We start from the raw sequence: 55,954 nt of genomic DNA, 5'->3' as shown, positions 1-55,954 counted from the left end.
CTGGTAGCTGCCGTCGCTCTGCAGCAGCCAGGTCTGGGTGTTGTCGGCCACATAGGCCAGCAGGGACTCATTCAGCACCCGCTCGCGAAGATCCGGGTGGTCCACCGGAAAGGCAGTCTCCACTCGGCGGAAGAAGTTGCGCTGCATCCAGTCGGCACTGGAGAGGAAGACTTCTGGGGTGTTGCCGTTCTTGAAATAGAACACCCGGGAGTGTTCCAGAAAACGCCCCATCACGGAACGCACCTGGATATTCTCCGAGACACCAGGGACCCCGGGGCGCAGAGCGCAAATGCCTCGAACCACCAGATCGATCTTCACGCCCGCCTGGGAGGCCCGATACAGGGCCTGGATGAGGCGAGGTTCAATCAGGGAGTTCATCCGGGCAATGATGCGCCCACCCCGGTTGGCCCTGGCATGGTCGATCTCTCGGTCGATGCGTTCGATCATGGCCGCATGCAGGGTGAAGGGAGATTGCAGCAGCTTGCGCAGCTTGGAGACCTTGCCCAGGCCCGTGAGCTGCTGGAAGATCTTGTGTACATCCTCGCCCACCACCTTATCGGCGGTCAGCAGGCCCAGGTCGGTATAGGCACGGGCGGTGCCGGCATGGTAGTTGCCGGTGCCCAGATGCACGTATCGCTTGATCTGGCCCTTTTCCCGACGCACCACCATGAGCAGCTTGGCGTGGGTCTTGTACCCCACGACGCCATAGGTGACATGAGCGCCAGCATCCTGAAGGCGGTTGGCCAGCTGAATATTGGCCTCTTCGTCAAAGCGGGCACGGAGTTCGATCACCACGGTCACTTCCTTGCCTGCCTGGGCTGCTTCTACCAGGATATCCACCAATTGGGAACGCACACCCGTGCGGTACAGGGTCTGCTTGATGGCCAGTACATCCGGGTCGCGGGCAGCCTGGCGGATGAACTCCACCACCGGCACGAAGGACTGGTAAGGATGATGCAGCAGGACATCGCCGCGGCGGATGGTGTGGAAGATGTCCGAAGCGGAGGTGAGCGAGGGGGGCAGGGCAGGCACGAAGGGCGGAAATTTCAGATCCGGACGATCCACCAGTTCGTGCACGGCCATGAGCCGGTTCAGGTTGACCAGTCCATTCACCTGATACAGGTCTTCCCGGCCCAGCTTGAATTGGCGCAGCAGGAAGTCGGCCACCTTGTCGGGACAGTTATCGGCCACTTCCAGACGCACGGCCTCGCCATAATTGCGTTGGGGCAGTTCCCCTTCCAGGGCCATGAGCAGGTCGTCGATCTCCTCCTCGTGAACAAAGAGATCGGAGTTGCGGGTCAGGCGGAACTGATAACAGCCCGTCACCTTCATGCCCTGGAACAGCTCGCCCACATGGGCATGCAGGATGGAGGACAGAAAGACAAAATCATGGTCTCCCTTGGCCAGTTCCCGGGGCAGGCGGGCCAGGCGGGGCAGGGAACGCGGTGCCTGCACGACGGCCATGCGGCTCTCGCGTCCGAAGGCATCCTTGCCCTCCAGGGTGACGATGAAGTTCAGGCTCTTGTTGAGAATGCGCGGGAAGGGGTGGGCCGGGTCCAGTCCCAGGGGGGAGAGTACCGGCAACAGATCCATGTTGAAGAATTCCTTGACCCAGGCAGCCTGTTCCGGCGTCCACTGGGTGCGCCGTACAAAGCGGATGTTGGCCTGGGCCAGCGCAGGAATCAGGATGTCGTTGAGGGTGCTGTACTGGTCATCCACCAACGCGTGGGCGCTCTGGCCGACCCGGGCGAGTTGCTCGGCGGCACTCAGGCCGTCAGGGCCCGGGTTGTTCACGCCCAGGGCGAGTTGCTGCTTGAGCCCGGCTACACGGATCTCGAAAAATTCATCGAGGTTGGTGGAGGAAATGCACAGATAGCGCAGCCGCTCCAGCAGGGGCATGTTCTCCTGCTTGGCCAGCTCCAGAACCCGCTGATTAAAGCCCAGGAGGCTCAACTCGCGGTTGAGGTAGAGTTCCGGGTTGGTCAGGTCAATATCGTTCATCAGTTGTCCAGTCACCTGCTGTTGGCCGGCACACTAGCCCATGTATGTTAACGTTCCATGACAGGGGTACGGACGCCTGAATGCTCAGGACTCCGGCAAGCGCTGCGTGTCCCAGGCCAGCAGGAACTCCAGCAGCGCCTTCTGGGCATGAAGCCGGTTTTCCGCCTCGTCCCAGACCACGCTTTGCGGCCCTTCCAGCACTTCGGTGCTCACTTCTTCCTCCCGGTGTGCCGGCAGGCAGTGCATGAAGAGGGCATCCGGAGCGGCACGCGCCATGAGCTCGCTGGTGACGACGTAATCGCCAAAGGCGCGCCGCCGGGCTGACTGTTCCTGTTCCTGCCCCATGCTCGCCCACACGTCGGTGACGATGAGGTGCGCCCCGTCAGCGGCCTCCATGGGGTCGCGCACCATGTGCACTGAGCGTCCACCCGAGGCCAGGATCAGCGGATCCGGGTCGTAACCCTCGGGACAGGTGATGCGCAATTCGAATCCCAGGCGTTCGGCGGCGTGGATGTAACTGTGGCACATGTTGTTGCCATCGCCCACCCAGACCACGGTGCGCCCGGCGATGTCGCCGCGCAACTCGAACCAGGTCTGCATGTCCGCCAGCAATTGACAGGGATGTTCCAGGTCGGTGAGGCCGTTGATCACCGGCACTCGGGAGTAGGCGGCAAAGCGCTCCACCTTTTCATGCTCAAAGGTGCGGATCATCACCGCGTCCACCATGCGCGACAGTACCCGGGCCGAGTCCTCGATGGGCTCGCCCCGGCCCAGCTGCGTGTCCTTGGGGGACAGGAACAGGGCATGCCCACCCAGTTGCTGCATGCCCACCTCAAAGGACACCCGGGTACGTGTGGAGGACTTCTCGAAGATCATGGCCAGGGTCTTGCCAGCCAGGGAGGCATGGGGCGTCCCTTCGCGCTGCTGCACCTTCATCTGCATGGCGCGCTGGATCAGGTGACGCAATTCCTCGGTGGACAGGTCCAGCAGGGACAGGAAATGACGAACAGCCATGGGTACTCCTCAGGCGGCCTGGGCCGCGAATCGTTCCACCAGCGTGGCGACGGTATCGATGATTTCATCGGCCTGGGCCTGGTCAATGATCAGGGGGGGCAGCAGGCGGATCACGCGCTCGGCGGTGACGTTGATCAGCAGGCCGGCGGCCAGCGCCTGACCCACCAGTTCAGCGCAGGGCCGGTCCAGTTCAATGCCGATCATCAGACCCTTGCCGCGAATCTGGCGTACCGCTGGGTGCCCGCCCAAGCGCGTAGCGAATCCTGCCATCAGGTACTCACCCATGCGCCTTGCCTGCTCGGGCAGGTCCTGCTGTTCCAGGGTGTCGAGGACTGCCAGCGCGGCAGCACAGACCAGGGGATTGCCGCCGAAGGTGGTACCGTGCGTGCCGGCGGTGAATAAGCCCGTGGCCAGCCCGGCCACCAGGGTGGCGCCGATGGGCACGCCGTTACCCAGGCCCTTGGCGAGACTGAGGACATCCGGCGTGATGTCTTCATGCTGATAGGCGAACAGCTGCCCCGTGCGGCCGATCCCTGCCTGAATCTCGTCCAGCATGAGCAGCCATCCGGTCTGGTTACATAGTTCCCGCAGGCCCTTGAGGTAGTCGGCGGGTGGGATCCGGATGCCGCCCTCCCCGGTGATGGGTTCCACCAGCACAGCCACCACATCCGGATGGTCACTCAGGGCCTGAACCGCTTCCAGATCGCCATGGGGGACACGGACAAAACCTTCCACCAGCGGGGCAAACCCCTTTTGAATGGCGGTATTCCCGGTGGCGGTGAGGGTGGCCAGGGTACGACCGTGAAAACTCCCCTCCATGACCACCACGGTGGGTCGCTTGATGCCCTTGCGGTGACCGTGCAGACGCGCCAGCTTGAGGGCCGCTTCGTTGGCCTCGGCCCCGGAGTTGCAGAAAAACGCCTGCTGCATCCCCGCGGCCTGGGTCAGCCGTTCGGCCAGGCGGGTCTGCAGGGGGATCTCATAGAGGTTGGAGGTATGCACCAGCGTGCGTGCCTGCTCACAAAGGGCCTTGGCCACCGCCGGATGGGCATGGCCCAGCCCGCACACGGCGATGCCCGAGAGGGCGTCCAGATAGCGGCGCCCCTGGCTGTCCCACAGCCACGCGCCTTCACCGCGCTCAAAGGCCACCGGTTGGCGCTTGTAATTCTGCACCAGCGCATCTGACATTGAGTGACTCCCCTCCATAAACGAAAAAAGGCAGCTCGTGGCTGCCGGCTTGCCTCGCGCTCCATGCGCCGGATCATTGTGATGGAACGATCGGCGGTTCCCTACCCTTGGTCGGAATCATACGATGCCCGGGGCCTGCACGCAAAGTCATTGGCCATCAACGTGCCCACCGCCCTCCAGGGGGCGAGGGGGAGGGAAAGGGGTTGCATGGCGGATAGAGCCCCTCTCCCCGAGGGGGAGAGGGGTTGGGGTGAGGGGGAAGGGCGGCAGGTAGCGGGCTATGCCCTGTGCTTACCCGAAATTCTCCGCCACAAAATCCCAGTTCACCACATTGAAGAAGTTTTCAATGTACTTGGGCCGGGCATTGCGCACGTCGATGTAGTAGGCGTGCTCCCATACATCCATGGTCAGCAGGGGCGTCATGCTGCCATCGGTCAGCGGGGTCTGGGCATTGCTGGTGTTGACGATTTCCACCTGGCCGCTGGGATTCTTGACCAGCCAAGTCCAGCCGGAACCGAAGTTGCCGGCACCTGAAGCGGCGAATTTTTCCTTGAATTCCGCAAACGAACCAAACGCCTGATGAATGGCGTCCGCCAGGGCGCCGGTGGGTTCGCCGCCCCCATTGGGGCTCAGGCAGTTGAAGTAGAAGGTGTGGTTCCATACCTGGGCAGCGTTGTTGAATATCCCGCCGGCCGGGGCCTTTTTGATGATGTCCTCCAAGGGCAGGTTTTCGAACTCAGTCCCCGCGATCAGCTTGTTGAGGTTTGTTACATAGGTGGCGTGGTGCTTGTCGTGGTGATACTCCAGCGTCTCGGCGGAGATGTGGGGTTCCAGAGCCTGCTTGTCGTAAGGCAGGGGAGGCAGTTCGTGGTTCATGGCTCGTCTCCTTGCTGGCCGCGGCGATCGCGACGTTTAAATTCTGGACTCAGTCTAAGAGATGATCGGCGCTATTGGAATAGCTTCATTGGCGACAGCCCCGGATGATGCTTCCGGAAATGCGTTTTGGCAATGAACTCGTGATAGTCTCACGCCTTCCATCATTGCTTCCAGAATACCCATGCCCCGACCCCGCGGTCCACGCAAGATCAGTTGCAGCCCCCACTCCATGTATTTCAAGCCAGCCGGTGTCCCCCTGCGGGAGCTGGAAGAGTCGGTACTGGAAATGGAGGAAGTGGAGGCCTTGAGGCTGGCCGATCTGGAGGGGCAGTATCAGGAAGAGGCCGCCCGTTCCATGGGCGTATCGCGAACCACGTTCTCGCGCATCCTCGACTCCGGCAGGCGCAAGGTGGCGGATGCCGTACTCAGGGGCAAGGCAATCCGCATCTCGAATGGGCTGCCCGAGCAGGACGCGCCGGAGCTCCCTTGCAAGGTGCTCGGGAGATGCCCCATGTGTGATCAGCCGTTGGAAACCACGGAGACGGGCTGAGGAAGGGCGATCGTAAGCGCCCGATTGCCTGGTTCAAATCAACCGTGGTGATGGTGGTGGTGGTGGTGGTGGTGATGATGGGTATGGTGAGGATCCTCCTCCGCTTCGGGCAGGGTATCCCCCTGGAGCAGGGCCTGGGCTGCCTGTTGAGGGTCCGTGGCACTGGTGACATGCACCGTCACGCCCTGGCGTGCGAGCCGCTGCAGGAATCGGGGCCCCGCACTTTGGGTGATCAGGGCTGAGGGGCGGGCTTGAAACAAGGGATGTTCAGCGTCGAGCCCCTGATATTCGTGCAATGAAAGCTCCCGGGGCAGATCCAGTCGCCCGGTTTCCACCGCCTGACCCTCTGCATTCCCTTCAAAGATGAGAAACCGCCTGGATTTTCCGGCATGGCCGGTGATGGTGCGGAAATTCTGACTGCTGATGACGATGCGCATGGGGTGGCCTGCTGTGATGTAATTGGCTGCATTATGAACATATGTGCTTTACCAGGGCAAGGGATGAGTCAACGCCAAGCCCCTGGCTGTGCCCGGCTCGGCAAAACCGAGCCGAGTCCAGGCTCATCCTGGTGTTCAGTGCTCGTTTTCCCAGCCAGTGATCATCGCCTTGATCTTCTCCAGCGGGGTATGGCCCACCGTGGCCAGGTAGACGTGAATGATCACGAAGGCCAGCATCAGGAAGGCTCCAAGGGTGTGCGCTACCGCCACCTGTTGTAATCCAAGAAAGCCCGGCGTAAGACCCTGCAGGCTGCCCCAGAATAGGTAGATCAGCCCGGAGATCCAGATCAGGGGATTGATCAGCAACTTGATGACCAGGTAAGCAAGCCGTTGTAACGGGTTGTGTTTGCGCTCCACCGTGATCTTGTAAGGGTGCTTGGCGCCGGTGAACATGCCGTAGCTGTAATAACGCACCATGCGGTCGATATTGCGCAGCGTGGGGATGTAGTGCTTCCACTGCCCGGTGGTGAAATGCCAGAAGATGGCGAAGATCCACAGCCCGATCAGCAGCCAGGCAGCGATCTCATGTACCTCCACCGCTGCTTGAAACTCCAGCAGACTGTGGCTGCCGTGGATCGCCAGGCCAGAAAACATCAGTATCAGCACCAATGCTGCCTGTGACCAGTGCCAGAAACGCTCAAAACGGGTGAAGAGATAGATCCGCTTAGTCATGGGTGGCCCCTTTTCTGCGCTTGCGGGTGATCAGGCGAGTACCGGCGTGAGCGGCTGACCCCAGCAGCATCAGTCCGGCCAGGCCAAATCCGATACGATCCACCCAGGGATTGCTATCGCGGCCGGGCAGCCAGATGCCAGGGACTTCATCGAGGCGACCACCGGGACGGTGGCAGTCGGCGCAGGCGAGGGCATCCTCCGCCGGTGCCACCATGTGAGTGATGGGCCAGGTCATGCGGGTGTCGACGAAGTCGAATTGGCCGCTGAAAGGTCGGTCGGTGGCGGCCATGCCGGCCTGGATGGCCTTGGCGAAGTCAAAGTTGAACCACAGGGATGTGTCGTTGGGGATGCCCACCTGCATGACCACCAGATTGCCGTTTTCCGTATCGTAGGGTTGGCGACCGCTGAAATTCTTCACGGGCCAGATGCGTGCGTCGGCCGAACCCGGTGTGCCGCGGAAGCGGTTGACATAGAACGTCTCACCCGGTGTCACCGTGGCGTCGGGCTGGATGTAATCCACGCTGCCGTCAAACCACTGGTAATCAGGTACCACATTCTCCTGGGGTTCAAAGCGGCCCTTGCGGCTGTCATACGTGAGGTGACCCTGATCGTTTTTCAGCTTGAAGGGATTGCCGTCGGCATCCAGCTGCGTGGCTTGCGACCAGTCCCAGGCCATTCGCGTGGGAACGCCACCACGGGCAAATGTCGGGATATGGCAGGTCTGGCAGGCCAGGGTATGGGCGTGATGGTTGAGACGTTCACTGTGCAGGAGGTCCCCGTCGTGAGGTTGCTCACCATGGCAGGCCTGACAGGACGCCGGGTTCCGATCGTCCTTGCGGCCCCGCATGATGGGCCCGTGGGCGTCACTGGCGGTCATGGACAAGCGGCTGCCGGGCACCTTGTGATCCCGGGTTTCGTGGCACTCGGCACAACTGAAGTTCAGCCCGTCGCTGGCCATGTGCACGTCCAGTGCTTCGCTGGGGTCCACCAGAGAAGAATCCAGGTCGCCGTGCTTCACGCCATCGCCGCCGCCCCCATAAAAGTGGCAACTGCCGCAGGCTTCACGACTGCTGACCCCCACGCTCCTGGCGGCGGCAACCAGGTCCGTGGGTTCATAGAACTTGCCTGAATCGGGCGGGTACTCGGTGCGCTCGTAGGCCGGGTGGCCGGCCAGGCCAAAGGGTTTGACGTAGTCTTCCGCCGAATGACAGACAAGGCAGTCCACGTTGCGTTCGGCGGTGAAGTCGAAGCTGTCATCCTCCCAGCCATAGCCGGCATGGCAGGCGGCGCAGAAGGCCTCGTTGGATTGATGACCGATGCAGAAGGCGTTGAGCATGGTCTTCTTGCCCAGTGGCTCGCCCTTGACCGGATCCTCGTATTCCCATGTCCAGTGCGGGGTTTGCATGAGTTGGACGGCCGCCTCGGTGTGGCAACTCAGGCAGGCCTCGGTGACCTCCTGTCCCGTCTCGAAGGGCCCCTCCAGTTCTTCGAACTTGGTGTGATCGGCCGTCGAGGCCGACAAGGGGGATGTCACCACCCCCCCCAAAAAACCCAATGCAACGACCAGCAGCCGACATCGACGCCAAGCCGATGCCCTCGCAGGTGACGCATGCGTCAACCTCTCCGCGTGTCTCACCTTCCACCTCCCTTATTATATTTATTTACTTATATTCCAGGATTATGGTGATATGACCAGAATGGATCAAGAATTTTTTAGTGGTTGGCAACGGATGACCGGGAGGCCACGGGGAGAGTCTGAATCGTTGCCTGGGATGATCCCGGCGTGACGCCGTCCTCAGCGACTGGGATAATGTGGATCAACCCTACCCGATTGAACTCGGCCTGGACCAACCAAGGGATCACGCTTCATGTGCGGCATCTGCGGCGAACTGCATTTCAAGGGCACGCGGCCCGACCTGACCTCCATCCGGCGCATGCTGGATCGTCTGGACCGGCGCGGGCCGGATCACGAAGGCAGCTACTCCGATGGTCCTCTGGCCTTTGGGCATCGGCGACTGTCCATCCTGGACCTGTCAGAGCGCTCCAACCAGCCCATGGTGGACCCGGAACTGGGCCTGGCGGTGGTCTTCAACGGCACCCTGTATAACTTCCGGGAACTGCGTGCCGAACTGGCCGGCCGTTACCATTTCTTTTCCACTGGGGACACCGAGGTGATCCTCAAGGCCTACCATGCCTGGGGGGAAGACTGCGTCAAGCGCTTCCACGGCATGTTCGCCTTCGCGGTCTGGGATCTGCGCGAGCAGCGGTTGTTCATGGGGCGCGATCGGATGGGCATCAAGCCCCTGTATTACAGCCTGACCGATCGGTGCCTGCGCTTTGCTTCCAACATCCAGGCCCTGCTGGCGGCCGGGGATGTGGACACCGATTTTGACCCGGTGGCCCTGCATCACCACTTCACCCTGCATGCGGTGGTGCCGGCCCCGCGGACCCTGTTCAAGGGGGTGCGCAAGCTGCGTCCCGGCCACACCCTCACCGTGGAGTGCGATGGCGGCACCCGGCTGCAGCGTTACTGGACCCTGGAGGCCCGCCGCCCCGACACCCCGATGTCACCGGAAGAATGGACCCAGGCCATCCACGACAGTCTGCGCCGGGCGGTGAAAAAGCGGCTGGAGGTGGCGGATGTGCCGGTGGGCGTGCTGCTCTCCGGCGGGCTGGACTCCAGCCTGTTGGTGGCGCTGCTGGCGGAGTCCGGCGTGCGCAACCTGCAGACCTTTACCGTGGGCTTTGAAGATCAGCCCGAGGAGAAGGGCAGCGAGTTCGAATTCTCCGATCCGGTGGCCGAGCGCTACGCCACCGTGCACCATCGCTTTCATGTGCCCAACGATCAGGTGCTGGGCCGCCTGCCTGAGGCCGTGGATCAGATGGCCGAGCCCATGGTGGGCCAGGATGCCGTGGCCTTCTACCTGCTTTCCGAACAGGTGTCCCAGCATGTGAAGGTGGTGCAGTCGGGGCAGGGGGCGGATGAGGTCTTCGCCGGCTATTTCTGGTACCCGCAGATGGTGGCCGAGACGGAAGGATCACGGGTGGAGCGCTTTGCGCGGCATTATTTCGACCGGGATCACGACGAGTTCCTGCAGATGCTGGCCCCGGATCTGGTCAGCGAGGATCATACCCGTGCCCTCATTGAGGCGGCCCTGAACGAACCGGGGGCCGACACCCTGCTGGACGCGGTATTGCGCCTGGATGTGACCACCCTGGTGGTGGATGATCCTGTCAAGCGGGTGGACAACATGACCATGGCCTGGGGCCTGGAGGCCCGGGTGCCGTTCCTGGATCACGAACTGGTGGAACTGGCTGCGCGCATGCCGCCGGAACTCAAGCTGGCCGAGGGTGGCAAGGGAGTGCTCAAGCACATCTCGCGCGGGTTGTTGCCCGACTCGGTGATTGATCGTCCCAAAGGGTATTTCCCGTTGCCGGCACTGAAATACGTGCGTGGCCCGTTTCTGGACTTCATGCGTGACATCCTGGATTCCCAGGCCTGTCGGGAGCGGGGGTTGTATCAGCGGGATTACGTGCAGCGCTTGCTGGCCGAGCCGGAGAAGCATCTCACCCGCATCCAGGGCAGCAAGCTATGGCATCTGGCCCTACTGGAGTTCTGGTTGCAGCGCCAGGGCATCTCCTGAGCCCCATGGGAGCGGCTCCTTTGTGGGAGCAACCCCTTTACCCCTTTGTGGGAGCGGGCCTCGCCCGCGAAGGCGGTGGGCACCTCAGTATGTCCAGGGCGCTGCTGGCGCAGCGCATCGCCGGCAGGCCAGCTCCCACAGGGGGTGCGTGGCTTTGTCCCGTGGTACCATACGGAATCAATCAGGTATGGTCGGGGGTCACAGTGACAACGGCCCGACCGACGCATCATGAACACAAGACAACACGAGGTAATGCAAGTGGACGCTCTTGACCGCATCCGTCAGCAGGTGGAAGAAAACCCGGTGATCATCTACATGAAGGGTACGCCGCAATTCCCCATGTGCGGTTTTTCCAACCGGGCGGTATCGGCGCTCAAGGAATGCGGTAAACCCTTTGCCTATGTGAACGTGCTGGCCGACCAGGATGTAATGCAGAGCTTACCCAGCTTTGCCGACTGGCCCACCTTCCCGCAGGTCTACGTGAAGGGCGAATTGATCGGGGGATGCGACATCACCCTGGAGATGTTCGAGTCGGGTGAGTTGCAGACCCTGGTGGCGGATGCGGCAGGCGAGTAGTCGCCGCTCAACTGACCACCACCTGATTGCCCCCGGCGGCACGGGCCGTTTCCAGATTGGTGCCGGCCTGCTGCATGAGCTCGCGGATGGTCAGCAGCGGCTGATCATACTCATGGAAATGGGCGCCGATGGATACCCGAATGGGAACCTTGCCCTCTGAAGTGGTGATCCCGTCCTGAGACAGGCTTTGCAGTACGCGCCCCAGCAGTTCCCGGTTGAACTGCTGGGGTGAGTGCACGTGCAGGAGCAGGGCGAAGGCCTCGCCCCCCATGCGGGCCACCAGGTCGGTGGGGCGCACGGATAGCCGCAGACGTTTGGCAAACCCCAGCAGCACCTCGTTTCCCAGGTCGTGACCATGCTGCTGGTGTACCGGGTCGAAATGATCCAGGTCCACCAGTGCCAGGCACAACCCCCCACCGCGGGCCTGGGTTTCCAGCACCAACGCCTCCAGTCGCTGGTTCAGGGCCCGTTGATTGGCCAGACCGGTGATGGGGTCGGTGGTGGAAAGGTTTTCCATGTGCTGATTGGCCGCCTGCAGCGCAGCGGAGGTTTCCAGCAGACGATTCTGCAGTGTCGCGATGCGCCCCGCCGCGAAAACACGCGCGGCCAACTGCACGTTGTGGATCGGCTTGGTGAGATAGTCGTCCACCCCTTGATGGAAGGCCTCCAGCATGGCCTCATCCCCCTCCTTGGCGGTGAACAGGATGATGGCTGTGTAGCGCTCTTCCTCTTCATCACGCGTGCGGATGGCCGCGGTCAACTCCAGCCCGTTCATTTCCGGCATGACCCAGTCCGCCAATACCACGTCGGCGCGGCGTTCAGTCAGCAGTGACAGGGCCTCGGGTGCGGACGCGGCAAGCCTCACGTCATCGTAGCCCACCCGTTCCAGGGTGTTCTTCAATACCGTTCGGCTGTATTGCATGTCATCGACAATGAGGATGGACAGCGCGGGGGGTGTTGAAGGGGTCATCTCAGCCGATCGGTTGGGGTGAAAAGTGTGATCTCCGTCTCTTTCTTATAAGCAAGCCATCAGGCCTTGTCCAGATTTTCCGTCCCCAGCGGTGTAACCTGATCGTTCCAGCGGTTCATCACGTCACAAAAGATGTCGGCGGTCTTCTCGGCATCGTAGGTGGCCGAGTGGGCCTCGGCGTTGTCCCAGGCCAGGCCTGCCTTCTGTACCGCCCGGGCCAGCACCGTCTGACCGTAGGCCATGGCCGATAGGGTGACTGTGTCCAGGTTGCTGAAGGGGTGAAAGGGATTGCGCTTGAGCTGGGTACGCTCGGCGGTGGCGTTCACGAAGGCCAGATCGAAGCCGGCGTTGTGGCCTACCAGGATGGCCCGGGTGCAGTGATTGAGCTTGACCTCCTGACGCACCTCGCGGAAAACCTCTCGCAGTGCCTCGTCCTCCGGGGTGGCGATGCGCAGGGGATGCCAGGGGTTGATGCCGGTGACCTCCAGGGACTTGGGGTCCATGTGCGCTCCCTCAAAGGGCTGCACATGATGGGACAGGGTGCGGTGTCGATGCAGGTTGCCCTGCGCATCCATGCGCAGGATGACCGCGGCAATCTGCAGCAGCGCGTCGGTTTGAGGGTTGAATCCTCCGGTTTCCACGTCCACCACCACGGGTAGAAAGCCACGGAATCGGTTGCCCATGGGGCGAAAGTCAGCATCTTCGGTCATGACCATAGGGTATCAGGTCTCAAGGGGGCAGGGGGTCTCCCTCAGTCCACCAGCCGCCAGCTGACCTCGCCGCCTGCCCGCAGGGGCACCACCTGCTCCCCGCCGAAGGGATACGCCTGGGGTATTGTCCAGGGTTCGCGTTTGAGGGTGATGAAGTCTTCATTGACCGGCAGGCCATAAAAGGCCGGGCCGTTCAGACTGGCAAAGCCTTCCAGCTTGTCCAGCGCGCCGGCCTGTTCGAAGGCCTCTGCATAAAATTCGATGGCCGCCGGGGCGCTGAAGATGCCGGCACAGCCGCAGGCGCTCTCCTTGGCCCCCTGGGGATGCGGGGCGCTGTCGGTGCCCAGGAAGAAGCGAGGGTGCCCCTCGGTCAGGGCCTCCATGATCGCCACCCGGTGGGTTTCCCGCTTGAGTACGGGCAGGCAGAAATGATGCGGGCGCATCCCGCCTTGGAAGAGGGCGTTGCGGTTCATGAGGATGTGCTGGGGGGTGACCGTGGCGCCGACCCGCTCCGGTGCCTGACGCACGAATTCCACCGCCTGGGCCGTGGTGATGTGCTCCAGTACGATCTTCAATCCGGGGAACTGCTCCACCAGCGGGATCAAGGTGTTGTCGATGAACACCTGTTCGCGGTCGAAGATGTCCACCGAGGGGGCCGTGGCCTCCCCATGCACCAGCAGCGGCAGACCCAGATCCTGCATCGCCTGCAGGGTGGGGTAGGTATTGCGGATATCACTCACGCCTGCGTCGGAATGGGTGGTGGCCCCGGCCGGATAGAGTTTGACGCCCAGTATTCGGCCGCTATCCACTGCCTTGCGAATCTCTTCCGGCGAGGTGCTGTCGGTGAGATAGATTGTCATCAATGGGTTGAACGTTGAATCCCGCGGCAATGCCTCAAGAATACGTTGGCGATATTGCAGGGCCTGATCCACGCTCACCACCGGTGGCTTGAGATTCGGCATGATCACCGCGCGTGCAAACTGTTTTGCCGAATGTGGCACCGCATCACTCAGGACATCTCCGTCGCGAACATGTAAATGCCAGTCATCGGGGCGTCTGATGCGCAGTTCTTCGATTGTTGCCATTGTGTGATTTTCCTAAATTAAATAGGGAGTTGGCGTGTTGCAGTGAAGCATTTCACCACCGCGTCCACTTTCTTGACCTGCTGCGTCAAAAGTTCGAACATAGCGGGCAAGGCGGTAGCAACCAGCCTCACCAAAAAGATAACAATAATGTTTCAAAACCACCCCCGCGCTTGTGATGAACCACCCTCTCGTGTGGGGCGATGGCGAGTGTCTAAAGCCGGGCCTAACGGATGGAGAATACGTGATGAACGCGCAGACAATGCCGCAGGATCTGGACGCGCAGGAAACGCAGGAATGGTTGGACGCCCTGGAAGCCGTCATCCAGGCCGACGGCCCGGAACGCGCCCACTACCTGCTGGAAAGGTTGGTGGATCAGTCGCGACGTTCCGGTGCCTTCCTGCCTTATTCCGCCAATACGGCCTACGTCAATACCATTCCCCCGCATCTGGAACCGGAATATCCCGGCGACGCGGAGCTGGAACACCGCATCCGCTCGTACATCCGCTGGAACGCACTGCTGATGGTCGTCAAGGCCAATCGTATCAGTTCGGAACTGGGAGGGCATATTGCCAGCTTCGCCTCGGCGGCCACCTTGTACGATGTGGGATTCAATCATTTCTGGCGTGCCCCCAGCCATGAGCACGGTGGTGATCTGGTCTTCATTCAGGGGCACTCTGCGCCTGGCATCTACGCCCGGTCGTTCCTGGAGGGGCGGCTGAGTGAGCAGCAACTGGATGGTTTTCGCCAGGAGGTCGCGGGTAACGGGCTGCCGTCCTACCCTCATCCCTGGCTGATGCCGGACTACTGGCAGTTCCCGACGGTGAGCATGGGACTGGGGCCCATCACCAGCATCATGCAGGCCCGCTTCATGAAATACATGAACGACCGCGGGCTGGCCAGCAGTCAGGATCGCAAGGTCTGGTCCTTCCTGGGGGACGGCGAGACCGACGAGCCGGAAACCCTCGGGGCCATCAGCCTGGCAGCCCGGGAAAAGCTGGATAACCTCATCTTTGTGGTCAACTGCAATCTGCAGCGTCTGGATGGCCCGGTGCGTGGCAACGGCAAGATCGTGCAGGAACTGGAGGCCGTATTCCGTGGCGCTGGCTGGAACGTGATCAAGGTGCTGTGGGGCAGCTACTGGGATCCGCTGCTGGCCAAGGACACCAAGGGCCTGCTCAAGCAGCGCATGATGGAGGCCGTGGATGGTGACTATCAGAACTACAAGTCCAAGGATGGGGCCTATGTACGCGAGCACTTCTTTGGCAAGTATCCGGAGCTCAGGGCCATGGTGGCCAATATGTCCGACCCGGATGTGTGGCGCCTCAACCGGGGCGGTCACGACCCGTTCAAGGTGTACGCCGCCTACGCCTCGGCGGTGAATCACACCGGTCAGCCCACGGTGATCCTGGCCCAGACGGTGAAGGGTTACGGCATGGGGTCCGCTGGCGAGGGGCAGATGCGAGCCCACCAGCAGAAGAAGATGGGCATCGAGGAGATCCGCGCCTTCCGCGACCGCTTCAGCATCCCTGCCACGGATGATGACGTGGACAATCTGCGCTACCTCAAGCCGGCAGAGGAGGCGCCGGAGATGAAATACATGCGCCAGCGGCGCGAGGGCCTGGGAGGTCATCTGCCGGTGCGCAAGTCCACGGTGGCACCGCTGGAAATCCCGGATCTGTCCCTGTTCTCGGGCTCCCTGGAAGATTCTGGCGACCGGGAGTTGTCCACCACCATGGCGCTGGTGCGCATGCTCACCCAGCTCACCCGCGACAAGAAGGTGGGCCATCACGTGGTGCCTATCGTGCCTGACGAGGCACGCACCTTCGGCATGGAAGGTCTGTTCCGTCAGTTGGGTATCTATTCCTCCGTGGGCCAGCTCTACGAGCCCCAGGACAAGGAAGAGGTCATGTTTTACAAGGAGGCCAAGAAAGGACAGATCCTGGAAGAGGGCATCAACGAGGCGGGGGCCCTGTCGTCCTGGATTGCCGCCGCCACGGCCTACAGCGTGCATGGTGTCAGCATGATCCCCTTCTACATCTTCTACTCCATGTTCGGCTTCCAGCGGGTGGGTGATCTGATCTACGCCGCCGGGGACATGCAGGCCCGAGGGTTTCTCATCGGCGGGACTGCCGGGCGCACCACCCTCTCCGGGGAAGGCCTGCAGCACCAGGACGGCCACAGCCACATGATGGCCGCCAACGTGCCCAACTGCATCAGCTACGACCCCACGTTTGCCTATGAACTGGCGGTGATCCTGCACGATGGCATGCGGCGCATGTACTCGGATCAGGAGAATGTCTTTTATTACATCACCACCATGAACGAGAACTACCATCAGCCCGCCATGCCCGAGGGCGCCGAGGAAGGCATCCGCAAGGGACTTTATCGCTTGCGGACGGGAGATGCAGCCAAGGCCCGGGTGCAGCTCATGGGTTCGGGCACCATCCTGAGGGAGGTGATCGCCGCAGCCGATCTGCTGCGTGAGGACTTTGGTGTGGAGTCGGATATCTGGAGTGCGCCCAGCTTCAACGAACTGGCCCGGGATGGCCGTGGTACCGACCGCTGGAACATGCTCAATCCCGAGAAGCCCCCGCGCCAGTGCTGGGTGTCCCGGTGTCTGGCGGATGCCCAGGGCCCGGTGGTGGCCTCCACGGATTATGTGAAGGGTTATGCCGATCAGATCCGCGCCTGGGTGCCCGGTCGCTATGTGACCCTGGGCACGGACGGGTTCGGCCGCAGCGACCTGCGCCAGCGGCTGCGGCACCATTTCGAGGTGGACCGTTACTATGTGGCCGTGGCCGCTCTCAAGGCCCTGGCGGATGAGAGAACGCTGCCGGTGGAAACGGTCGTCGAGGCGATTCGCAAATACGAGATCGACGTGGACAAGGTCAATCCCTTGCACGCCTGAGGCCCCCAACCGTGGTCAACCTCAATTTCAGACAGGAGTTGCGTGATGGGCAACGTGGTTGAAGTGAAGGTCCCGGATATTGGGGACTTCAAGGATGTGGAAATCATCGAAGTGCTGGTGTCCGAGGGAGACCGGGTGGAGGCAGAGGATCTCCTCATCACCCTGGAGTCGGATAAGGCGTCCATGGATATCCCCTCGCCCCAGGGCGGCATTGTGAAGGGGGTGAAGCTCAAGGCCGGGGAGCGGGTGTCCCAGGGCACCCCGATCCTGGATCTGGAGGTGGAGGACGCTTCCGGGAATGGGGATGCTGATGCCGCTTCCGGGACGGCTGAAGAGTCCGGTAAAGGCTCTGGCGATGACGGTGGCAAGGCCTCAGGGCAGGGCGACACAGCGGAATCGGTAAAGCCGGATGACGCACCACGCCGTGGTGAGCAGGCATCACCGCCATCGGCTGCTCCCGCATCCGCGCCACGTCAGTCGCCCACCGCCGGCATGGTGAACGAAGAGGGCTTCCGCAAGGCCCATGCCTCGCCGGCGGTGCGTCGTTTTGCCCGGGAGCTGGGCGTGGACCTGGGGCGCGTGGAGGGTTCGGGGCGCAAGGGGCGCATCCTCAAGGAGGATGTGCAGGGCTTCGTCAAGCGCTCCCTGGCCCAGGGAGCCTCTGGCGGACTGGGCGTGGCACCGGCGCCCGAGGTGGACTTCTCCCGCTTTGGCCAGGTGGAAACCCAGGCCCTCACCAAGATCAACCGCCTCACGGGGGAGTTCCTGCATCGCAACTGGGTGACCATCCCCCATGTCACCCAGTTTGACGAGGCGGATATCACCGAACTGGATGGCTTTCGCCGCTCCCTGGTGGATGAATACAAGGACAAGGGGGTGAAGATCACCTTCCTGGTCTTCCTGATGAAGGCGGTGGTCTCGGCCCTGAAGGAGTTCCCCCGGGTGAATGCCTCCCTGGATGCCACCGGCGAGAACCTGATCATCAAGAAGTACTACCACCTGGGCATCGCCGTGGACACCCCCGATGGCCTGGTGGTGCCGGTGGTCCGCGATGTGGATCGCAAGAGCCTGGTGGAGTTGGCCCGGGAACTGGCCGAGATCTCCGAGAAGGCCCGCAAGCGCCGCCTGAAGAGCCAGGACATGGAGGGCGGCTGCCTCACCATCACCAGCCTGGGCGGCATCGGCGGCACCCATTTCACCCCCATCGTCAATGCACCGGAGGTGGCCATCCTGGGCGTCTCCAAGGCCCGGATGCAGCCGGTGTGGGATGGCGAGGCGTTCAACCCCCGGCTGGTATTGCCCTTGTCGTTGTCCTACGATCATCGCGTCATCGACGGGGCCCTGGGGGCCCGGTTCACCAGTTACCTGAGCGGCCTGCTGTCCGACATGCGGCGGATGCTGCTGTAGACGAGGAAGAGATTCATGGCAAAGGTGGTTACGATCCCGGTACCCGATATCGGCGAGTTCAAGGAGGTGGAGATCATCGAGGTCCTGGTTCAGCCAGGTGACCGTGTGGATGTGGAGGACTCCCTGATCACCCTGGAATCGGACAAGGCCTCCATGGACATCCCCTCGCCCCACGCGGGCACGGTGAAAAAGGTCCTGCTCAAGGCCGGCGACAAGGTCTCCAAGGGGAGCGACATCCTGGAACTGGAGATGGCAGGCGAGGGGGCCGAGGGCGACTCGTCGCAGTCCTCCCCGAAGGATAAGGAAAAAGGTAAGGGAAAGGATAAGGGCGAGGCCCCCAAGAAAGACTCCGGGCAGGATGAGGCCAAGGCCGGCAAGTCGGCGCCCAAGCCCGCCAGCCACAATGGCGATGTGGATCAGCGCTGCCAGTTGCTGGTGCTGGGCTCCGGTCCCGGCGGCTACACCGCCGCCTTCCGTGCCGCCGACCTGGGCATGGAGGTGATCATGGTGGAGCGTTACCCGGTAATCGGCGGCGTCTGCCTGAACGTGGGCTGCATCCCCTCCAAGGCCCTGCTGCACGCCGCCCAGGTGGTGGAGGAGGCGGAGGACTTCGAGCGCCATGGCATCCGTTTTGGCAAGCCTGAGATCGATCTGAAGAAACTGGCTGGCTACAAGGATGGCGTGGTGAGCAAGCTCACCATGGGCCTCAAGCACCTGGCCAAGCAGCGCAAGGTCACCGTGGTGCAGGGGAGCGGGCGTTTCACCTCCCCCAACAGCCTGGCGGTTTCCAGCGACGACGGTGAACAGGTGATCGGATTCGAGCAGGCCATTGTGGCCGTTGGCTCCCGTCCCGTGCATCTGCCCAGCTTCCCCTGGGATGACGAGCGGGTGATGGACTCCACCGGGGCCCTGGAGCTGCGCGATATCCCCGGACGCCTACTGGTGGTGGGCGGCGGCATCATCGGTCTGGAGATGGCCTGTGTGTACGACGCCCTGGGGGCCAAGGTCACTGTCTGCGAGCTGTCCAGCGACCTGATGCCGGGGGCTGACCGGGATCTGGTCAAGCCTCTGGAGAAACGCATCAAGGGGCGTTACGAGAACATCTTCACCGGCACCAAGGTCACTGCGGCCGAGGCCACTGATGACGGCATCCGCGTCTCCTTCGAGGGGGGCAAGGCCCCGGATCAGGACACCTTCGACCGGGTGCTGGTGGCCGTGGGACGCCTGCCCAATGGCGGGGGGATCGAGGCCGAGGCCGCGGGGCTTGAAGTGGATGAACACGGCTTCATCAAGGTGGACAAGCAGATGCGCACCAATGTGTCGCATATCTTTGCCATTGGTGATGTGGTGGGCGGCCCCATGCTGGCCCACAAGGCCACCCATGAGGGCAAGGTGGCCGCCGAGGTGGCATCGGGTGAAAAGTCCCATTTCGATGCCCGCGCCATCCCCAGTGTGGCCTACACCCACCCGGAGGTGGCCTGGATGGGGCTCACCGAGACCGAGGCCAAGAAACAGGGTATCGAATACACCAAGGGTGTCTTCCCCTGGGCGGCCAGCGGGCGTGCCATCAGCGTGGGCGGCGACAGCGGGTTGACGAAACTGTTGCTGGATGAGCACGACCGCGTGATCGGTGCCGGCATTGTCGGCCCCAACGCCGGCGAGCTGATTGCCGAGGCCACCCTGGCCCTGGAGATGGGTGCCGATGTGGAGGACCTGGGCCTGACGGTGCATCCGCATCCCACGTTGTCGGAGACGGTGGGTTTCGCCGCCGAGGTGGCTCATGGTTCGATCACGGATATCCTGCCGCCGAAGAAAAAGTAGTTCCTCTCTTCGCCCTCGCCGGATGATTCAATCTTTCCCGCGCCTGGCCGATAATCCTTCCCATGAACCTCCGCGTCCTCGCCCTGCTGCTGATTCTCGCCCCCACCAGTCTGGGGGCGGTGGAATATGCCTCCCGACTGGCCGAGGCCCGTTGGACCGTCTCCACCGGGGGTACCCTGTGCGAACTCGCCCAGGAGATACCTCGCTACGGCACGGTCCGCTTCCAGGCCCGCCCCGGTCAGCCGCTGCAGTTCACTGTGGAGATCCGCACGCCGTTGCCGGGGCCGGACGTGGGCCATATCTCCCTGAGGCCGCCCCAGTGGCGCCACGACCTGAGCCCCCAGGCGCTGGAAGCGGTCTCCCTGGCCGCTTCCGACATCCTGCTGATGTTGCAACGGGATCGGGCACTGGAGCTGTACTATGCACTGGAAGCCGGTCACGAGGTCATCCTGACCCATCCGGATGCAGGGCGGGGTGCCGACAACGTGCGGGTGGTCATCTCTCCGGTGCGGTTTCGGGAGGTGCTGGCGGATTTTCGGGCGTGCCAGGGCGATCGGATTTATCTGGATTTCGTGAGCCTGCGGGAATGGCGAGTCCACTTCGACTTTGATGAGAGCAAGATCCGTGAGGAGGATCAGTCCACGTTGGATCAAGTGGTGCGCCATCTGACGACCCAGCCCGATACCCGGGTGGTGGTGGGTGGGCACGCGGACGAGCAGGGCAGTCCCCAATACAACGAAGCCCTGTCTTTGCGTCGCGCCCAGGCCGTGCAGCGCCTGCTGCGACAGGAGGGTGTCGCTGCCGATCGCATCGAGATCCGAGCCTTTGGCGAGACCTGGCCGCTGGAGCCGGCTTCAAGCGAAGCCGCCTGGGCATTGAACCGGCGGGTCGATATCTGGTTGACCCGGTAGCGTCGCACCACCCTCACCCCATCCCCTCTCCCGCCAACGGGAGAGGGGCTCTGCGTTTTCCAACCCTCAGCCCTGCCCTGCAGGTGGATTCTCCCGCCAGGGGAGAAGGGCTTTGATGCAAGCCCGTGGCCACGGCATGCCCTCACTTAGTATACTCACCCGCTTGATCCATCGTTGTCTGTTGCAGGGGTTGCCATACATGGCCAGTGAAGTGAAAAAGGTCGTACTCGCCTATTCCGGCGGGCTGGATACGTCGGTCATCCTCAAGTGGCTGGAGGATACCTATGGCTGTGAGGTGGTGACGTTTACCGCCGATATCGGTCAGGGCGAGGAAGTGGAGCCCGCCCGCGCCAAGGCCCAGGCCCTGGGGGTGAAGGAGATCTATATCGAGGACCTGCGCGAGGAATTCGTGCGGGACTTCGTCTTCCCCATGTTCCGCGCCAACGCCGTGTATGAAGGCGAGTACCTGCTGGGCACCTCCATTGCCCGACCCCTGATTGCCAAGCGCCTGGTGGAAATCGCCAACGAGACCGGTGCCGATGCGGTCTCCCATGGCGCCACCGGCAAGGGCAATGACCAGGTGCGTTTTGAACTGGGGGCCTATGCCCTGAAGCCGGGCATCCACGTGATCGCCCCCTGGCGGGAATGGGATCTCACCTCCCGGGAAAAGCTCCTGGCCTATGCCGAGAAGCACAACATTCCCGTGGAGATGAAGCGTGGCAAGAAGTCCCCGTACTCCATGGATGCCAACCTGCTGCACATCTCCTACGAGGGCAATCAGCTGGAAGATCCCTGGTTCGAGGCCGAAGAGGACATGTGGCGCTGGTCGGTCTCCCCCGAGGCCGCCCCGGACAAGGCCGAGTATGTGGAGATCACTTTCGAACAGGGCGACCCGGTGGCCATCAATGGCGAGGCCATGAGCCCGGCCACCCTGCTGGATCACCTGAACCGCCTGGGCGGCGCCCACGGCGTGGGTCGCCTGGACCTGGTGGAAAACCGCTACGTGGGCATGAAGTCCCGGGGTTGCTACGAAACCCCCGGCGGGTCCATCCTGCTCAAGGCCCATCGCGCCATCGAATCCCTCACCCTGGACCGCGAGGCGGCCCACCTGAAGGACGAGATCATGCCCCGGTATGCCAGCCTCATCTATAACGGCTACTGGTGGAGCCCCGAACGGCGCATGATGCAGTCCCTGATTGATGCCTCGCAGACGCATGTGAACGGAATCGTCCGCATCAAACTCTACAAGGGCAATGTCATCATCGCCGGGCGCCAATCCGCAACCGACAGTCTGTTCGACACCCATATCGCCACATTCGAGGACGATGCCGGGGCCTACGACCAGAAGGATGCCGAGGGCTTCATCAAGCTCAATGCCCTGCGCATGCGCATCGCCGCCCAGCGGGGGCGTTGAACGACCAGGGCGACAGACGACTTCCCATAAGGATCCCCCAGTGCTCACACCGAACATTCAAGCATGTCCTCCCCGACGATGGATGGCCGGGCAAGTTCACCGTGCTGTTCGGCGTGGACGTTCGGGGGGTGTCCTGTCGGCTCTGTTTGCCTGCGCCTTGTTGATGACCGGGTGTGCCACGGTGCCACCGGAATCCAAGGATCCGCGTGATCCCTGGGAGGGCTACAACCGGGCCATGTTCCAGTTCAACGATGCCGTGGATCGGGCCGTGCTCAAGCCTGTGGCAAAAGGCTACGACAAGGTCACGCCCCAGCCTGTACGCAATAGTATCGGCAACTTTTTCTCCAACCTGGGTGATGTCCATAATCTGGCCAACAATACGCTGCAGTTCAAGTTCCACGATGCGGCCTCTGACCTGACGCGAATGATCATGAACACCAGCTTCGGTTTGTTCGGTTTGTTCGATGTGGCCACGCCCATGGGGCTGGAGAAGAGTAACGAGGACTTCGGTCAGACCCTGGGGACCTGGGGCATGCCCTCTGGGCCATATTTCGTTGTGCCCTTCCGCGGTCCCAGTACCGTGCGCGATGCGCCGGCGGAGTTGGTGGATGGCCGCATCCATCCGCTTTACTACCACGACGACGTGTCTCAGCGGAACAGCCTGGTGGCCCTGCGTCTGGTGGACATCCGCGCCGGGCTGCTGCCCACCGAGCGGGCCCTGGAGGGCATGGCCACGGATCGCTACATGGCCATCCGCAACGCCTATCTGGATCGTCGTGAGTACCTGGTGACCGACGGTGCCCCTTCGGATGCCCAGCGGGACATGCTCAGGGAGCTGGAGGACTGGGATGACGATTTCTGAGAAGGGAACAGCATGTACGCGCTCATCAAACCATTTCTGCAACTGACCTTTCTGCAAAAGGGGCCGGAGGATCTGCCAGCTTCGGCCCTCCTGCTATGGTTGTGCGCCATTGCCTATCTGCTGGTGGGCCTGATTGTGGCCGTGCCTTTTTATCCCTTCCAGATCGCCATCCTGCAGGCGGGTATGGAGGTGGGGCTGCTGGCTGGATTCACGGCCCTGCTGCTACAGGTGCGACGTGTTCCGGAGCGGTTCGTGCAGACCTTGACTGCCCTGTTGGGGGTGGGCATTGTGCTCGGGCTGGCGATGCTACCCCTGGTGTACAGCCTGCGGGGTGCCGAGGCCCCGGACGAGATTCCAGTCGCCGTCACGGTGGGATATCTGGTACTGCTGGGGTGGTTACTGACCGCCTATGGTCATGTGCTGCGCAGTGCCCTGAGCCTCAAGACCTCAGCTGGCGGGGTGGCCCTGGCCGTGGCCTACCTGATGCTGGCTGCCGTGGCCGGCGAGATCCTCTACGCGGCGGTCATGCAGTGAGCCACATCCATATCCTGGGGATCTGCGGCACCTTCATGGGCGGGGTGGCCTTGCTTGCCCGGGCCGCCGGATATCGGGTGAGCGGTTCGGATGAACACGTCTATCCCCCCATGAGCACCCTGTTGGCGGCCCAGGGCATCGAGATCGCCCAAGGCCATGATCCGGCCCACCTGGATCCGGCACCCGATGTCGTGGTGATCGGTAATGTCATGACCCGGGGTAACCCCGCAGTGGAATACGTGCTCAATCAGGGGCTGCCTTATACCTCTGGCCCCCAGTGGCTGGCCGAGCACGTGCTGCGGGAGCGGTGGGTGCTGGCCGTGGCGGGCACCCATGGCAAGACCACCACCGCCAGCCTGCTGGCCTGGATACTGGAAGACGCGGGACTGGATCCGGGGTTTCTCATCGGCGGAGTCCCGGATAACTTTGGCGTCTCGGCCCGACTGGGGTCGTCCCCTTTTTTTGTGGTGGAGGCCGATGAATACGATACGGCGTTTTTTGACAAGCGTTCCAAGTTTGTCCACTACCGTCCACGCACCTTGATCCTCAATAATCTGGAATTCGATCACGCGGATATTTTTCCGGACCTGGCCGCCATTGCGCGGCAGTTCCATCATCTGGTGCGCACGGTGCCGGGGGAGGGGCAGATCATCAGCCAGGCAGGCGATGCGGCCATGGAGGCAGTGCTCGACGAGGGGTGCTGGACACCTGTGGAGCGCTTTGGAGTGGGGGTGCCGGCTCCATGGCAGGGTGAACCGATCTCCCCGGATGGCACGCGCTTTGGCATTCTTGAGGCAGGAAGGCGCGTGGCCGAAGGGCAGTGGACCCTACCGGGCCGGCACAACCTGAGCAACGCCCTGGCAGCGTTGCTGGCGGCTCGACATGCCGGTGTGCCGCTGAAGGCCGGCGTGGAGGCCCTGGGGCGATTTGCGGGGGTGAAACGGCGTCTCCAGGTGCGCGGTGAGGTTCACGGTGTGACCGTCTACGATGACTTTGCCCACCATCCCACAGCCATTGCCGCCACCCTGGAGGCATTGCGGGCCAAAGTGGGCCCAGCGCGTATCCTGGCGGTATTGGAGCCCCGCTCCAATACCATGCGTATGGGTGTGCATCGGGATACCCTGGCCGGTTCGCTGGGCGTGGCCGATGGGATCTGGCTGCATCAACCGGCGTCTCTGGGCTGGGATCTGATGCCGGTGGTGGCGGCGCTGGGTGACCGTGCCCATGCCCTGGCGGATCTGGATGATCTGGCGTGTTCCGTGGCAACGCAAGCCCGCCCCGGAGACCATGTGCTGATCATGAGCAATGGTGGATTCGGAGGATTACACGAGCGTTTGCTGGAGCGGCTGGCGGGCGGGTGATGCACCGGTTCAAACCCCGAGCCGGGTGCTCTACAATCCACGGCTTTGCCCTTGCGGAACCCAGTCCATGATCTCAAAAGAGGAATTCACCGCCCACCGGGAGCAGTTCGAGGCCTTTGTGGCCACGGTGCACCGCTTTGCGGCCCTGCTGTTTGGCATCACCTTCTTGGGCTATGGGGCAGCGGTATGGGTATGGTTCGAAGGGGCCACCTGGACCGCGCTGATCATCGCCACCCTGTCATATCTTTTCTTTCGCCAGTTCCGGCGTCTGTCGGTGAATCTGGCACGGGTCAAGCTCACCCCAAGACCCGAGGCTCGGGAGATGCTGCTGCTGGTGGATAATGCCCTGGATGAACACAAACCGCACCAGGTTCTGGCCCACCTGGAAGGTCAGGTGGGGGCTGCGCGCAAGCAGGACCAGGACGCCTCCTCTACAGACTGATGTCAGTACCCAGTTTCTGCCTCAGCACGCGCTGGAGCGTGGCGATCAGTTCGTTGCCTTCCTTGTCGTCCAGCCATTGTCCGGACCCGGTGTCGTAGCCGAAATGAGCCGGCCCTTCCGGTGAGGCCAGCCAGATCTGCCGGAGCGGCTCCTGGCGGTTCAGGATCAGCTTGCTGCGATCGTCGAACTCGATGGTCAGCACGCCGTCGACGATGTCCATGTCCAGGTCGGCCAGTTCGTCCACGGCGCTCATGCGTTCCATGAGCGCCTCCAGGGTCTGCTCTGCCTGGACGCTGAAGGACACTTGATTCATGGGCTGGGATCCTCTTTCAGGGGTGGGTTGGCCAGCGCTCACGTTATCATGTTTAACTCGTTCAACATCAGGTATCCCAAACGGAGAGATCAATGCCTTCCTTTGATGTGGTGTCCGAAGTGGACATGCAGGAGTTGCGCAATGCCGTGGACCAGACCCGGCGTGAAGTGGAGAACCGCTACGATTTCAAGGGCTCGGCAGCCGATGTGGAGCAGAGCGAAGCGGAATTGACCCTGTTCGGGGATTCCGAGTTCCAGGTGGATCAGGTCATGGACATCCTCACCCAGAAGATGGCCAAGCGCGGCATCGATGTGAGCTGCCTGGATTCGGGCAAGCTGGAGGAGGGCGGCGGGAAGGCCCGCCGCATCATCACCATCCGTCAGGGCATCGATCAGGACATGGGCAAGAAGATCATCCGCCTGGTCAAGGACAGCAAGCTCAAGGTGCAGGCCTCGATACAGGGTGACAAGGTGCGCATCACCGGCAAGAAGCGCGACGACCTTCAGGATGCCATCGCCCTGCTGCGCAAGGCGGAGCTGGACCTGCCGCTACAGTACGACAACTTCCGGGATTGAGCCCACTACATCTCGGCGTCCGAGTCCCGGCCCGGTACCCAGCCCATGGAGCGGGCCTTCTCGATGGCCTGGTCATGGATGCGGGCGTGGCGTTCGCGGATCTCCGGGGGCAGGTTGCTCACCCGCAGGCCGTACTGATCCCAGGCGGCGTTGACCTTGTCATGGAGCACCTGGATCTGTGCGGTGGCCCAGCCTTCGCAGGTTTCGGTTTCCGGAATGAGTTCGAAGACCCAGGCATCCTTGATGATGCCGCCAATGGGAGTCATGCCGCCATGAAGATCGTTGTGGATGCCCACGTAGGTCTGTTGTGTTCTGGATTGCATTGTCGTTCCTCGATTGTGGTTCATAATAGTCGCCCATGATGCCTGAATCCTTCAACGTACCGCCGGATCAACGGCGCGTTTATTATCGTGTGGCCTTGAAGCTGCTGGCGCTGCTGGGCGTGGCCATGCTGGCCTATGTGATGTTGAGCGGTATCTTTCGGGATTCCGACGAAGGTGAGGGTGAGCGCAACACCCGCGCCGTGGATATTGCCGATCTGTCACCGGGTGAGGTGAAGGCCGTCACCTGGGAGGGTCGACCCGTCTGGATTGTGGGGCGCACCCGGGCCATGCTGGAAGCCGACTCCGTTTTCAGTGATCGGCTCTACGACGCCGATTCCCGCTTGAGTCGTCAGCCCCGCCCCTATCGTAACCCCCACCGGTCCGCTTTGCCCCAGGTCCTGGTGGTGGTGGCCCTGGGCACCGATCTGGCTTGCGAACTCACCTGGGTGCCGCCCGAGGTTGCTGCGGAGGAGGGCTGGGGTGGCGGTTTTGTCGACCGTTGCCGCGGTTCCCGCTACGATCTGTCCGGTCGCGTCTACCGGGATCAGCAGGCCCGCCGCAATCTGGAGGTGCCCAGCTACCGCCTGATGGCCGATGACCAACTGATCCTGGGGCAAGCCCCGTAATGGGGACAGACCCCTTTTCCCGGCATCGGCAAGCAGTGCTTTGTAGCATGTCCTTCGCGGCCAAGGGCCGCTCCCACGGGGGTGCTACTGAGCTGAATGTTCTGTGGTGACTGTTTGGTGGTGGGTTCTTTTGTGGGAGCGGGCCTTGCCCGCGAAAGCGGCGGGCACAACCCCCAAGGCGCTGCTGCCGCAGCGCTTCGCTGGCAGGCCAACTCCCACAGGGGATGCATGCGGTAAAGGGGTCTGTCCCCATTTAGGCAGAGCGGGCTTTTACGTGAGAGCGGGCCTTGCCCGCGAAAGCGGTGGGCACAGTCCCCAAGGCGCTGCTGCCGCAGCGCTTCGCTGGCAGGCCATCTCCCACGGTGCATGCAATATTAAGGGGGCTATCCCCATTCAAGGCTCAGCTTTGGCCCGTTTTCGTGAGATATACATCGAAGCGGGTGCTGCTGCCAGGCACCTGGAAGTCCGGCGTCTGCCCCCCCAGGGGTTCGGCCCGGGCCGGGCGCTTGACCACCACCCGCTCCCGCGCCGCCGCCAGGGCCGCCCCCAGCACCCCGGCGGCATCCTCATCGTCGCCCACCACGGCCCTGAAGGCCCGCATGTCCTTCTTCACCAGGGCCGACTTGTCCCGATGCGGATACATGGGGTCCAGTGTCACCACGCCGCCGATATGTTCCTGCAGCCAGGGGCGGGCGTCGCCCTTGACCAGGGTCATGCGCTCCACGGTCTCGGCCAGTGCCGGTTCCTGCGCGGCCCGGGCCATACCGTCGGCCAGCAGGGCGGCGATGACCGGATGACGTTCCAGCAGGGTGACCCGGCACCCCAGCAGGGCGAGGATCAGGGCATCCCGCCCCAGCCCCGCCGTGGCGTCCACCACATGAGGCCGATGTCCACCCTTGATGCCCACGGCCCGGGCCAGAGGTTCCTTGCGGGCGCTCACATGGGCGCCCCGATACCCGAGGCGACCACCGGCCAGATCCACGAACACGGGCCCGGGTGCCTTGGGCCCGCACTGGCGCAACTCCAGTCGCTCGGGGGTGACGACCAGTTGCCAGGTGCCGGGTTCGGGCTGGTCGGCCAGCGTCAGGCCCAGTGAGCTGGCAAGGGCCTCGGCGCGGGACTGATCGGCGGGGTCATCACAGAGTATGCTCAGGGTCTTGATGGGGGGCTCCTCGGGCATTGTGCCAAAAAAGGTGTCTGTCCCCTTTTCTCCTCAATAATGCGGTGGCGGCGGCTCCGGTCCCTCCGGACCGCCGGGCTGATTCGCCAGCACCTCCGCCAGACGCAACCGCAGGTCCTCCATCTGTCGCTGCATCTGCAGCAGATCCTGCTGCTGGCGCGTGACCACATCGTTGAGATCCTGCAACTGGGCATCCTGATGGGCCAGACGGATTTCAAGATCGATCACGCGGTCGTTCATGGGGGTGGTGGACATGTGCAAAGACCCTACGGATTCACCAGGTGGGTGGGCTGGCCGGACTTGAAGGCCTGGATATTGCCGGCCAGGGCATTCACCATGCGTTGCCGGGCTTCGACGGCGGCCCAGGCGATATGGGGTGTCAGGATTAGATTGGGGATGTCCGGCGCCAGCAGGGGGTGATCCGCCTCGGGTGGTTCCTTCTCCAGCACGTCCACTCCAGCCCCGCCGATCTCACCATGTCGCAAGGCCTCGGCCAGGGCGGCATTATCCACGATGGCCCCCCGTGCCGTATTGATCAGCACTGCATCGCGCTTCATCATCCGCAACTGCTGCTCATCGATCAGCTGGTGAGTGTCCGGCGTCAACGGACAGTGCAGACTGAGCACATCGCTGGTGTGGATCACCTCATCCAGGGGCAGGCGCCCCGGTTCCGGTCCTCGTCCCGTCAGGCTCTGCGCAACCAACACCTCCATGCCGAAGGCATTCGCCGCCTGCGCCGTGGCGCGGCCCAGCACCCCGTGACCGATGATCCCCAGGCGCCGCCCGGACAACTCACGGATGGGATGATCCAGAAGGCAGAACTGCCGGCTGTCGTTCCAGGCGCCAGCGCGCACATCCTGCTGGTATTGCGATAAACGCACGGTGAGCGACAGCAGCATGGCAAACACATGCTGCACCACCGAGGCCGTGGCATAGTCCCGCACGTTGCACACGCGGATCCCCAGTCGGGAGGCGGCTTCCAGATCCACATTGTTCGTGCCCGTGGCGGCCAGGCAGACCAGCTTCAGGTTCGGGGCGGCTGCCAGGGCATCGGCATCCAGCACCACCTTGTTGGTGATCACCACCTGGGCACCCTGGATGCGCTTCACCGTCTCAAGTGGGCGGGTGTAGTCATGAAAGGTCCAGTGGGTGAGGGAGTTGTGAAGGGGAGAGAGATCCAGATCCCCCCGGTCGAGGGTTTCCAGATCGAGAAATACGCCCTGATCAATCATCAATCCGTTTCCTTGCCTCAAGAAAGCAAAGACCCCTCTCCCGTGAGGGAAGAGGGGCCAGGTTCGATGCCGGTCAGCCAGCCCGGAGAATCAATTATCGCCGCTGAGCATGGCAAACAGGTTCATCATGTGCAGAAACAGCACATAGATATTGGCGAACAGGGAGACCGTCATCACCACGTAGTTGGCTTCGCCGTCATGCACCATGCGGCTGGTGTCCCACAGGATGGCGGCGGACACCAGCAGCACCACAGCCGAGGAGATGGCCAGGGACAGGGCCGGAATGGCCAGGAACAGGTTGGCAATGATGGCTGCCAGCACCACCAGGAAGCCCACGAACACGAAACCGCCCAGGAAGCTGAAGTCCTTGCGGGTGACCAGCGCATAGGCCGACAGTCCCACAAAGACCAGTGCAGTGGAGGCCAGGGCGCCACCGACGATGGCCGGGCCATTGGGCAGACTCAGGTACAGGGAGACGATGGGCCCCAGGATGAAGCCCATGATGCCTGTGAATGCAAAGGTAAGCGGGATGCTCCAGACGCTGTTACGCAGGGCCTGGATGCCAAAGGGCATGCCGATGAAAACGGCCAGCATGATGATCCAGTGCACTGGCGGCGCATTCACCGCCATGGCGACAAAGGCCATGATGGCACTGAATGCCAGGGTCATGGACAGCAGCATGTAGGTGTTGCGAATCACCTTGTTGGTGGCCAGAGTCTGACTCTGAGCCTGTTGACTGATGGTGCTCGTGCGCTCCGTTTGCATGGGAGATCCTCCGGGAGAAACGGGTTGAAAACAATCAATGCATGATGCCGGTAAGGTACTTGATTCCATGCGGTGGATCAAAGCTTACCATCGGCATTTCTTGTGGCTTCATGACCAAGCCGGTTAAACTACCCGTCTTCTATGACCTCTCAGCGCTGATCAGCGTTCACGGAAGGGTGGCAGAGCGGTTGAATGCACCGGTCTTGAAAACCGGCGATGGGCGACCATCCGTGGGTTCGAATCCCACCCCTTCCGCCATATCTCTTTGCTTTTTAAGCAAAAAACATCTTTTAGCGGGTGCCCCTGGTGTCCGGCACCCTGGCACTTCCCGTCGCTTGCTACACTGTCCCTCCATTTCCGCCCCGGAGGCACCATGAGCGGCGATACCCCCCCGGAAGACACCATCCCCGATCTGGACCTGCGCCTCGATGACACGGGCACGCGGGTGTATTGCACACCGCGACCGGGTCAGGTGTATCCGGATCTGGTGGCTGCGTCCGTGGTGGCGGCCTTGCGCGAGGCAGGGTATGGCGATTGGGCGGTGTTGGAGGCGGGCGTTCATGGATTGACCGAGGCCCTGTGCCGACCGGCTCCTGCGGGCCATCAGGAACCCTTTCTGCTTGCGGAGGCGTTGGATGGCCGGTTTGTACTGAACGTGGACCCTCAGGGCCTTGAGGCCTCATTGCATGTGGAAGGTCCCCGAGGTGGACGTCCGACGACCCTGGAGCAGGTGCTCCAGGCCCTCGCTGATAAGGGGGTCACCCAGGGTGTCGACCAGGAGGCCATCAGCGCCTTGCTCAGGCAACCGGAATGGGCCCCGGAGGTTGCCGTGATCGGTCGGGCCACTGCCCCCGTCAATGGCACCGATACCGTGTTTGAATCCTTGGTCCCCGAGGCCCGCGAACGGATCCCCAACATCGATGACCGAGGACGCGCCGATTATCGGGACCTGGGTGAACTGGTGCAGGTCTCCCCCGGTACACCCCTCATGCGTCGCCATCATGCCACCCCTGGCACACCCGGCCTGAATCTGTTCGGCGCTCCCATCCCGGCCCGGGATGGCCGGGAGCGATCATTCTCCACCCGGCTGCGTAACGTGGAACGTGACCCTGAAGACCCCGATCTGCTGCGGGCTGCCGCTGCCGGCATGCCCGTGGTGGTACCCAACGGGGTCATGGTCGAAGAGTTGCTGGATGTGAAACAGGTGGATCTGTCCTCCGGGCACCTTAACTTCGAGGGCAGTGTGCGCATCCGCGGCGATGTGGCCGATGGCATGCGCGTGAAATCCACTGGCGATATCGAGGTGGGCGGCATGGTGGAGGGCGCCACACTGGAGGCCGGCGGCGACGTGATCATTCGTCATGGTGTGGTGGGGCAGTTGCAACACGGGGAGGTTCACCAACCCACCGCTGTGATCAAGGCGGGGGGCACGGTCAGGGCCCGATTCATGGAAAACGCCCGCGTTGAGGCCACCGTGGTGGTGACCCAGGAGCAGTTGGTGCACTGCCAGGTGAGCGCCCATCAGTCGGTAACCGTGGGGGCCACCGGGGCGCGCAAGGGGCAGATCGTTGGAGGCCAGGTCAGGGCCCGGGAACTCATCGAATGCCTGCTGCTGGGTTCGCCGACTTCCCCTCACACCGTGGTGATGGTCGGAGTCGATCCTGAAGGGCAGGACCATCTGGAACAGGTGGATGCGCGCCTGCTGGAGAAACAGAAATTGCTCGATGAGTTGGCCCGTACCCTGCATTTTGCAAGCCAGCACCCGGAGCGGGTGGATGAAAACTTCATCAAACGGGTGCAGAACACCCTGGTGAAGGCGCGCGAGGAGATGGCCGAGCTCACCCTGGAACGCGAGGCCCTGGTGCAGCGGGTGGAACGCTCCCAGGATGCCAGCATCCACGTGCGCGAAAGGGTCCACGCCGGTGTGGAGGTCCATGTCGCCGATCGGGCACGGCGTATCAATCAAGAGGTGGTGGGTGGCGCCTTTTTCCTGCGGGAGGGGGAATTGGTATTCGACCATGCCCCATGAAAAGGGCATTATTAGCAGTTTCTTAATCCACTCAACTCAGAAGGAAGCGTTACCGTGTTCGTGATGATCCTTGGTCTTGTGCTCTTCCTGGGCATGCACTCCACCCGCATCTTCGCCGACGACTGGCGTCGCGCCCGGATCGACCAGTTTGGCGAAAAGGCCTGGACGGGATTTGCATCCGTTCTTTCCCTGGTCGGCTTTATCCTGATCGTCTGGGGTTATGGCATGGCTCGGGTGGACCCCACCTGGCTCTGGGTGCCGCCGCTGTGGACCTTCCACGTGACCGCCCTGTTCAATCTGGTGGCCTTCATTATCCTGGCGGCCGCCTTTGTCCCCAATAACCACATCAAGGCCCGCCTCGGCCATCCCATGGTCATCGCCGTGAAGGTATGGGCCCTGGGGCATCTGTTCGCCAACGGCACACTGGCCGACGTCATTCTTTTCGGTTCGCTGCTGGTCTGGGCCGTGCTGTCCTTCCGTGCCGCCCGCAAGAGAGATTCCGCTCAGGGAATGGCGCCTGCTGCCGCTACATTGAAGGCGGATGCCATCACCGTGGTGGTGGGCCTGGTCGGTTATCTTGCCTTCTCGCTGTTCCTGCATGAATGGCTGATCGGCAAGCCCGTCATGGTCTGATCACTGCCGGTGCCCCGCTCAGGGGGGCGGGGCACCGCGGGTGAGCGAGGGTCGGCAGACAAGGATGATTCATCGACAGGAATGCGCGTTGCAGCATAACTCAGGGGTTGAATGATCCATGAAGAAGAATCTGCCGGTCACGGGCCGGGAACAGGCCGTATCGGATCACGCCAATATTCTGTCCACGACGGACCTCAAGGGGGCCATTTCCTACGTCAACGACGACTTCATCCGCATCAGCGGGTTCGTTGAGGAGGAGTTGCTCAAGCGTAATCACAATATTGTCCGCCACCCTGACATGCCCCCGGCGGCGTTCAAGGATCTTTGGGATAGTGTCAAGAGCGGTCGTGCCTGGATGGGGCTCGTCAAGAACCGTTGCAAGAATGGCGACCATTACTGGGTGAGCGCCTATGTCATGCCTATCCGCAAGGATGGGCAGGTGGCGGAATACCAATCCGTGCGCACCCGCCCCCCACGGGAGTGGGTGGATCGGGCCACCAGCATGTATGCCGGACTCATGAACGATCGTTTGCCCCTGGTCATGCGTCTGCCCATGCCGCCGGTTGCCGTGCGTCTGGTGGGCGGCATGGTGATGGCTGCAGCGTTGTCCCTGGCACTCGGCGGGCTGTGGGGTACGCCGATCATCAGCAGCCTGGTGCCGGTATTGCTGGCCCTGATACTGGGCAGCGGCCTGAGTGCCTGGTTGGTACGCCCTCTCGGACAGCTACGTACCCAGGCCCGCGGGATTACCCGTAATCCGGTGGGGCAGTATGTTTACACCGGCCGCGCGGACGAATTCGGGGAGATCGAGTTCGCCATGCGCATGTTGCGCTCCGAGACCGGTGCTGCCGTGGGCCGGGTATCCGATGCCGCCAGCCAATTGGCTGAGCACGCCGATTCCATGGTGGGCTCGGTGCGACGGACGCGGGATGAGATTCTCCGTCAGCAGGCGGAAACCGATCAGGTGGCCACAGCGGTCAATGAAATGACCGCCAGCGTTCAGGAAGTGGCCCGCAACGCACAAAACGCCGCCGAGGCAGCCACCACCGCCGATACCAGCGCTGGTCAGGGGCGTCAGGTGGTGGCTTCCACCGAACAGGTCATCGGCCAGCTGGCTGATGAGGTGGAGCGCGCGGCTCAAGTCATCAGCCAGCTGGAGGAAAGCGCTGGATCCATCGGGGCGGTGCTGGAGGTCATCCGCGGTATTGCCGAGCAGACCAATATGCTGGCCCTGAATGCTGCCATCGAGGCGGCCCGGGCCGGTGAGCACGGCCGCGGTTTTTCCGTGGTGGCCGACGAGGTGCGCAGCCTGGCTTCCCGCACTCATGAATCGACCCAGGAGATCCAGACCACCATCGAGAAGCTTCAGCGGGGCGCCCATTCCTCGGTGGAGGTGATGCAGAACAGTCGTCAACAGGCGGTCAAGAGTGTCGAGCAGGCGGGCAAGGCAGCCCGCTCCCTGGAAGAGATTGCTCGCAGCGTTGCCGCCATCACCGACATGAGTGCACAGATCGCCACGGCGGTGGATCAGCAGGGCTCGGTCAGCGAGGAGATCAATCAGAGCATCACCCGCATCCGTGGCTATGCCGATGCCAATGCCCAGTCTGGTCAGCAGATCGAGTCGGCGGCCAGCCAGGTGGCGGAACTCTCCGCGGAACTCAAGCTGCTGGCCCGACAATTCTGGGAGCGCCGTAACTGATGACTGACGTGAAGCACTCCTTTTCATACCCGGTCCTTGCCCGTACCGGAGGCAAACCATGAAGAAGAATCTACCGGTTACCGGGCGGGAGAAGACCTTTTCCGCCAACGTCAACATCCTGTCCACCACTGACGCCAAGGGCACGATCACCGATGTGAATGATGATTTCGTGGACATCAGCGGTTTTTCGGCTGATGAATTGCTGCGTCAGAATCACAATATCGTCCGTCACCCGGATATGCCCCCCGCGGCCTTCCAGAATCTTTGGGACACCATCAAGGGTGGGCAGTCCTGGATGGGGCTGGTAAAAAATCGCTGCAAGAACGGCGATCATTACTGGGTGAGTGCCTATGTCACACCGATTCATCACAATGGTCGCATCACCGAATACCAATCCGTGCGCACCCGTCCTCCCCGGGAGTGTGTGGAGCGCGCCGACAGGCTGTATGCCCAGGTGATGGCCGGTCAGACGCTCTGGGTCTTGCGCTGGCCCATGCCCGGATTGCGTATGCGCCTGCTCGGGGCTGTGGGGTTGGCGGGTATGCTGGGCTGGCTTGGTGGGATCTTGATGGGCGCGCCAGCGATTCAGACACTGGTCCCGGTACTGCTGTTTGTGGCACTGGCCGCTGGGTGGGCTGGGTGGGTGACCCGCCCCCTGGCCCGACTGCAGGCGCAGGCTCGTTCGGTCGTGCGTAACCCGCTGTGTCAGTATGTCTATACCGGCCGTGTGGATGAGGTGGGAGAGATCCAGTTTGCCATGCGCATGCTGGCCACCGAGACCGGAGCCGCTGTGGGTCGTGTGGCCGAGGCCGCTCGCCGGCTGTCGCGGCAGATCAAGGATATGGTGGGTGTCATCGAACAAACGCGACAGGAGATCCTGCGTGAGCAGGCCGAGACCGATCAGGTGGCCACCGCCGTGAACGAGATGGCCGCCAGCGTGCAGGAAGTGGCGCGCAATGCCCAGCATACTGCCCGTTCGGCCGAGGAGGCAGATACCAGTGCCGACAGTGGGCGACGTGTGGTGGTGTCCACCGGCGAGGCCATCGGTCACCTCTCGGACGAGGTGGAACGGGCGACCCAGGCGATTCATGAACTGGAACAACGCACCGAGGAGATCAGTACAGTGGTGGAGGTGATCCAGGGGATTGCCGAGCAGACCAATCTACTGGCCCTGAATGCCGCCATCGAGGCAGCTCGCGCTGGCGAGGAGGGGCGTGGGTTTGCCGTGGTGGCTGACGAGGTACGCAGCCTGGCAGCCCGCACGCAGAACGCCACCCAGGAGATCCAGAGCATGATCGAAAGGCTTCAGGCCGGTGCCCAGTCTTCTGTTCAGGTGATGGGTCAGAGCCAGGAACAGGCCGGGCGCAGTGTCCGTCAGGCCGATGAGGCGGCCCAGTCCCTGGAGGAGATCGCCCGCAGTGTCAGTTCCATTACCGAGATGAGCGTGCAGATCGCCACGGCGGTGGACGAGCAGAGCGCCGTCAGCGAGGAAATCAATCGCAGCATCACCAACATCCGTCATTCCGCGGATGGCAATGCCGAAGCCATCGTCAATATCGAGCAGGCCGCCGAGGAGCTCACCCAACTATCCGAGCACCTGGAGGTGCTGGCCGGCCAGTTCTGGGATCGTATTCACTGAAAAAAGGGGACAGATTTATTTTCTGGCCCGGAGGGCCGGAAAATAAATCTGTCCCCTTTTTTCTCTTTACTCACCAAAGGCCTTGAGGGCGGCCGCCAGTTCCGGGTGGTTCCGGGCGTGGGCGTGCACGTCGATACCGGCGGCGATGGCGTCCCAGGCCTGGCGGATGCTGGTGGCGCCAGCGCGGGGCCCCATGGGATGGCCGAAAACGCCCCGGCCGGGGACAAAGCCGAAATCCACGCTGCCCACCTTGTCATATACCCGCTTGAGTGTCGCTGCCGAATCACTGCCGCCGGGGACCGGCAGGCAGGGCTTGATGGGGCCCATGGGTTCCAGACAGGCGCGGATGTTGTCGCGCACTTCCTCGTCGGTGGTCATCATGCGAGGGCCAAAGCCGGGCATGATCACCGAATCAAAGCCGGCCAGACGCTGCAGGCGGGTCATCACCCGGCTGTGCACGCCGTAGTGGGGCAGGCGGCTGAAGGGGGCAATGAAGGGGAAATGGGCGATCAGCGGTACCTGGGTATGCTTGCGCAACATGCGCACGCCAGACAGGCCCACGGGGAGGGCATTGACCAGCAGCGCGTTGGCGCCTCTGGCGACTGCCGCATCGTGCAGGTCCAGTAATCGGTCGACTTCATCGGTGATGTTGGCCAGGTAGATCTTGGGTGTGCCAGTGGCCTCTTCAGCCGCCCGGCGGGCGTGGCCCAAGTGCTCGCAGCGCTCGGTGAGGGGCGACCAGTCCGGATCCGCCAGCATCTCGTCGTCCTTGGCGATGTCCAGCCCCCCCAGCCACGCCTCGTGGCCGATCTTTGAAAAGGCATCCGGTGGCAGGCCGATGTTCGGCTTGATGACACCGAAGAACAGGGGGCGGTCATGGGCATTGAGCTGGTCGCGCAGCCCCTGCACCCCAAACCTGGGGCCCTGAAAGTGGGTCAGGTAGCTGTTGGGAAAGTGGATGTCCTGCAGCTTGATCAGCGGGATACCGGGGGTAAAGAAAGGCCCTTCCCCCAGCACGGCCGAGATCAGGTTGGGGATGCGCGGCCCGAAGTTTTCATGAGGATGAGCGATCTTCACGCGGCAGGCGAAGATCCTGCCCTGGGCCGCATGCTGCACGGGATAGCTCAGGGCCTCGCGCTCCTCGATGATCTCCAGTTCCAGCACCTTGGCCCCAAAACGCGGCCGCAGATCCTCGTCCACGTCCACCCGTTTCCACTGGGCCGTGGATTGCTCGCTGCACAGATGCGCGGCGGCGGTGCGCGGGTCACCCACGCATTCCAGGGTGTATTCCAGAATGAGGTGTTTTTCCAGATCGATCTGGTCGGCTTCGGCAAAAAAGCCGTCGATGTCGGAGGCCTGCATGGGCGTTACTCGGTCCCCATGAAATGGACGGACAGACGGCGCTCCGCTCGGGGGCCGTCCAGTTCGATGAAGAAGATGGATTGCCAGCTGCCCAGGCGCATTTCGCCATCGACGATGGGAATGGTCTCAGAGGCGTTCATGAACAGCCCCATGAGATGGGAGTGGGCGTTGTCCCGGCCATCCACCGGCTTCTCGTTGTGCCGGTAGTCCCCATCGCGGGGCACCAGGCGCTTGAGGTAAGTGAGCATGTCCTGCTGGAGCATGGGCTCCTGCTCATTGAGGTTCACATAGGCGGTGGTGTGTCGCGAGATCAGGGTGACGATGCCATTGCGGATACCGCTGTCGGCGATCAGGTCACGAACATGCTGGGTGACATCCACGATCTGGATGGGGGCCTCGGTGGCAAGCGGCAGTTCGTGGTGGCTGATCTTCATGACAGGCCCGGCGTTGGGAGGGTGGGTGAAAGCTAGCCGGGGGTGGGAGAGGCTGTCAAGCGGTCATGAACCCGCCACCAGGGCGGGGCACCCCGCTCCCATGAGGTTGGGCTTAACGTGAAAGAAGCAAGGTTCAGCGACAGACACTCCCTTCTCCCCCTCGGGGAGAAGGGCCGGGGATGAGGGGCGGGATAGGCACTGTGCCAGCCCTTCCCGCCTCACCCCAACCCCTCTCCCCCACGGGGGAGAGGGGCTCGGAGCGTATCTTTCATCATCGGGGGTGGCTCACCACCGCGATGCATGAGAGTTAACGTGAAAGAACCAAGATTCAGCGACAGACACTCCCTTCTCCCCCCCGGGGAGAAGGGCCGGGGATGAGGGGCGGGACAGGCACTGTGCCAGCCCTTCCCGCCTCACCCCAACCCCTCTCCCCCGCAGGGGAGAGGGGCTAGGTATGTATCTTTCATCATCGGGGGTGACTTGTGACCTTGATGCATGAGAGTTAGCCCTGGGATTGCTGAGGTTCCGCTGTCCCCTGGGGCTCGGCCTGCGATTTCTCCTGGGCGGGAGGTGCCTGACGCGTTGCCTGTTGCGCGGGTTTTACCCTGGCACCGATACCCACCAGGTGCAGCATCACCGGGAAGACGAGGATGGTGAACAGCACCCCGAAACCGAGACTGGCACCGATCAATGCCAGGTAATCCACCGCGCCCGCCAGCATCTCCCAACTGGAGCGGGTGATCCCTGGCAGGGTGATCAAGGCCATCACGAAGGTGAACACCCCAAAGCCGATGGAGGCCTTGAAGGGCAGCGAAAACTTGCGGCGACGACCCACCGTGCGTTTGAAGAACAGACCCAGCAGGACAAGATCCAGGATCACCAGCGGGACCAGCACCCATAACCACCCGCGAAAAAATTCCAGAACCACAGCCAGAATACCGACGAATGAAAAGGCCATTGCTTGCTCCTAAATTTGCAACGTGAATCAGATACGGCCGCGCAGCATGGCACGGTAGGCAGCCAGCAGGAGACGATCCTTCATGACCCACGGCACCCAGTGTTCCTCGTAGGGGCTGATGAAGGGGAAGGAGGGTTTCATGTTCAGGTCGTAATCAAACTCCACCAGGATGGCCTTGCCCAGTTCCGTGATCAATGGGCAGGAGGTATAGCCGTCGTAGCGGGCTGAGTTCTCCCGGCCCTGGATGGCCTGGATCATGTTCTCCACGGCCACCGGGACCTGGGACTTCACGCTGGCCGCCGTTTTGCCGATGGGCACGCCGTTGATATCGCCGGCGCCAAAGACATTGGGATAACGGTTGTGTTGCAGGGTGTGACGATCCACCTCCAGCCAGCCCTGGAACGGGGCTTCCTGAGCCGCCAGTTCACTCTCGCGCAGCGAGTCTGGTGCGCTCATGGGCGGCACCACGTGGATGAAGTCGTAATCCAGGGTTTCGTCACCCAGCGGGGTTGCGAAGGTGGCGGTCTTGGCGTCCGGGTCGATGGCTCTGAGCGGGTGGTCCCAATGGATCTGTATGCCACGTTCCGGGAAGTGCTTGCTCAGGAAGTCGTCGGCATCGGGTTGGGAAAACAGGCCGGCCCCCGGTGGCAGGTAGTGCATCTCGGCTCGATCCCGGGTGCTACGTTCCTTCAGGCGGCTCTCGGTGAGCATGGTCACCTTCAGCGGCGCACCGGCGCACTTGATGGCGCCCGGCGGGCGAGTGAACAGGCCCACGCCACCGTTGTCCACGAAGTGGTCAAGCGCGCTCCAGGTGCGTTGCGCGTGGTCCGGGCGGTCATACACGCAGCCCACACCGCGTTGGCCGATCAGGTCCGTGGACATGCCTTCGATGTCGGTGTAGTTGATTTGAAGTCCGGTGGCCACCATCAAATAGTCGTATTTCACGGTGCGCCCATCGTCGGTGATCACCCGGTTGTTGTCCGGATCGTATTCAGCCACCATGTCTTGAATCCAGCTCACGCCGGAGGGGATATAACGGCTGTTCTTGTCCGTGGTCTTGGCAACACCCCATACGCCGGTGCCCACCAGGGTGAAGCCAGGCTGGTAATAGTGTTCTTCGCGACGGTCGATCAGTGTGATCTGGGAGCCGTCCAGTTCGCGACTCAGGCGGGTGGCACATGACAGGCCCGCGGCACCGGCACCCACAATGACGATGCGGGCGTTGGTGGGCACGGCGCGTGCCGCGCCGGGGTAGAGCAGGCCGCTGGAGGCGGCGCCGGCCAGCAGGGCCCCGCCTCCCGAGAGGCGCAGGAAATCGCGCCGGGAAAGGCCCTCATTGCCCAGCGCCCGCTGGACGGCTGATTGGATGTGCTTGTCTTTTTGACTCATTGATACTTCGCTCCATACCTCTAAGTGGTCAGCCGGGGGAGGGTCGAACGGACGACCTGCATGGTGGCGATGGCACTCACCACGGCGGCTGTGGGACTCGCTTTATAGTATAAGCATATTATCATGTTGTCGGCGCGTACAATCCAGCAAACCGTTACAATGCGCGCCTCGATAGATTCAATACATCCTCAAAGGCTGGCAACGCTGGCCGATCTGCCGGACAAATCCCCATGAGTGCCAACCCCAGCCCTATCCAGCCGATCGAGTTCAAGGGCCGAATGATCCTGGTCTCCATCCTGAAGCTGCAGCCGGCCGAACCGGCGGTGCTACAGGAGGCCCTGGAGGCCCGCATGCAGGAGGCCCCGGACCTCATGCGTGACATGCCCGTGGTGGTCGATATGGATGCCATGGCCGGTACATCGGCTCAGGACCTGCTCTCGGTACTGGAAACGGTGCGCCAGCATGGCCTGAAGCTGATCGGATTACTGCATAGCGAGGCTTCGGCACCGCTGGCCGACCGTACCGGTCTGCCGCTGATCGTGCTTGGTCCTCGCGCTGGTAGCGAGGTGCCGCTGCGGCCGGCACCGCCTCCGGCGACCGAAAGCACCCCGGAGACGCCTGCGGAGCCCGCCCCCGCGGCGCCGGCGCCCCATACGCCCTCCCTGGTGGTCAACCAACCGGTGCGCTCCGGACAGCAGGTGTATGCCCGCGGGGGCGACCTGATCATCACTGGGGCCGTATCGGCGGGGGCGGAGGTACTGGCCGATGGGCATATTCATGTGTATGGCCCGCTCCGGGGCAAGGCCCTGGCTGGTGTGCGCGGGCTGGAGTCGGCACGCATCTTTTGTCGGCGTCTGGATGCAGAATTGGTATCCATTGCCGGACACTACCGCATTGCAGAGGATATCCTGGACTCGGAGCGGGGGGATAACCGCCTGATCACCCTGTCCGGTGAGACCATCAAGATCTCGGAAATCTAGTGCTGAACCTTTTAAGGAGATGCAGGCTTTATGTCACGCATTGTAGTGATTACCTCGGGTAAGGGAGGGGTCGGCAAGACCACCACATCCGCCGCCATCGCCACCGGCCTCGCCCAGGAGGGGCACAAGACCGCCGTCGTGGACTTTGACGTGGGTCTGCGCAATCTGGACCTGATCATGGGTTGTGAGCGCCGCGTGGTGTACGACTTCGTCAACGTCATCAACGGCGATGCCAACCTGCGCCAGGCCCTGATCAAGGACAAGCGCACCGAGAACCTTTATATCCTCCCGGCCTCCCAGACCCGGGATAAGGACGCCCTCACACAGGAAGGGGTGCAGGCGGTCCTGGATGAGTTGTCCAAGGAGTTCGACTACATCATCTGTGATAGCCCCGCCGGCATCGAGCGCGGCGCACTGATGGCGGCCTATTTTGCCGATGAGGCCATTGTGGTGACCAACCCCGAGGTATCCAGTGTGCGTGACTCGGACCGGATGCTGGGCATACTGTCCAGCAAGACCCGGCGCGCCGAGCAGGGGGAGGATCCCCTGCCGGCTCACCTGCTGATCACCCGTTACTCGGCGGATCGTGTGGAGAAGGGCGAGATGCTCAGCGTGGAGGATGTGCAGGAGATCTTGTCCATCGGCATGCTGGGCGTGATTCCCGAGTCCCAGGCGGTGCTCAATGCCTCCAATGCCGGGATGCCGGTGGTGCTGGACAAGGAATCGGACGCGGGACAAGCTTACCGGGATGCCGTGGCCCGGTTCCTGGGCGAGGAACGCCCACACCGCTTCATTACCACGCAGAAAAAGGGCATCTTCGGACGCCTGTTCAGAGGTTGATCGTCATGAAGGGTATCATCGATTATTTCCGGAGCCCGCGACAGACCAGCGCCAAGGTGGCCAAGGAGCGCCTGCAGGTCATCGTGGCCCGGGAGCGCAGCAGTCGCTCGGGGCCGGATTATCTCCCCGCCCTGCACAAGGAGCTGCTGGAGGTGATCCGCAAATACGTCCAGGTGGGTGACGATGCGGTGCAGATGAACCTGGAGAGCGAAGGGGACTGCGAGGTGCTGGAGGTGAATATCACCTTGGGTGACAAGCAGTAGGGGTGGGCCTCAGAGTCCCGGTTCCACTTCCCAGGGCCCGGGGCGTCCCGGCACGGAGCACAACTGATCCAGCCGGGCGCTGAACCGTGCCCGGGAAATGGATTCGGCGCCCATGCGGCTCATGTGCTCGGAAGGTGTCTGGCAGTCCAGCAGCGGATAGCCCCAGTGCTGCAGATGCCGGCACAGCACCACCAGGGCCACCTTGGAGGCGTCGGTGGCACGGCTGAACATGGATTCGCCGAAGAACACCCGGCCCACGGTGACCCCATACAGACCGCCCACCAGTTCCCCTTCCCGCCATACTTCCACCGAGTGGGCATAGCCGGTGCGATGCATCTGCGTGAAGGCCTGCTGCATGCCGTAGGTGATCCAGGTGCCGTCCACGCCACGCCGGGGGCCGGCGCACCCTTTGATCACTTCGTTGAATGCCTGGTCGAAGGTGACGGTGAACTCGCCGCGACGCAGGGTCTTTCCGAGGCTGCGGCTGACGCGCACATTCTCGGGGTAGATCACGGTGCGGGGATCCGGTGACCACCAGAGGATGGGCTGTCCGGCCTCGTACCAGGGGAAGATGCCGTGCCGGTAGGCATTGAGCAGCCGCGGCAGGCTAAGGTCCCCGCCTGCCGCCAGCAGCCCGTTGGGTTCACGCAGGGCGCGATCCACCGGCGGAAAGGGTTCGTCTGTTTGGCCCGGGCGCAGCCAGGTGAGGGATTGCACTTGGTTGTTGCCAGACATGGCGTCTCCATTCTCTTGAGTCTGCAACGTCAGTTCCTCAGTATCGCCGCAGGCGTTCCTGTAGGGAAGAGCTCCTCAACCTGCAAGAAGCAAGGTTCGGCGACAGACACCCCCTTCTCCCCCTCGGGGGAGAAGGGCTGGGGATGAGGGGGGGGAGGCGGGCACTATGCCGGTCCTGGGGGGGGCCCCCCCCCCCCCCCCCCCCCCGCGGGGGGGGGGGGGGGGGGGGGGGCCCCCCCCATGAGTTGGCAATATGCCTGCCGCTCCCCTCATCCCCGACCCTTCTCCCCCGAGGGGAGAAGGGGGGGTTACTCCACGATCCGATCCAGGATTCACACTTCGGGCTTACCTTCGGATTTACCATTGGGAGAAGGGGGGGGTTTACTCCACGATCCGGTCCAGAATCCCCTTGGCCTCGGCCACGATCGCATTTCGGCTGAAGATCAGCCGCCACCGCGATCCCCCCGCCTGTCTCCACAGCACCGCTGCTCGAATCCCCGCCAGCAGCAAGGTGCGAATACGCGCGGCATTGTTGCTGTTGCCCAGATGACTCTGGTCCCCCTGGACGATGATCCGTGGGCCCAGTTCGCTGATGGTGTTCTGATAGGTCTCGCCCAGTCGCGCCATGATGTTCTCGTGGGTCATCCCAAAGGCCTCACTTTGGTGACTGGCCACATCAATGCCATCCCGTAATTTCTTGATCATCTCTGGTTTTTTTATGAGTTTGCGCTCGAGGTAGAGCACGCTGATCACGTAGCGGGAGATCTCTGCGTCCACTTGATGCGAGGGCGACTGGATCTGTTCCAGGAGGATGCGCAGGCCCCGCTCCAGGTTCTCCACGCCGCCGTACACACCCTCGATGGTGTCGGCTTCAAAGGCGAACAGGCTGCCCACCATGGTCTGCAGCTGATCCAGGTCGCAGCGGCCATGCCAGGCGATTTCCTTGACCATGCCGGCGGATTGAAAGAGGGCCGCCAGGGCCAGGGCGCGATTATGGTGTGAGGATTCCACGGGAATATCTTGTTGCTGGGTGGGTTAATGCTGGGAAGATACCATAAAGCCGGCTTTGCACGGGCCAGCCTGTGTGGCTTACCCGTGCCCTTGTGGGAGCGGCCCTGGCCGCGAATAACAGGAACCACTGATGCATCCGGCCCTCGTCCGGGGTGGGTCCCTGGAGGCGGGTGTTCGCCGCATGGATGCGGCGGTCAAGCCTACAGGGAGGTATTCACGGCGTCCCGCCGCAAGGGACTCACTCCGGATGAGGGCCTGCCCCGAAACCCGAAACCGGCGCCGTAGTTTGGTTCGCCCATTCGCGGCCAGGGCCGCTCCCACAGGGACAGCAGTGCTTATGGCTGTATTGGATGCCGGCGGGCGATGATGCCGCCGCCCAGGCAGTGTTCCCCTGCGTAGAACACCACTGACTGACCCGGCGCCACGGCCCGCTGGGGGGCATAGAAGCGTACCTGCAGGGCGCCTGGTTCCTCCGGTACCGCTTCCACCAGGCAGTCCTGGTGTGCCTGTCGGTAACGGATCTTGGCCTGGCAGCGCAGGGGCAGGGTAGGGGGGTGGTCGGCCACCCAGTGCAGGTCCACGGCGGTCAGTCCGGTGGACTGCAGGGACGGGTGATCATGGCCCTGGGCGACGATGAGCCGGTTGTGGTCCATGTCCTTGTCCACCACGTACCAGGGTGTTTCGGGCGCACCCTGCACGCCGCCGATGCCCAGCCCCTGGCGCTGGCCCGGGGTGTAGTACATCAGGCCCTGATGCTCCCCCAGCACCTGATCGTCGGTGCTGACGATCTCGCCGGGCTGTGCGGGCAGGTAGCGCTGCAGGAAATCCCGGAAACGCCGCTCGCCGATGAAACAGATCCCGGTGCTGTCCTTCTTGGCGTGATTGACGAACCCGGCGCGCTCGGCAATCTCCCGTACACGGGGCTTTTCCAGTTCGCCCAGGGGGAAGAGGGTGCGCGAGAGGGCGCGTTGGCCCAGGGTGTAGAGGAAGTAGGACTGATCCTTGTTCGGGTCCTGGCCCTGCAGCAGCTGGTATTGACCGTCGTGACCCTGCCGAACCCTGGCGTAATGGCCGGTGGCGATCAGGTCGGCCCCCTTGTCCAGGGCATAATCCAGGAAGGCCCGGAACTTGATCTCCCGGTTGCAGAGGATGTCCGGGTTGGGGGTGCGTCCGGCGCGGTATTCCTCCAGGAAGTGGGCAAACACGCGGTCCCAGTATTCCTTGGCGAAGTTCACCTTGTGCAGGGGGATCTCAAGCTCCTCGCACACGGCCCAGGCGTCTTCCAGGTCCTTGGCAGCTGAGCAGTAGCCGGGTTCGTCGTCGTCCTCCCAGTTCTTCATGAACAGGCCTTCGACGCGGTACCCCTGCTCCATGAGCAGGAGGGCAGACACGGAGGAATCCACACCGCCGGACAGGCCGACGATGACGCGTTTGGGGTAGGTATGGGGCATGGGTGTGCGAGTCGAATGTTGATCAGGGGATTCTAGCATCGTCGGTAAGGGGGGTGCCCGCTGCGCCCCTCATCCCCAGCCCTTCTCCCCGCAGGGGCGAAGGGAGCCATCAAGGGGCTCTGCAGGGAGGGGATGGGGTGAGGGGAGCAGAATGGCACGGTACTCAAATCTCCACCAGCAAACCCAAAGGATACCGCCGCCCCGCCAGATAATCCTGGATACACCTCAGCACCAGCGGGCTGCGCTGACAGGCCAGGTCTTCCGCCAGCACCTGCGGTTCCAGCCAGTGAGTGGCCAGAATATCCGCATCCAGGGTGTGGTCGGGCAGGGGCTCGGACACGCTGCCCGTCACGGCCACCCGGATGAAGGTCAGCCCGCTGGCCGGATGCTGCCAGCGATAGACGCCCACCACCGCCTCAGGGGTGAGCCGACGCCCGGTTTCCTCCAGCGTCTCACGGATGCAGGCCGCCAGCAGCGATTCCCCTTCCTCCAGGTGCCCGGCGGGCTGATTGAAGACGCGGCGGCCATCCTCCTGCTCTTCCACCAAGAGGAAACGACCCTCCCGTTCGATGACGCTTGCCACGGTAACGCGCGGTGTCCAGACCATGAATGTAAAAACTCCAGAGTTTGTGTGTGGATTAACGTGAAAGCACCCAGGTTCAGCTACGGAAACTCCCTTCTCCCCCTGTGGGGAGAAGGGCTGGGGATGAGGGGGGGCACCGTGATTGTCCTTGCCCCTCACCCCCGCCCCTCTCCCCACAGGGGAGAGGGGCTTGGAGTGTGTCTTTCGTCATCTGATGTATCCGGACGAGGAACTTCCCGGATGCTCGACACCGGGGCTGCGGTAAGGTTCGCCATTCGCGGCCGAGGGCCGCTCCCACCGGCGAAATCAACCCACCCACCGACGCACCCGGACATCGCGTGTATAATCCCACCAAAATCCTTAACAACAGTCACATTCCACAAAGGGAGCTCCCATGGCTTATCAACATATCAAGATTCCCGAGCATGGCACCAAGATCACGGCTAATGAGGATTGTTCCCTGAATGTGCCCGACAACCCGATCATCCCCTACATCGAGGGTGACGGCATCGGCGTGGATATCTCACCGGTGATGATGCGGGTGGTGGACGCCGCCGTGGAAAAGGCCTATGACGGCCAGCGCAAGATCGCCTGGATGGAGGTCTTTGCCGGCGAGAAGGCCACCCGGGTCTACGGCGGCGACACCTGGCTGCCCAAGGAGACCATGGAGGCCGTGCGTGACTACGTGGTGTCCATCAAGGGCCCTCTGACCACACCCGTGGGTGGTGGCATCCGCTCCCTGAACGTGGCCCTGCGTCAGGAACTGGATCTGTACGTCTGTCAGCGCCCCGTGCGCTACTATCCGGGGACGCCCAGCCCGCTGAAGAATCCCGAGCAGACCGATATGGTGATCTTCCGGGAGAACTCCGAGGATATCTACGCCGGCATCGAATGGGCCGCTGGCTCCCCCGAGGCCAAGAAGCTCAGCGACTTCCTGATCAATCAGATGGGCGTGACCAAGATCCGCTTCCCCGAGACCAGCGGTCTGGGCATCAAGCCGATCTCCGAGGAAGGCACCAAACGCCTGGTGCGCAAGGCCATCTGGTACGCCATCGAGAACGACCGCAGCTCGGTAACCCTGGTGCACAAGGGCAATATCATGAAATACACCGAGGGTGCGTTCAAAAACTGGGGTTATGAACTGGCCAAGGAGGAGTTCGGCGCCGAAGAGATTGATGGTGGCCCTTGGTGCCGCTTGAAGAACCCCAACAATGGCAATGAAATCATCGTCAAGGACGTGATTGCTGACAACTTCCTGCAACAGATCCTGCTGCGCCCGGGTGACTACAGCGTGATTGCGACCATGAACCTCAATGGCGACTACATCTCCGATGCCCTGGCGGCTCAGGTGGGCGGCATCGGTATCGCCCCGGGCGCCAATATCTCCGATACCGTGGCCATGTTCGAGGCGACTCACGGCACGGCGCCCAAGTATGCCGGCCTGGATAAGGTGAACCCGGGCTCTCTGGTGCTGTCTGCTGAAATGATGTTGCGCCACTTGCGCTGGTTTGAAGCGGCGGATCGGGTGGTCAAGGGGCTGGGCGGCGCCATCAGCTCCGGTCGCGTCACCTACGATTTTGCCCGCGCCGTTGACGGGGCCACGGAACTGTCCTGCTCCGAGTTCGGTGAAAATATCGTCGAACACATGTGATTCAACAAGAGAAGGGAAACGTTTCGACTGCACATCGATCAAAGGCTATGGGAGAAGAACGCAAATCCGGCGAAGACAGTGGCCTGTTACTGGACGAGGCAAAGCCCCGACTCAAGCAGCCCCCCCAATTCAAGGTGGTGCTGCTGAACGATGACTACACGCCCATGGAGTTCGTGATCGAGGTTCTGGAGGTCTTCTTCGCGATGGATCGCGAGAAGGCCACCCGGGTCATGCTCCATGTGCATACGCGCGGCAAAGGCGTCTGTGGCATCTATACTCGGGATGTAGCTGAAACCAAGGTGGCCCAGGTCAACGACTATTCACGAGAGCATCAGCACCCGTTGCTGTGTGCGATGGAAGAGGCCTAGAGCGGTACGACCATGCTGAATAAAGAACTCGAGTTTTCCCTGAACATGGCCTTCAAGGTCGCACGCGAAAAACGTCACGAGTTCATGACGGTGGAGCATCTGCTGCTCGCCCTCACGGACAACCCCACCGCCGTGAATGTACTGCGAGCGTGCGGGGTCAACGTGGAAGGCCTGCGCAAGCAGCTCGAGGAATTCGTGGATACCAACACACCCAAGTTGCCCTTGAAGGACCCGCGGGATACGCAGCCGACGCTGGGTTTCCAGCGGGTGCTGCAACGGGCTGTCTTCCATGTGCAGTCCTCCGGCAAGAAGGAGGTCACCGGTGCCAATGTGCTGGTGGCCATTTTTGGCGAGCAGGAGTCTCACGCCGTCTATCTGCTGGGGCAGCATGACCTGGCGCGGCTGGACGTGGTCAACTACATCTCCCACGGCATTTCCAAGGTGCCGGATGAACAGCCGGAGGAAGATGCCTCCAATTCCACCTCCAGCGAGGGGCAGGATGGCGAGGAAAGCAGCCGCAAGAACCCGCTGGAAAGTTATGCCACCAATCTCAATGAGCAGGCCCGCAAGGGCAAGATCGACCCCTTGATCGGTCGGGCCCATGAGTTGGAGCGCACCGTGCAGATCCTCTGCCGGCGCCGCAAGAACAACCCGCTGTTCGTGGGCGAGGCCGGTGTGGGCAAGACGGCCATTGCCGAGGGTCTGGCCAAAAAGATCATTGATGAGCAGGTGCCTGAGGTGTTGCGCGACAGCACCATCTATTCCCTCGATCTGGGAGCGTTGGTGGCGGGCACCAAATACCGGGGCGATTTCGAGAAACGTCTGAAGGGAGTGCTGGGCCAGTTACGGCGCCAGCCCGGCGCAGTGCTGTTCATCGACGAGATCCATACCATTATCGGAGCGGGTTCGGCTTCGGGCGGGGTGATGGATGCCTCCAACCTGATCAAGCCCATGCTCGCTTCCGGTGAACTCAAATGCATCGGTTCCACCACCTACCAGGAATACCGCGGCATCTTCGAGAAGGACCGCGCCCTGGCAAGACGTTTTCAGAAGATCGATGTCAACGAGCCCACGGTGGATGAGACCGTCGAGATCCTCAAAGGGCTCAAATCCCGTTTCGAGTCCCATCACGACGTGCGCTATACCAGCAAGGCCCTGCGCGCTGCGGCAGAACTCTCCAGCCGCTACATCACCGATCGCCATCTGCCCGATAAGGCCATCGATGTGATTGACGAGGCCGGGGCAGGTCGGCGGCTGCAGCCGGCCAGTCAACGCAAGAAGACCATCTCGGTGCAGGATGTGGAGAATATTGTCGCCAAGATTGCCCGCATCCCGCCCAAGAGCGTGTCCGCCTCGGACATGGACACCCTCAAGAATCTGGAGCGTAATCTCAAGATGGTGGTCTTTGGTCAGGATGAGCCCATCGAAAAGCTGGCCGCAGCCATCAAAATGTCCCGTTCCGGGCTGGGCGACACCGACAAGCCCATTGGTTCCTTCCTGTTCGCCGGCCCCACGGGCGTGGGCAAGACCGAGGTCACTCGCCAGCTGGCGCAGATCCTCGGGATCGAACTGGTGCGCTTTGACATGTCCGAGTACATGGAGCGTCACACGGTCTCCCGGCTCATCGGCGCCCCGCCCGGGTATGTGGGTTACGATGAAGGTGGTCTGCTCACCGACGCCATCCTGAAGCAGCCTCACTCAGTGCTGTTGCTGGACGAGGTGGAAAAGGCGCACCCGGATGTGTTCAACCTGCTGTTGCAGGTGATGGACCATGGCACCCTGACGGATACCAACGGGCGTAAGGTGGACTTTCGCAACGTGATTCTGGTGATGACCAGCAACGCCGGGGCCGAGGTGGCCAGCCGTCCATCGGTGGGCTTTACCCAGCAGGACCATTCCAGCGATGCCATGGAAGTGCTCAAGCGCACCTTCAGCCCGGAGTTCCGCAACCGCCTGGATTCCATCATCCAGTTCAAGGCCCTGGATGCGGTGACCATTGCCAACGTGGTGGACAAGTTCCTGATCCAGTTGCAGGCCCAGCTGGACGAGAAGAAGGTGGTTCTGGCGGTGGACGATGAGGCCCGCGCCTGGCTGGCCGAGCACGGCTACGATCCGAAGATGGGGGCTCGCCCCATGGCCCGCGTGATCCAGGATCAGATCAAAAAGCCGCTGGCGGAAGAAGTGCTGTTTGGTCGCCTGGTGGGCGGCGGCGAAGTGCATGTGGGCGTCAAGGACGGCAGTCTGTCCCTGGACTTTGCCGAGGAGCCGGTGCACTGAGCGGCCCCGGCCAGCCCTCACCCCCGGCCCCTCTCCCGCTCGCGGGAGAGGGGAGAATCTTCTCCCTGTGGGCTTTAGTCCTTCTCCTTCAACGGGAGAGGGGAGAACCTTCTCCCTGTGGGGCTTTAGCCCTTCTCCCCCAAGGGGAGAAGGGTTGGGATGAGGGGAGGGAAGATTACTTGTTCCGGTAAACGATCCGGCCCTTGCTCAGATCGTAGGGGGTCATCTGCACGGTGACCCGGTCGCCCCGGAGGATACGGATGTAGTGCTTGCGCATGCGCCCCGAGATGTGGGCGGTGACCACGTGTCCGTTATCCAGCTCAACACGAAACATGGTGTTGGGCAGGTTGTCCAGCACCGTACCATCCAGCTCGATATGATCTTCTTTAGACATATGCCCGTACAGGGTTTGGCGATCCAGGGGGGTAATTATCAACACTGTGCGCCATAACACAAGAGCTATCTGCCCCTTGTGATGCGGTTTGTCATCGGCATTGCCCCCACCCCCCCGGTTTGCCTACACTAGGCGGCTTTACCATGACCCTCGCAAGGACTTGTCTCATGAGAATCGCCTGTGTCTTTCCGGGCCAGGGCTCCCAGTCCCTGGGTATGCTCGGCCCCCTGGCGCAAGCCCATCCGCAGGTGCGCGAAACCTTCCAGGAGGCCTCCGATGTGCTGGGCCTGGATCTGTGGGCCCTGACCCAGGAAGGCCCTGAGGGAGATCTGAACCGCACCGAAAACACTCAGCCGGCGATGCTGGCGGGCGGTGTGGCCGCCTGGCGGGTCTGGAACGCCGAAGGCGGTCCGGAGCCACAGATCATGGCGGGCCACAGCCTGGGGGAGTACACGGCACTGGTCTGTGCCGATACCCTGGACTTCGATGCCGCCGTGCGCCTGGTGGCTGAGCGAGGCCGGCTGATGCAAGGGGCCGTGGCCGAGGGTGAGGGGGCCATGGCCGCCGTGCTGGGTCTCAGTGATGAGCAGGTGCAGGCTGTCTGCCTGGAGGCCTCCGCCGAGGGCGTGGTGGAAGCCGTGAATTTCAATGCGCCAGGGCAGGTGGTGATTGCCGGGCAGACGGTCGCTGTGGAGCGCGCCACGGCACTGGCCAAGGAGGCCGGCGCCAAACGGGCCGTCCAGTTGCCAGTGAGCGTACCCTCCCATTGCCAACTGATGAAATCGGCCGCCCTGCAGATGCATGTGCGCCTGGAGTCTGTTCGCGTGGGCATTCCCCGCATTCCCGTGATCCATAATGTGGATGTGGATTGTCACGACGGTGCCGAGGTGATTCGCGGCGCCCTGGCGGCGCAGATTCACCGCCCGGTCCGCTGGGTGGAGACGATTCAGCGCATGACCGGGGATGGCATCACGCATGTGGTGGAACTGGGCCCGGGCAAGGTGCTCACGGGCTTGAACAAGCGCATCGACAAATCTTTGAAACTGGCCTGTGTGCAGGACCCTGAATCCCTGGCTCAGGCCCTGGAGATGTGCCGGTCCTGACAGGACGGCGGCCCATTGCAGACTGCAGACGAGGAGTATGCATGACTCTTGAAGGTGAAGTGGCCCTGGTGACGGGCGCCAGTCGTGGTATTGGCAAGGCCATTGCCTTGACCCTGGCCAATCAGGGCGCGACCGTGGTAGGTACTGCCACCAGTGAAAAGGGTGCCGAAGGCATTACCGCTTATCTGACCGAGGCCGGTGCCAAGGGGCGGGGAATGGTCCTGGATGTGACCCGTCCGGAGGACGTGGATGGCCTGATCAAGCAGGTAACGGGAGAATTCGGTGCCGTGACCGTACTCGTGAACAATGCCGGCATCACCCGGGACAACCTGCTGATGCGGATGAAGGATGAGGAATGGGATGACATCATCCAGACCAACCTGACCGCTGTCTACCGAGTGAGCAAGGCGGTGTTGCGAGGCATGATGAAGGTGCGCAAGGGGCGTATCATCAATGTGGGGTCCGTGGTGGGCTCTTCCGGTAACGCGGGGCAAACCAACTACGCCGCTGCCAAGGCGGGCCTGCTGGGCTTCACGAAGTCCCTGGCGCGGGAGGTCGGCGCTCGGGGCGTGACCGTGAATACGGTGGCGCCGGGCTTTATCGACACGGACATGACGCGGGGGCTGCCAGAAGAGCAGAAATCTGCCCTGTTAGGCCAGATCCCGCTGGGTCGGCTGGGTGACCCGGCCGAGGTGGCGGGAGTGGTCGCATTCCTGGCCTCGCCCACCGCCGCCTACGTGACAGGGGAGACCCTGCACGTGAATGGCGGCATGTTTATGGGCTGATCCACGGCTCAGGTCATGATCAGGGCGATGTTTTCGCTTGATTTTTTATTGCGCCCAGTAGAGTTTACAGCCCAGTGGACGCGGTCCATACTTCCGGGGGTGCGCTGCACCCCTTGGCGAACACGCACAGTGGATCGACCGAAGGGATTTCAATACAATAGCGGCCCAGCTTCGGCTGCTTTTCAAATCAAGGGGATAGGTTAACCATGAGCAATATCGAAGAACGCGTCAAGAAAATCGTCGTTGAGCAACTCGGCGTTAAAGAAGAAGACGTCACCAACAGTGCCTCTTTCGTGGACGATCTCGGCGCGGATTCATTGGACACCGTTGAATTGGTGATGGCACTGGAAGAGGAATTCGAAACCGAAATTCCTGACGAGCAGGCCGAGAAGATCACCACCGTTCAGCAGGCCATTGACTACATCAACGAGCACCTGCCGAACGCCTGATCGGGGATTGCCAACACCCGTGTTCAACGCCCGTGGCCGCGACCAGTCCCCTGATCGCGGCCACGAGTGCTCAAACCGCTGGTTGTACAGAGTTGAACTTCAAGATTTCACGCCCGGCGTGAAAAAGGGGCAGTAGATTGTCTAAACGGCGCGTAGTCATTACCGGTCTTGGCATCGTCTCGCCGGTCGGATCCACCCTCAATACCGCATGGGACAACATCACCGCGGGTCGTAGTGGCATCTCTCCCATTGACGTCTTTGACGCATCCGGCATGCCCGTGCGCATCTCGGGGGCCGTCAGGGATTTCAACGCCGACGATTACATCTCACCCAAGGAACAGCGCAAGATGGACACCTTTGTCCATTACGGCATGGCCGCCGGGATCCAGGCCATCCGTGACGCCGGGGTGGAAGTGACCGAGGACAATGCCGAGCGCATCGGTGTGGCCATCGGTTCGGGTATTGGTGGTCTGCCCTATATCGAGAAGAGCTACGGAGCCTTTCTCAAGGGCGGTGCCCGCAAGATCTCACCATTCTTCGTGCCCAGCGCCATCATCAACATGGTCGCGGGCAACCTCTCCATCATGTTTGGCCTCAAGGGACCGAACATCTCCATCGTTTCCGCCTGTGCCACCGGAACACACAATATCGGTGATGCGGCGCGCATGATCAAATACGGCGAAGTGGACATGATGGTCGCGGGTGGCGCCGAAATGGCTACCACGCCGCTGGGTATCGGTGGTTTTGCCGCGGCCCGGGCCCTGTCCACGCGCAATGATGACCCCACCCGCGCCAGCCGCCCCTGGGACAAGGACCGTGACGGTTTCGTGCTGGGCGACGGCGCCGGTGTGGTGGTGCTGGAGGATTACGAACATGCCAAGGCCCGAGGCGCCCGTATCTACTGCGAGCTGTCCGGTTTTGGCTGGAACTCCGACGCCTTCCACATGACCATGCCCTCCGAGGGCGGCGAGGGGGCCGCTGCCTGTATGCTGCAGGCCCTGAAGGATGCCGGCATCAATCCCGATGAGGTGGATTATGTGAACGCCCATGGCACGTCCACTCCGGCCGGTGACAAGGCTGAGACCATGGCGCTCAAGCGCGCCCTGGGTGACCATGCGTACAAGACTGCGGTGAGTTCCACCAAGTCCATGACCGGTCACCTGCTGGGCGCCGCCGGGGGCATTGAGGCCGTGTTCTCGGCGCTGGCCCTGCATCATGGCGTGTTGCCGCCTACCATCAACCTGGACAACCCGGATCCCGAGTGCGATCTGGATTACGTGCCCAATACGGCGCGTGAAACCCAGGCGCGGGTGGCCGTTTCCAATTCCTTTGGTTTTGGTGGCACCAACGGCAGCCTGGTATTCACGAAGCTCTAAAGGGCTGTCAAATGGCAGGGCAGGGGGGGGGCCGGTGATACTCGTCAACGGACAACCCTCGCAGTCCTTGCCGGTGGCGGACCGGGGGCTTCAATACGGCGATGGCCTGTTCGAGACCCTGCGGGTAGAGGCGGGCGAACCCCTTCACTGGTCACGACATCTGTCCCGTTTGCAAACGGGGTGCGAGCGATTGGGGATTCCGGCACCCGATGCGGCTGTCCTGCACCATGAGGCCCTCACTGTGCTTCAAGGGCAGCCCCGCGGGGTTCTCAAGATCATGGTGACCCGGGGCAGTGGTCCCCGGGGCTATCGACCGCCGGCTGCACCCGCGCCGACCCGTATCCTTGCCTGGAGTGCGCCTGCCGCCGCCCCGTCCCTCACGGTGTCCGAAGGCGTGGATGTGCGCTTGTGCCGGATGCGACTCTCCCGCAACCCGGCGCTGGCCGGCATCAAGCACCTGAATCGGCTGGAACAGGTGATGGCCCGGTCCGAATGGTCCGATGCTTTTCAGGAAGGTCTCATGCTGGACACCTCGGGACAGGTCGTGGAAGGCACCATGAGCAATCTCTTTCTGGTGCGGGATGATGCCCTCGTGACTCCTGATCTGTCACACTGCGGCGTGGCCGGCATCACGCGGGCGCGCGTGATGGAGAGGGCTCGGGCGTGGGGGGTGTCCTGCCAGGAGGATTCGGTCCGCGTGGAAGATCTGTGGCGGGCCGATGGCCTGTTCCTGACCAACACGCTCATCGGCCTGTGGCCCGTACGCTCCCTGGAAGGACATCCTGTGTCGGTGCCGCCACTCGTTGCCCGCCTGCAACAGGCCCTTTGACACCATTGAGACAGGCTGCCCATGCGAATCCTGATACTGCTGTTGTTGACGGTCCTGGCCGGGGCCGGAGCCTTGGCCTGGGACTATCAACGGTTTCTGGACACCCCGGCAAACCTGGCTGAAAAAGAGGTATTCGTCGTGCCCTCGGGGGCCTCGCTCCGGCGAGTGGGGCAGAACCTGGCAGCGGCCGGCATCATTGAAAATGCCCACTACTGGGAACTGCATGGGCGCATGGAGGGCAAGGCTCAGGATCTGCGTG

The 55,954-nt window shown here is 62.5% G+C and carries 55 protein-coding genes and 1 tRNA gene (2 of these 56 running past the window's edge); 31 read left to right on the top strand and 25 right to left on the bottom strand.

Features of this window, described 5'->3' with window-relative positions; all coding sequences use genetic code 11:
* From ppk1 to LPW29_RS00530, 4 genes are all read right to left on the bottom strand, one after another.
* Positions 1 to 2,016 carry the 5' portion of a polyphosphate kinase 1 gene (ppk1, locus tag LPW29_RS00545; RefSeq protein WP_338018666.1) on the bottom strand. The gene continues 75 nt to the left of window position 1, outside the view, so the window shows 2,016 of its 2,091 coding nt (coding positions 1–2,016); the start codon lies at positions 2,014 to 2,016; its stop codon lies off the left edge, out of view.
* Positions 2,017 to 2,085: 69 nt separating this feature from the next.
* A complete protein-coding gene (gene argF / locus LPW29_RS00540; protein ID WP_090253634.1) occupies positions 2,086 to 3,015 on the bottom strand; it encodes an ornithine carbamoyltransferase in 930 nt (309 codons plus the stop codon).
* A gap of 9 nt (positions 3,016 to 3,024) precedes the next feature.
* Positions 3,025 to 4,203 carry an acetylornithine transaminase gene (locus LPW29_RS00535; RefSeq protein WP_238626380.1) on the bottom strand — a complete coding sequence of 393 codons (1,179 nt, stop codon included), beginning with the start codon at positions 4,201 to 4,203 and terminating at the stop codon, positions 3,025 to 3,027.
* 291 nt (positions 4,204 to 4,494) lie between these two features.
* Entirely contained in the window at positions 4,495 to 5,079 is a 585-nt protein-coding gene (locus LPW29_RS00530; RefSeq protein ID WP_090253631.1) for a superoxide dismutase, read from the bottom strand.
* Between the two features lie 181 nt (positions 5,080 to 5,260).
* Here LPW29_RS00530 and LPW29_RS00525 point away from each other — a divergent pair, with 181 nt between their 5' ends.
* Positions 5,261 to 5,629, top strand: a complete 369-nt coding sequence (locus LPW29_RS00525; protein ID WP_090253629.1) for a DUF134 domain-containing protein — start codon at positions 5,261 to 5,263, stop codon at positions 5,627 to 5,629.
* Between the two features lie 38 nt (positions 5,630 to 5,667).
* On the opposite strand, the gene LPW29_RS00520 is transcribed toward LPW29_RS00525, so the two are convergent.
* From LPW29_RS00520 to LPW29_RS00510, 3 genes are all read right to left on the bottom strand, one after another.
* Positions 5,668 to 6,066 carry a NifB/NifX family molybdenum-iron cluster-binding protein gene (locus tag LPW29_RS00520; RefSeq protein ID WP_238626379.1) on the bottom strand — a complete coding sequence of 133 codons (399 nt, stop codon included), beginning with the start codon at positions 6,064 to 6,066 and terminating at the stop codon, positions 5,668 to 5,670.
* 135 nt (positions 6,067 to 6,201) lie between these two features.
* Positions 6,202 to 6,798, bottom strand: coding sequence for a cytochrome b/b6 domain-containing protein (locus LPW29_RS00515; protein WP_090253624.1), 597 nt, complete (start codon positions 6,796 to 6,798; stop codon positions 6,202 to 6,204).
* Positions 6,791 to 8,320: a tetrathionate reductase family octaheme c-type cytochrome gene (locus LPW29_RS00510; RefSeq protein ID WP_238626378.1), complete on the bottom strand. Its 1,530-nt coding sequence runs from the start codon at positions 8,318 to 8,320 to the stop codon at positions 6,791 to 6,793. Before LPW29_RS00510 ends, LPW29_RS00515 begins: the two co-directional genes overlap by 8 nt.
* A 346-nt stretch (positions 8,321 to 8,666) precedes the next feature.
* On the opposite strand from LPW29_RS00510, the gene LPW29_RS00505 reads away from it, so the two are divergent.
* Together LPW29_RS00505 and grxD are read left to right on the top strand one after the other, a co-directional pair.
* Positions 8,667 to 10,442: an N-acetylglutaminylglutamine amidotransferase gene (locus tag LPW29_RS00505; RefSeq protein WP_238626377.1), complete on the top strand. Its 1,776-nt coding sequence runs from the start codon at positions 8,667 to 8,669 to the stop codon at positions 10,440 to 10,442.
* A gap of 258 nt (positions 10,443 to 10,700) precedes the next feature.
* Positions 10,701 to 11,018, top strand: a complete 318-nt coding sequence (gene grxD, locus LPW29_RS00500) for a Grx4 family monothiol glutaredoxin (protein WP_238626426.1) — start codon at positions 10,701 to 10,703, stop codon at positions 11,016 to 11,018.
* 7 nt (positions 11,019 to 11,025) lie between these two features.
* Here grxD and LPW29_RS00495 read toward each other — a convergent pair whose 3' ends face one another.
* From LPW29_RS00495 to pyrC, 3 genes are read right to left on the bottom strand one after another with little or no spacing between them, the layout of a single operon-like run.
* On the bottom strand, positions 11,026 to 11,988 hold the full coding sequence (locus LPW29_RS00495; RefSeq protein ID WP_238626376.1) for a diguanylate cyclase domain-containing protein: 963 nt from the start codon (positions 11,986 to 11,988) through the stop codon (positions 11,026 to 11,028).
* A gap of 59 nt (positions 11,989 to 12,047) precedes the next feature.
* Positions 12,048 to 12,698 (bottom strand): ribonuclease T, encoded by a 651-nt coding sequence (gene rnt, locus LPW29_RS00490; RefSeq protein ID WP_238626375.1) that lies wholly within the window; start codon positions 12,696 to 12,698, stop codon positions 12,048 to 12,050.
* Positions 12,699 to 12,739: 41 nt separating this feature from the next.
* Positions 12,740 to 13,774, bottom strand: coding sequence for a dihydroorotase (pyrC, locus tag LPW29_RS00485; protein WP_238626425.1), 1,035 nt, complete (start codon positions 13,772 to 13,774; stop codon positions 12,740 to 12,742).
* A 253-nt stretch (positions 13,775 to 14,027) separates the two neighbouring features.
* On the opposite strand from pyrC, the gene aceE reads away from it, so the two are divergent.
* The 9 genes from aceE (at position 14,028) to LPW29_RS00440 (ending at position 25,443) form a co-directional block, all read left to right on the top strand.
* Complete coding sequence (gene aceE, locus LPW29_RS00480) at positions 14,028 to 16,691, top strand: pyruvate dehydrogenase (acetyl-transferring), homodimeric type (RefSeq protein WP_238626374.1); 2,664 nt, start codon at positions 14,028 to 14,030, stop codon at positions 16,689 to 16,691.
* Positions 16,692 to 16,736: 45 nt separating this feature from the next.
* Complete coding sequence (locus LPW29_RS00475; protein WP_238626373.1) at positions 16,737 to 18,098, top strand: dihydrolipoyllysine-residue acetyltransferase; 1,362 nt, start codon at positions 16,737 to 16,739, stop codon at positions 18,096 to 18,098.
* Between the two features lie 15 nt (positions 18,099 to 18,113).
* Entirely contained in the window at positions 18,114 to 19,919 is a 1,806-nt protein-coding gene (lpdA, locus tag LPW29_RS00470) for a dihydrolipoyl dehydrogenase (RefSeq protein ID WP_238626372.1), read from the top strand.
* Between the two features lie 62 nt (positions 19,920 to 19,981).
* A complete protein-coding gene (locus LPW29_RS00465; protein WP_238626371.1) occupies positions 19,982 to 20,830 on the top strand; it encodes an OmpA family protein in 849 nt (282 codons plus the stop codon).
* A 199-nt stretch (positions 20,831 to 21,029) separates the two neighbouring features.
* Positions 21,030 to 22,244, top strand: a complete 1,215-nt coding sequence (locus LPW29_RS00460; RefSeq protein ID WP_090253612.1) for an argininosuccinate synthase — start codon at positions 21,030 to 21,032, stop codon at positions 22,242 to 22,244.
* 82 nt (positions 22,245 to 22,326) lie between these two features.
* Entirely contained in the window at positions 22,327 to 23,106 is a 780-nt protein-coding gene (locus LPW29_RS00455) for an MlaA family lipoprotein (RefSeq protein WP_370642779.1), read from the top strand.
* A 12-nt stretch (positions 23,107 to 23,118) separates the two neighbouring features.
* Complete coding sequence (locus LPW29_RS00450) at positions 23,119 to 23,640, top strand: hypothetical protein (RefSeq protein WP_090253609.1); 522 nt, start codon at positions 23,119 to 23,121, stop codon at positions 23,638 to 23,640.
* A complete protein-coding gene (mpl, locus tag LPW29_RS00445) occupies positions 23,637 to 25,001 on the top strand; it encodes a UDP-N-acetylmuramate:L-alanyl-gamma-D-glutamyl-meso-diaminopimelate ligase (RefSeq protein WP_238626370.1) in 1,365 nt (454 codons plus the stop codon). The genes LPW29_RS00450 and mpl overlap by 4 nt, the downstream gene beginning before the upstream one ends.
* Positions 25,002 to 25,068: 67 nt before the next feature.
* Entirely contained in the window at positions 25,069 to 25,443 is a 375-nt protein-coding gene (locus tag LPW29_RS00440) for a hypothetical protein (RefSeq protein WP_090253604.1), read from the top strand.
* Here LPW29_RS00440 and cyaY read toward each other — a convergent pair.
* Positions 25,433 to 25,756 (bottom strand): iron donor protein CyaY, encoded by a 324-nt coding sequence (cyaY, locus tag LPW29_RS00435; RefSeq protein WP_238626369.1) that lies wholly within the window; start codon positions 25,754 to 25,756, stop codon positions 25,433 to 25,435. The genes LPW29_RS00440 and cyaY overlap by 11 nt on opposite strands.
* A gap of 92 nt (positions 25,757 to 25,848) precedes the next feature.
* Between cyaY and LPW29_RS00430 the strand changes: the two genes are divergently transcribed.
* Complete coding sequence (locus LPW29_RS00430; protein ID WP_238626368.1) at positions 25,849 to 26,331, top strand: YajQ family cyclic di-GMP-binding protein; 483 nt, start codon at positions 25,849 to 25,851, stop codon at positions 26,329 to 26,331.
* Between the two features lie 5 nt (positions 26,332 to 26,336).
* Here the strand turns inward: LPW29_RS00430 and LPW29_RS00425 are convergent, their stop codons facing one another.
* Complete coding sequence (locus LPW29_RS00425) at positions 26,337 to 26,654, bottom strand: hypothetical protein (RefSeq protein WP_238626367.1); 318 nt, start codon at positions 26,652 to 26,654, stop codon at positions 26,337 to 26,339.
* 35 nt (positions 26,655 to 26,689) lie between these two features.
* On the opposite strand from LPW29_RS00425, the gene LPW29_RS00420 reads away from it, so the two are divergent.
* Positions 26,690 to 27,280: a hypothetical protein gene (locus tag LPW29_RS00420; RefSeq protein ID WP_238626366.1), complete on the top strand. Its 591-nt coding sequence runs from the start codon at positions 26,690 to 26,692 to the stop codon at positions 27,278 to 27,280.
* A gap of 400 nt (positions 27,281 to 27,680) precedes the next feature.
* Here LPW29_RS00420 and LPW29_RS00415 read toward each other — a convergent pair whose 3' ends face one another.
* The 4 genes from LPW29_RS00415 to LPW29_RS00400 all read right to left on the bottom strand — a co-directional run bounded on the left by LPW29_RS00415 (position 27,681) and on the right by LPW29_RS00400 (position 30,457).
* Positions 27,681 to 28,460 (bottom strand): class I SAM-dependent methyltransferase, encoded by a 780-nt coding sequence (locus LPW29_RS00415; RefSeq protein ID WP_238626365.1) that lies wholly within the window; start codon positions 28,458 to 28,460, stop codon positions 27,681 to 27,683.
* A gap of 33 nt (positions 28,461 to 28,493) precedes the next feature.
* Positions 28,494 to 28,715 (bottom strand): SlyX family protein, encoded by a 222-nt coding sequence (locus LPW29_RS00410; RefSeq protein WP_090253596.1) that lies wholly within the window; start codon positions 28,713 to 28,715, stop codon positions 28,494 to 28,496.
* 11 nt (positions 28,716 to 28,726) lie between these two features.
* Entirely contained in the window at positions 28,727 to 29,692 is a 966-nt protein-coding gene (locus LPW29_RS00405; RefSeq protein WP_238626364.1) for a 2-hydroxyacid dehydrogenase, read from the bottom strand.
* 90 nt (positions 29,693 to 29,782) lie between these two features.
* Complete coding sequence (locus LPW29_RS00400) at positions 29,783 to 30,457, bottom strand: Bax inhibitor-1/YccA family protein (RefSeq protein ID WP_238626363.1); 675 nt, start codon at positions 30,455 to 30,457, stop codon at positions 29,783 to 29,785.
* A 170-nt stretch (positions 30,458 to 30,627) separates the two neighbouring features.
* Here LPW29_RS00400 and LPW29_RS00395 point away from each other — a divergent pair.
* The 5 genes from LPW29_RS00395 (at position 30,628) to LPW29_RS00375 (ending at position 36,457) form a co-directional block, all read left to right on the top strand.
* A tRNA-Ser gene (locus tag LPW29_RS00395) sits at positions 30,628 to 30,715 on the top strand.
* 115 nt (positions 30,716 to 30,830) lie between these two features.
* Positions 30,831 to 32,486: a DUF342 domain-containing protein gene (locus LPW29_RS00390; RefSeq protein ID WP_238626362.1), complete on the top strand. Its 1,656-nt coding sequence runs from the start codon at positions 30,831 to 30,833 to the stop codon at positions 32,484 to 32,486.
* A 63-nt stretch (positions 32,487 to 32,549) separates the two neighbouring features.
* Positions 32,550 to 33,119 (top strand): NnrU family protein, encoded by a 570-nt coding sequence (locus LPW29_RS00385; protein WP_238626423.1) that lies wholly within the window; start codon positions 32,550 to 32,552, stop codon positions 33,117 to 33,119.
* A gap of 118 nt (positions 33,120 to 33,237) precedes the next feature.
* Entirely contained in the window at positions 33,238 to 34,818 is a 1,581-nt protein-coding gene (locus LPW29_RS00380; protein ID WP_238626361.1) for a methyl-accepting chemotaxis protein, read from the top strand.
* Positions 34,819 to 34,876: 58 nt separating this feature from the next.
* Positions 34,877 to 36,457, top strand: a complete 1,581-nt coding sequence (locus LPW29_RS00375; RefSeq protein WP_238626360.1) for a methyl-accepting chemotaxis protein — start codon at positions 34,877 to 34,879, stop codon at positions 36,455 to 36,457.
* A 66-nt stretch (positions 36,458 to 36,523) separates the two neighbouring features.
* On the opposite strand, the gene LPW29_RS00370 is transcribed toward LPW29_RS00375, so the two are convergent.
* The 4 genes from LPW29_RS00370 to LPW29_RS00355 form a co-directional block, all read right to left on the bottom strand.
* Positions 36,524 to 37,819, bottom strand: coding sequence for a RuBisCO large subunit C-terminal-like domain-containing protein (locus tag LPW29_RS00370; RefSeq protein ID WP_238626359.1), 1,296 nt, complete (start codon positions 37,817 to 37,819; stop codon positions 36,524 to 36,526).
* Between the two features lie 5 nt (positions 37,820 to 37,824).
* On the bottom strand, positions 37,825 to 38,253 hold the full coding sequence (locus LPW29_RS00365) for a secondary thiamine-phosphate synthase enzyme YjbQ (RefSeq protein ID WP_238626358.1): 429 nt from the start codon (positions 38,251 to 38,253) through the stop codon (positions 37,825 to 37,827).
* A 502-nt stretch (positions 38,254 to 38,755) separates the two neighbouring features.
* Complete coding sequence (locus tag LPW29_RS00360) at positions 38,756 to 39,211, bottom strand: hypothetical protein (protein WP_238626357.1); 456 nt, start codon at positions 39,209 to 39,211, stop codon at positions 38,756 to 38,758.
* A gap of 27 nt (positions 39,212 to 39,238) precedes the next feature.
* Positions 39,239 to 40,600 (bottom strand): NAD(P)/FAD-dependent oxidoreductase, encoded by a 1,362-nt coding sequence (locus LPW29_RS00355; protein ID WP_238626356.1) that lies wholly within the window; start codon positions 40,598 to 40,600, stop codon positions 39,239 to 39,241.
* A 230-nt stretch (positions 40,601 to 40,830) separates the two neighbouring features.
* Between LPW29_RS00355 and minC the strand changes: the two genes are divergently transcribed.
* From minC to minE, 3 genes are read left to right on the top strand one after another with little or no spacing between them, the layout of a single operon-like run.
* Positions 40,831 to 41,580: a septum site-determining protein MinC gene (gene minC, locus LPW29_RS00350; RefSeq protein ID WP_238626355.1), complete on the top strand. Its 750-nt coding sequence runs from the start codon at positions 40,831 to 40,833 to the stop codon at positions 41,578 to 41,580.
* A gap of 30 nt (positions 41,581 to 41,610) precedes the next feature.
* Entirely contained in the window at positions 41,611 to 42,420 is an 810-nt protein-coding gene (minD, locus tag LPW29_RS00345; RefSeq protein ID WP_090253572.1) for a septum site-determining protein MinD, read from the top strand.
* Between the two features lie 5 nt (positions 42,421 to 42,425).
* Positions 42,426 to 42,683 (top strand): cell division topological specificity factor MinE, encoded by a 258-nt coding sequence (gene minE, locus LPW29_RS00340; protein ID WP_090253570.1) that lies wholly within the window; start codon positions 42,426 to 42,428, stop codon positions 42,681 to 42,683.
* Between the two features lie 9 nt (positions 42,684 to 42,692).
* Here the strand turns inward: minE and aat are convergent, their stop codons facing one another.
* From aat to LPW29_RS00320, 4 genes are all read right to left on the bottom strand, one after another.
* A complete protein-coding gene (gene aat / locus LPW29_RS00335) occupies positions 42,693 to 43,418 on the bottom strand; it encodes a leucyl/phenylalanyl-tRNA--protein transferase (RefSeq protein WP_090253568.1) in 726 nt (241 codons plus the stop codon).
* A gap of 381 nt (positions 43,419 to 43,799) precedes the next feature.
* Complete coding sequence (gene hflD / locus LPW29_RS00330) at positions 43,800 to 44,429, bottom strand: high frequency lysogenization protein HflD (RefSeq protein WP_238626354.1); 630 nt, start codon at positions 44,427 to 44,429, stop codon at positions 43,800 to 43,802.
* 335 nt (positions 44,430 to 44,764) lie between these two features.
* On the bottom strand, positions 44,765 to 45,880 hold the full coding sequence (mnmA, locus tag LPW29_RS00325; protein WP_238626353.1) for a tRNA 2-thiouridine(34) synthase MnmA: 1,116 nt from the start codon (positions 45,878 to 45,880) through the stop codon (positions 44,765 to 44,767).
* A 163-nt stretch (positions 45,881 to 46,043) separates the two neighbouring features.
* Complete coding sequence (locus tag LPW29_RS00320) at positions 46,044 to 46,487, bottom strand: NUDIX hydrolase (protein WP_238626352.1); 444 nt, start codon at positions 46,485 to 46,487, stop codon at positions 46,044 to 46,046.
* A gap of 370 nt (positions 46,488 to 46,857) precedes the next feature.
* Here LPW29_RS00320 and icd point away from each other — a divergent pair, with 370 nt between their 5' ends.
* From icd to clpA, 3 genes are read left to right on the top strand one after another with little or no spacing between them, the layout of a single operon-like run.
* Positions 46,858 to 48,114, top strand: a complete 1,257-nt coding sequence (icd, locus tag LPW29_RS00315; RefSeq protein WP_238626351.1) for an NADP-dependent isocitrate dehydrogenase — start codon at positions 46,858 to 46,860, stop codon at positions 48,112 to 48,114.
* Positions 48,115 to 48,161: 47 nt separating this feature from the next.
* Positions 48,162 to 48,482, top strand: a complete 321-nt coding sequence (clpS, locus tag LPW29_RS00310) for an ATP-dependent Clp protease adapter ClpS (RefSeq protein WP_090255378.1) — start codon at positions 48,162 to 48,164, stop codon at positions 48,480 to 48,482.
* 12 nt (positions 48,483 to 48,494) lie between these two features.
* Positions 48,495 to 50,759: an ATP-dependent Clp protease ATP-binding subunit ClpA gene (gene clpA, locus LPW29_RS00305; protein ID WP_238626350.1), complete on the top strand. Its 2,265-nt coding sequence runs from the start codon at positions 48,495 to 48,497 to the stop codon at positions 50,757 to 50,759.
* Between the two features lie 175 nt (positions 50,760 to 50,934).
* Here clpA and infA read toward each other — a convergent pair whose 3' ends face one another.
* Positions 50,935 to 51,153 (bottom strand): translation initiation factor IF-1, encoded by a 219-nt coding sequence (gene infA, locus LPW29_RS00300; RefSeq protein ID WP_090255374.1) that lies wholly within the window; start codon positions 51,151 to 51,153, stop codon positions 50,935 to 50,937.
* A 167-nt stretch (positions 51,154 to 51,320) separates the two neighbouring features.
* Here infA and fabD point away from each other — a divergent pair, with 167 nt between their 5' ends.
* From fabD to mltG, 6 genes are all read left to right on the top strand, one after another.
* Positions 51,321 to 52,256, top strand: a complete 936-nt coding sequence (gene fabD, locus LPW29_RS00295) for an ACP S-malonyltransferase (protein ID WP_238626349.1) — start codon at positions 51,321 to 51,323, stop codon at positions 52,254 to 52,256.
* Positions 52,257 to 52,297: 41 nt separating this feature from the next.
* The gene (gene fabG, locus LPW29_RS00290; protein ID WP_238626348.1) at positions 52,298 to 53,041 is read left to right on the top strand and encodes a 3-oxoacyl-ACP reductase FabG; all 744 of its coding nucleotides are present in this window, start codon (positions 52,298 to 52,300) and stop codon (positions 53,039 to 53,041) included.
* Between the two features lie 206 nt (positions 53,042 to 53,247).
* A complete protein-coding gene (gene acpP, locus LPW29_RS00285; protein WP_025281709.1) occupies positions 53,248 to 53,490 on the top strand; it encodes an acyl carrier protein in 243 nt (80 codons plus the stop codon).
* A 137-nt stretch (positions 53,491 to 53,627) separates the two neighbouring features.
* Positions 53,628 to 54,866, top strand: a complete 1,239-nt coding sequence (gene fabF / locus LPW29_RS00280; RefSeq protein ID WP_090255368.1) for a beta-ketoacyl-ACP synthase II — start codon at positions 53,628 to 53,630, stop codon at positions 54,864 to 54,866.
* A gap of 34 nt (positions 54,867 to 54,900) precedes the next feature.
* Positions 54,901 to 55,695: an aminodeoxychorismate lyase gene (pabC, locus tag LPW29_RS00275; RefSeq protein WP_238626347.1), complete on the top strand. Its 795-nt coding sequence runs from the start codon at positions 54,901 to 54,903 to the stop codon at positions 55,693 to 55,695.
* 21 nt (positions 55,696 to 55,716) lie between these two features.
* Positions 55,717 to 55,954, top strand: the 5' portion of a protein-coding gene (gene mltG, locus LPW29_RS00270; protein ID WP_238626346.1) for an endolytic transglycosylase MltG. Its footprint extends 770 nt past the window's final position; 238 of the gene's 1,008 nt are visible here — the first part of the coding sequence; its start codon is at positions 55,717 to 55,719; the stop codon falls past the right edge of the window.

It is taken from the genome of Ectothiorhodospira sp. 9100, from assembly GCF_022227565.1.
GTDB lineage: Bacteria > Pseudomonadota > Gammaproteobacteria > Ectothiorhodospirales > Ectothiorhodospiraceae > Ectothiorhodospira > Ectothiorhodospira marina.
Note: the sequence above shows the minus strand (reverse complement) of the source record. Positions and strands in the feature narration are given on the sequence as shown.

Bases quoted from the DNA above. Each gene is read 5' to 3' on its own strand.
- argF (WP_090253634.1), bottom strand. From the start codon at position 3,015: ATGGCTGTTCGTCATTTCCTGTCCCTGCTGGACCTGTCCACCGAGGAA.
- LPW29_RS00535 (WP_238626380.1), bottom strand. From the start codon at position 4,203: ATGTCAGATGCGCTGGTGCAGAATTACAAGCGCCAACCGGTGGCCTTT.
- LPW29_RS00530 (WP_090253631.1), bottom strand. From the start codon at position 5,079: ATGAACCACGAACTGCCTCCCCTGCCTTACGACAAGCAGGCTCTGGAA.
- LPW29_RS00525 (WP_090253629.1), top strand. From the start codon at position 5,261: ATGCCCCGACCCCGCGGTCCACGCAAGATCAGTTGCAGCCCCCACTCC.
- LPW29_RS00520 (WP_238626379.1), bottom strand. From the start codon at position 6,066: ATGCGCATCGTCATCAGCAGTCAGAATTTCCGCACCATCACCGGCCAT.
- LPW29_RS00515 (WP_090253624.1), bottom strand. From the start codon at position 6,798: ATGACTAAGCGGATCTATCTCTTCACCCGTTTTGAGCGTTTCTGGCAC.
- LPW29_RS00505 (WP_238626377.1), top strand. From the start codon at position 8,667: ATGTGCGGCATCTGCGGCGAACTGCATTTCAAGGGCACGCGGCCCGAC.
- LPW29_RS00495 (WP_238626376.1), bottom strand. From the start codon at position 11,988: ATGACCCCTTCAACACCCCCCGCGCTGTCCATCCTCATTGTCGATGAC.
- rnt (WP_238626375.1), bottom strand. From the start codon at position 12,698: ATGACCGAAGATGCTGACTTTCGCCCCATGGGCAACCGATTCCGTGGC.
- aceE (WP_238626374.1), top strand. From the start codon at position 14,028: ATGAACGCGCAGACAATGCCGCAGGATCTGGACGCGCAGGAAACGCAG.
- LPW29_RS00475 (WP_238626373.1), top strand. From the start codon at position 16,737: ATGGGCAACGTGGTTGAAGTGAAGGTCCCGGATATTGGGGACTTCAAG.
- lpdA (WP_238626372.1), top strand. From the start codon at position 18,114: ATGGCAAAGGTGGTTACGATCCCGGTACCCGATATCGGCGAGTTCAAG.
- LPW29_RS00465 (WP_238626371.1), top strand. From the start codon at position 19,982: ATGAACCTCCGCGTCCTCGCCCTGCTGCTGATTCTCGCCCCCACCAGT.
- LPW29_RS00460 (WP_090253612.1), top strand. From the start codon at position 21,030: ATGGCCAGTGAAGTGAAAAAGGTCGTACTCGCCTATTCCGGCGGGCTG.
- LPW29_RS00455 (WP_370642779.1), top strand. From the start codon at position 22,327: ATGGCCGGGCAAGTTCACCGTGCTGTTCGGCGTGGACGTTCGGGGGGT.
- LPW29_RS00450 (WP_090253609.1), top strand. From the start codon at position 23,119: ATGTACGCGCTCATCAAACCATTTCTGCAACTGACCTTTCTGCAAAAG.
- LPW29_RS00440 (WP_090253604.1), top strand. From the start codon at position 25,069: ATGATCTCAAAAGAGGAATTCACCGCCCACCGGGAGCAGTTCGAGGCC.
- cyaY (WP_238626369.1), bottom strand. From the start codon at position 25,756: ATGAATCAAGTGTCCTTCAGCGTCCAGGCAGAGCAGACCCTGGAGGCG.
- LPW29_RS00430 (WP_238626368.1), top strand. From the start codon at position 25,849: ATGCCTTCCTTTGATGTGGTGTCCGAAGTGGACATGCAGGAGTTGCGC.
- LPW29_RS00425 (WP_238626367.1), bottom strand. From the start codon at position 26,654: ATGCAATCCAGAACACAACAGACCTACGTGGGCATCCACAACGATCTT.
- LPW29_RS00420 (WP_238626366.1), top strand. From the start codon at position 26,690: ATGATGCCTGAATCCTTCAACGTACCGCCGGATCAACGGCGCGTTTAT.
- LPW29_RS00415 (WP_238626365.1), bottom strand. From the start codon at position 28,460: ATGCCCGAGGAGCCCCCCATCAAGACCCTGAGCATACTCTGTGATGAC.
- LPW29_RS00410 (WP_090253596.1), bottom strand. From the start codon at position 28,715: ATGTCCACCACCCCCATGAACGACCGCGTGATCGATCTTGAAATCCGT.
- LPW29_RS00405 (WP_238626364.1), bottom strand. From the start codon at position 29,692: ATGATTGATCAGGGCGTATTTCTCGATCTGGAAACCCTCGACCGGGGG.
- LPW29_RS00400 (WP_238626363.1), bottom strand. From the start codon at position 30,457: ATGCAAACGGAGCGCACGAGCACCATCAGTCAACAGGCTCAGAGTCAG.
- LPW29_RS00390 (WP_238626362.1), top strand. From the start codon at position 30,831: ATGAGCGGCGATACCCCCCCGGAAGACACCATCCCCGATCTGGACCTG.
- LPW29_RS00385 (WP_238626423.1), top strand. From the start codon at position 32,550: ATGATCCTTGGTCTTGTGCTCTTCCTGGGCATGCACTCCACCCGCATC.
- LPW29_RS00380 (WP_238626361.1), top strand. From the start codon at position 33,238: ATGAAGAAGAATCTGCCGGTCACGGGCCGGGAACAGGCCGTATCGGAT.
- LPW29_RS00375 (WP_238626360.1), top strand. From the start codon at position 34,877: ATGAAGAAGAATCTACCGGTTACCGGGCGGGAGAAGACCTTTTCCGCC.
- LPW29_RS00370 (WP_238626359.1), bottom strand. From the start codon at position 37,819: ATGCAGGCCTCCGACATCGACGGCTTTTTTGCCGAAGCCGACCAGATC.
- LPW29_RS00365 (WP_238626358.1), bottom strand. From the start codon at position 38,253: ATGAAGATCAGCCACCACGAACTGCCGCTTGCCACCGAGGCCCCCATC.
- LPW29_RS00360 (WP_238626357.1), bottom strand. From the start codon at position 39,211: ATGGCCTTTTCATTCGTCGGTATTCTGGCTGTGGTTCTGGAATTTTTT.
- LPW29_RS00355 (WP_238626356.1), bottom strand. From the start codon at position 40,600: ATGAGTCAAAAAGACAAGCACATCCAATCAGCCGTCCAGCGGGCGCTG.
- minC (WP_238626355.1), top strand. From the start codon at position 40,831: ATGAGTGCCAACCCCAGCCCTATCCAGCCGATCGAGTTCAAGGGCCGA.
- minD (WP_090253572.1), top strand. From the start codon at position 41,611: ATGTCACGCATTGTAGTGATTACCTCGGGTAAGGGAGGGGTCGGCAAG.
- minE (WP_090253570.1), top strand. From the start codon at position 42,426: ATGAAGGGTATCATCGATTATTTCCGGAGCCCGCGACAGACCAGCGCC.
- aat (WP_090253568.1), bottom strand. From the start codon at position 43,418: ATGTCTGGCAACAACCAAGTGCAATCCCTCACCTGGCTGCGCCCGGGC.
- mnmA (WP_238626353.1), bottom strand. From the start codon at position 45,880: ATGCCCCATACCTACCCCAAACGCGTCATCGTCGGCCTGTCCGGCGGT.
- LPW29_RS00320 (WP_238626352.1), bottom strand. From the start codon at position 46,487: ATGGTCTGGACACCGCGCGTTACCGTGGCAAGCGTCATCGAACGGGAG.
- icd (WP_238626351.1), top strand. From the start codon at position 46,858: ATGGCTTATCAACATATCAAGATTCCCGAGCATGGCACCAAGATCACG.
- clpS (WP_090255378.1), top strand. From the start codon at position 48,162: ATGGGAGAAGAACGCAAATCCGGCGAAGACAGTGGCCTGTTACTGGAC.
- clpA (WP_238626350.1), top strand. From the start codon at position 48,495: ATGCTGAATAAAGAACTCGAGTTTTCCCTGAACATGGCCTTCAAGGTC.
- infA (WP_090255374.1), bottom strand. From the start codon at position 51,153: ATGTCTAAAGAAGATCATATCGAGCTGGATGGTACGGTGCTGGACAAC.
- fabD (WP_238626349.1), top strand. From the start codon at position 51,321: ATGAGAATCGCCTGTGTCTTTCCGGGCCAGGGCTCCCAGTCCCTGGGT.
- fabG (WP_238626348.1), top strand. From the start codon at position 52,298: ATGACTCTTGAAGGTGAAGTGGCCCTGGTGACGGGCGCCAGTCGTGGT.
- acpP (WP_025281709.1), top strand. From the start codon at position 53,248: ATGAGCAATATCGAAGAACGCGTCAAGAAAATCGTCGTTGAGCAACTC.